At 71.8% G+C, this 57671-nt stretch carries 25 protein-coding genes, 2 pseudogenes and 1 riboswitch (2 of these 28 only partly in view); of the genes and pseudogenes, 18 read left to right on the top strand and 9 right to left on the bottom strand.

Translation table 11 applies throughout. The features are described from left to right. The 6 genes and pseudogenes from KALB_RS07275 to KALB_RS07250 form a co-directional block, all read right to left on the bottom strand. Positions 1-5045: pseudogene (locus tag KALB_RS07275) on the bottom strand (beta-ketoacyl synthase N-terminal-like domain-containing protein); its annotated part reaches 778 nt to the left of the window's first position; the annotation flags it as partial. Positions 5046-5091: 46 nt separating this feature from the next. Next, a complete protein-coding gene (locus tag KALB_RS07270) occupies positions 5092-20424 on the bottom strand; it encodes a type I polyketide synthase (RefSeq protein WP_025355062.1) in 15333 nt (5110 codons plus the stop codon). Between the two features lie 43 nt (positions 20425-20467). Further along, on the bottom strand, positions 20468-25195 hold the full coding sequence (locus tag KALB_RS07265; protein ID WP_025355061.1) for a type I polyketide synthase: 4728 nt from the start codon (positions 25193-25195) through the stop codon (positions 20468-20470). Between the two features lie 32 nt (positions 25196-25227). Continuing rightward, positions 25228-35433: pseudogene (locus tag KALB_RS07260) on the bottom strand (SDR family NAD(P)-dependent oxidoreductase); the annotation flags it as partial. Between the two features lie 217 nt (positions 35434-35650). Continuing rightward, complete coding sequence (locus KALB_RS07255) at positions 35651-36697, bottom strand: alpha/beta hydrolase (RefSeq protein WP_025355059.1); 1047 nt, start codon at positions 36695-36697, stop codon at positions 35651-35653. 58 nt (positions 36698-36755) lie between these two features. Beyond that, on the bottom strand, positions 36756-38081 hold the full coding sequence (locus KALB_RS07250) for a cytochrome P450 (protein WP_025355058.1): 1326 nt from the start codon (positions 38079-38081) through the stop codon (positions 36756-36758). 122 nt (positions 38082-38203) lie between these two features. Here KALB_RS07250 and KALB_RS07245 point away from each other — a divergent pair, with 122 nt between their 5' ends. After that, the gene (locus tag KALB_RS07245; RefSeq protein ID WP_025355057.1) at positions 38204-39016 is read left to right on the top strand and encodes an SAM-dependent methyltransferase; all 813 of its coding nucleotides are present in this window, start codon (positions 38204-38206) and stop codon (positions 39014-39016) included. Positions 39017-39169: 153 nt separating this feature from the next. Next, complete coding sequence (locus KALB_RS07240) at positions 39170-40426, top strand: GGDEF domain-containing protein (protein WP_148309383.1); 1257 nt, start codon at positions 39170-39172, stop codon at positions 40424-40426. Here the strand turns inward: KALB_RS07240 and KALB_RS07235 are convergent. After that, positions 40411-41208, bottom strand: a complete 798-nt coding sequence (locus KALB_RS07235; protein WP_025355055.1) for a hypothetical protein — start codon at positions 41206-41208, stop codon at positions 40411-40413. The genes KALB_RS07240 and KALB_RS07235 overlap by 16 nt on opposite strands. A gap of 186 nt (positions 41209-41394) precedes the next feature. Between KALB_RS07235 and KALB_RS07230 the strand changes: the two genes are divergently transcribed. From KALB_RS07230 to KALB_RS07215, 5 genes are all read left to right on the top strand, one after another. Continuing rightward, positions 41395-41685, top strand: a complete 291-nt coding sequence (locus KALB_RS07230; protein ID WP_042220284.1) for a hypothetical protein — start codon at positions 41395-41397, stop codon at positions 41683-41685. After that, positions 41672-41803 carry a hypothetical protein gene (locus tag KALB_RS49770; RefSeq protein ID WP_268872239.1) on the top strand — a complete coding sequence of 44 codons (132 nt, stop codon included), beginning with the start codon at positions 41672-41674 and terminating at the stop codon, positions 41801-41803. The genes KALB_RS07230 and KALB_RS49770 overlap by 14 nt, the downstream gene beginning before the upstream one ends. Before the next feature lie 101 nt (positions 41804-41904). Continuing rightward, positions 41905-43839, top strand: a complete 1935-nt coding sequence (locus KALB_RS07225; protein WP_025355053.1) for a glycosyltransferase family 39 protein — start codon at positions 41905-41907, stop codon at positions 43837-43839. A 25-nt stretch (positions 43840-43864) separates the two neighbouring features. Beyond that, a complete protein-coding gene (locus KALB_RS07220) occupies positions 43865-44956 on the top strand; it encodes a DNA glycosylase AlkZ-like family protein (protein WP_030108414.1) in 1092 nt (363 codons plus the stop codon). Positions 44957-44972: 16 nt separating this feature from the next. Beyond that, positions 44973-45968 carry a helix-turn-helix transcriptional regulator gene (locus KALB_RS07215; protein ID WP_025355051.1) on the top strand — a complete coding sequence of 332 codons (996 nt, stop codon included), beginning with the start codon at positions 44973-44975 and terminating at the stop codon, positions 45966-45968. On the opposite strand, the gene KALB_RS07210 is transcribed toward KALB_RS07215, so the two are convergent. Both KALB_RS07210 and KALB_RS07205 read right to left on the bottom strand, forming a co-directional pair. After that, positions 45935-46687: a sugar isomerase domain-containing protein gene (locus KALB_RS07210; RefSeq protein ID WP_025355050.1), complete on the bottom strand. Its 753-nt coding sequence runs from the start codon at positions 46685-46687 to the stop codon at positions 45935-45937. The two genes, KALB_RS07215 and KALB_RS07210, sit on opposite strands and share 34 nt — an antisense overlap. Before the next feature lie 86 nt (positions 46688-46773). Next, entirely contained in the window at positions 46774-47319 is a 546-nt protein-coding gene (locus tag KALB_RS07205) for a precorrin-8X methylmutase (protein ID WP_042220282.1), read from the bottom strand. Between the two features lie 69 nt (positions 47320-47388). Then, positions 47389-47563, top strand: a riboswitch (cobalamin riboswitch). A 67-nt stretch (positions 47564-47630) separates the two neighbouring features. Here KALB_RS07205 and KALB_RS07200 point away from each other — a divergent pair. The 11 genes from KALB_RS07200 to KALB_RS07150 form a co-directional block, all read left to right on the top strand. Continuing rightward, the gene (locus tag KALB_RS07200) at positions 47631-48449 is read left to right on the top strand and encodes a cobalt-precorrin-4/precorrin-4 C(11)-methyltransferase (protein ID WP_025355049.1); all 819 of its coding nucleotides are present in this window, start codon (positions 47631-47633) and stop codon (positions 48447-48449) included. Next, the gene (gene cobJ, locus KALB_RS07195) at positions 48446-49189 is read left to right on the top strand and encodes a precorrin-3B C(17)-methyltransferase (RefSeq protein ID WP_025355048.1); all 744 of its coding nucleotides are present in this window, start codon (positions 48446-48448) and stop codon (positions 49187-49189) included. Before KALB_RS07200 ends, cobJ begins: the two co-directional genes overlap by 4 nt. After that, the gene (gene cobA / locus KALB_RS07190) at positions 49186-49911 is read left to right on the top strand and encodes a uroporphyrinogen-III C-methyltransferase (RefSeq protein WP_025355047.1); all 726 of its coding nucleotides are present in this window, start codon (positions 49186-49188) and stop codon (positions 49909-49911) included. The genes cobJ and cobA overlap by 4 nt, the downstream gene beginning before the upstream one ends. Further along, positions 49898-50563, top strand: a complete 666-nt coding sequence (locus tag KALB_RS07185; RefSeq protein WP_025355046.1) for an energy-coupling factor ABC transporter permease — start codon at positions 49898-49900, stop codon at positions 50561-50563. The genes cobA and KALB_RS07185 overlap by 14 nt, the downstream gene beginning before the upstream one ends. A 151-nt stretch (positions 50564-50714) precedes the next feature. Continuing rightward, positions 50715-51491: a cobalt ECF transporter T component CbiQ gene (cbiQ, locus tag KALB_RS07180; protein WP_025355045.1), complete on the top strand. Its 777-nt coding sequence runs from the start codon at positions 50715-50717 to the stop codon at positions 51489-51491. Beyond that, the gene (locus KALB_RS50075) at positions 51488-53188 is read left to right on the top strand and encodes a CbiX/SirB N-terminal domain-containing protein (protein ID WP_158510724.1); all 1701 of its coding nucleotides are present in this window, start codon (positions 51488-51490) and stop codon (positions 53186-53188) included. Before cbiQ ends, KALB_RS50075 begins: the two co-directional genes overlap by 4 nt. Before the next feature lie 3 nt (positions 53189-53191). After that, positions 53192-54223: a hypothetical protein gene (locus KALB_RS43715; protein WP_025355043.1), complete on the top strand. Its 1032-nt coding sequence runs from the start codon at positions 53192-53194 to the stop codon at positions 54221-54223. Between the two features lie 141 nt (positions 54224-54364). Further along, positions 54365-55471: an NUDIX domain-containing protein gene (locus KALB_RS43710; protein WP_148309382.1), complete on the top strand. Its 1107-nt coding sequence runs from the start codon at positions 54365-54367 to the stop codon at positions 55469-55471. A gap of 164 nt (positions 55472-55635) precedes the next feature. Further along, positions 55636-56439, top strand: coding sequence for an SAM-dependent methyltransferase (locus tag KALB_RS07160; protein WP_025355041.1), 804 nt, complete (start codon positions 55636-55638; stop codon positions 56437-56439). A gap of 37 nt (positions 56440-56476) precedes the next feature. Further along, positions 56477-57286, top strand: coding sequence for an SAM-dependent methyltransferase (locus KALB_RS07155; protein ID WP_025355040.1), 810 nt, complete (start codon positions 56477-56479; stop codon positions 57284-57286). A gap of 154 nt (positions 57287-57440) precedes the next feature. After that, positions 57441-57671, top strand: the start of a protein-coding gene (locus KALB_RS07150) for a putative bifunctional diguanylate cyclase/phosphodiesterase (protein WP_025355039.1). It continues 1848 nt past the right edge of the window; 231 of the gene's 2079 nt are visible here — the first part of the coding sequence; the start codon lies at positions 57441-57443; the stop codon falls past the right edge of the window.

Raw genomic sequence — 57671 nt, 5'->3', positions numbered from 1 at the left:
AGCACCGCGTCGCGGAACAACGTGGTCAGCGAGTCGGGTGCGACCGGGGCCCGTTCGACGGTGTCGGCCAGTTCGGCGCGCAGCACGCGGGCCAGTTCGGCGGGGCTGCGGCTGTCGAACACGACTGTCGCGGGCAGCCGCAGGCCGGTGCTCGCGTTCAGTTCGTTGCGCAGCTCCGCGGAGGTCAGCGAGTCGACACCGGCCTCCAGGAAGCCCTGCTCCGGGTCCACCTGCTCGGGGCCGCTGTGCCCGAGAACCCTTGACTGGATGGCGCGGATCAAGTCGAGCAACACCTGCTCCTGTTCACCCTCGGACAGTTCGGACAGCCTGGCCCGCAAGGACTGTGCGTCGGCCTTGCTCGCACCGGAGGCGCTGCGCCGTGCCGGGGTGAGCAGCGAGCTGAAGATCGGTGGGAGGGCGTCGGCGGGGGCACGCAGGTCCAGTTTGATCGGTACCACCGCCGGTGCGCCGAGTGCGACCGCGGCGTCGAACAGCTCAAGCCCTTCCTCGGTGGACAAGGGGTGCACGCCGCTGCGGGACATCCTGGTGCGGTCCGCCTCGCTGAGGCCACCGGTCATGCCGCTGCTCTCGGCCCACAGGCCCCAGGCCAGCGAGGTAGCGGGCAGCCCCTGTGCGTGCCGGTACTGGGCCAGCGCATCCAGGTACGCGTTGGCAGCGGCGTAGTTGGCTTGTCCTGGCGTGCCAAAGGTTCCGGCGGCCGAGGAGAACAGTACGAAGTGGGTCAGGTCCCCGGCGAACTCATGCAGATTCCAGGCCGCGTCCACCTTGGGCCGCAAGACGGTGTCCAGGCGTTCGGGTGTCAACGAGCCGATCACCCCGTCGTCCAGCACACCCGCGGTGTGCACGACGGCACCGACTGAATTTTCAGTCAGTAGGGCCCGAACGGCCTCACGGTCGGCAACGTCGCAGGCCAGGACCGGACGGCCCTCGACGGTTCCTCCGCCCCGGCTGACCAACAGCAGGTTCCGCACGCCGGAGTCGAGCAGGTGCTTGATGACGAGCCTGCCCAGGGTCCCCGTGGCGCCGGTGACCAGCACGGTGCCGTCCGGGTCCCAGGCGGGCACCTCACCGGTGGCCCGCACGCGAGCGAGCCGGGCGGCGAGCGCCTTGCCCTGGCGCAGCAGCAGTTGCGGCTCACCTGACGCCACAGCTCCCGGCAGTGCGGCAGCGGACTCGTCCTCGGCATCCAGGTCCACCAGGACGATCCGGTCGGGGTGCTCCGACTGCGCCGAGCGGACAAGCCCCCACACCGCGGCACCGGCCAGGTCCACGGTGTCCGCGCCACGCGTGACGACCACGAGCTTCGCCGACTCGAACCGCTCCTCGACGAGCCATGCCTGTAACACCGCGAGCACTCGGTTCGTCGCCGTGCGAACCGTGTCGCCCGCACATGGCAGCACCACGTAGTCGTTTTCCCCCACGGAGTCCAGGTCAGCACAGCTGTCGACCCGGACAGCGGCCGACTCCAGCGCGACGCCCACCTTGAGTTCGTCGGTGCCGAGCACGGCCCAGCGCGCGGCCGGATCGGCCGCAGGCGCGGCGATGGGCGTCCACTCCACGTGGAACAGCGAGTCCGGGCCGCTGGCACGGGTCGCGGCGAGCTGATCGGCGGAGATCTCCCGCAGCGCCAGCGATCCGACCGTGGCCACCGGCGCTCCCATCCCGTCGGCGATCACCAGCCGAGCCGTGCCAGCGCTGGTCGGCGTCACCTGCACGCGCAGGTTGGACGCACCGGTCGCGTGCAGTTCGACCTCGCTCCAGGCGAACGGCAGCGCGATCCGGTCGCTGGCCGCATTGCTGAGCGTCACGGTGTGCAGGGCCGCGTCGAGCAGGGCCGGGTGCACGCCGAACGCGTCCACCTCGGCGTCCTCGGGCAGGCCCACCTCGGCGAACACCTCGTCTCCGCGTCGCCACGCGGCGCGCAGCCCACGGAACAGCGGACCGTAGACGAGTCCAACGCTGGCCATGTCCTCGTACAACTCGCCGGTGTCGATCGGCTCCGCGCCGGAGGGCGGCCAGTCGGTCAGGCCCGGCGCGTGCCCGCCGGTCCCCACACCGAGCACACCGTTGGCGTGTCTGGTCCACTGCCCGTCGCCGAGTCGCGAGTGGACGGTCACGCTCCGCTCGGCCGAATCGCCCGCCGGGCCGACCGCGACCTGGAGCTGGACCGCCCCGCTGTCGGGCACCGCCAGCGGGGCCTCGATCGTCAGCTCGGAGAGCAGGCCGCAGCCGACCTCGTCACCGGCCCGGATCGCCAACTCGACAAAGCCGGTGCCGGGGAACAGCACCGTGCCGCCCACGGCGTGGTCGGACAGCCATGGGTGGGTGCTGGTCGACACCTTGCCGGTGAGCAGCAGGCCACCCGTGTCGGCCACTGCCACGGCCGCACCGAGCACCGGGTGCCCCAGTTCGGCCGCATCGGGTTCGTCGGCCCGGAGCCAGTAGCTCGCCCGCTGGAACGGGTACGTGGGCAGGTCCGTCCGGCGCCCGCCCGCGAACAGGGTCGGCCAGTCGACCTCGCCGCCAGCGGCGTGGACCTGCCCGAGCGCGGTGATCACTGCTTGGGCCTCACCACGGTTCTTGCGCAGCGCGGACACGAACGTGCCCTCCGCGCACTGCTGGGCCATGCCGGTGAGCACACCGTCCGGCCCCAACTCCAGGAACGTCGTGACACCAAGGTCTTGCAGGCGGCGCACGCCGTCGCAGAACCGGACCGCCTCGCGAACGTGCCGCACCCAGTACTCGGGAGCGCACAGCTGGTCACCGGCCACCGAACCGGTCAGGGTCGACACGATCGGAATCCTCGGCGGGCGCAAGTCCAGTGTGGACACGATCTTGCCGAACTCGGCCAGCATCGGATCCATCAACGGGGAGTGGAACGCGTGCGAGACGACCAGCCTGCGCGACTTGCGCTCCGCGAACCGCTCCACCACAGCACCGACCGCGTCCTCGTCACCGGACAGCACAACGGAGTCCGGCGCGTTGATCGCCGCGATACCGACTCGCGCGGTCAGGTGCGGGAGGACCTCGTCCTCGGTGGCCTGGATGGCGACCATGGCACCACCGGGCGGCAACTCCTGCATGAGCCGACCGCGTGCGGCCACCAGCTTCGCCGCGTCGGCCAGCGACAGGACACCGGCCACGTGCGCGGCCGAGACCTCACCGATCGAGTGCCCAGCCAGGTAGTCCGGCGCGAGGCCCCAGGACTCGACGAGCCGGAACAGTGCCACCTCGATCGCGAACAACGCGGCCTGGGTGTACCGGGTCTGGTCCAGCAGCTCCGAACCGTCGAAGATCACCTCGCGCAACGGCAGGTCGAACTCGGCGCACACCTCGTCAAAGGCCTTGGCGAAGGCGGGAAAGGACTCGTACAGCTCGCGACCCATCCCGGCGCGCTGAGCGCCCTGGCCGGTGAACAACACCGCCAGCTTGCCACCGGTGCGGGCCACACCGCGCACGAGGTTGGCGGACTTGCCCCCGTCCGCGAGCACGCGGAGTCCGCTGAGCAGCTCGGCTCGATCAGCGCCGAGGACCACAGCGCGGTGCTGGAAGGCCGATCGCGTGGCCACCAGCGAGTAGCCGACGTCCAGCAGGTCCACCTCGGGGTCTCCGTCCACTTGGGACGCGAGGTGGGCGGCTCGCTCGTACAGCGCGGACTCGTTCTTGGCCGACAGCACCCACGGAGTCACCGGGAGTTGGTCACCGGCTGGCAGTTCCGTGGCAGTAGGGGCTTGTTCGACGATCACGTGCGCGTTGGTGCCGCTGATGCCGAACGAGGACACGCCCGCGCGTCGTGGGTGATCGGTGGCGGGCCACGGGACCTGCTCAGTGAGCAACCGCACGCTGCCCGCGGTCCAGTCCACGTTCGGCGAGGGCTTGTCCACGTGCAGGGTCTTCGGCACCACCCCGTGGCGCATGGCCAGCACCATCTTGATCACTCCGGCGATCCCGGCGGCGGCCTGGGTGTGCCCGATGTTGGACTTGATCGACCCCAGCAACAGCGGCTCGGCGCGATCCTGGCCGTACGTGGCCAACAGCGCCTGCGCCTCAATCGGATCACCCAACGTGGTACCGGTTCCGTGCGCCTCGACCACGTCGACCTGGTCGGCGGACACCCTGGCGTTGGCCAGCGCCTGGCGGATCACCCGCTGCTGGGAAGGACCGTTCGGGGCCGTGATGCCGTTGGAGGCCCCGTCCTGGTTGATCGCCGACCCGCGCAGCAGTCCCAGCACCCGGTGGCCGTTCTCGCGGGCGTCGGACAAGCGCTCCAGCACCACCATGCCCACGCCCTCGGCGAAGCCGGTGCCGTCGGCGGTGTCCGCGAACGCCTTGCAGCGACCGTCCGGGGACAGCCCGCGCTGGCGACTGAACTCGATGAACGTGCCGGGCGTGGCCATCACGGTGACACCACCGGCCAGGGCGAGCGGACACTCCTTGTTGCGCAGGGCCTGCATCGCCAGGTGCAGCGCGACCAGCGAGGAGGAGCAGGCCGTGTCCACCGAGACGGTCGGGCCCTCCAAGCCGAACACGTAGGCCGCCCGGCCGGACACGAAGCTGCCGAACCCGTAGCTGCCAACGTAGTCGTGGTACATCACCCCGGCGAACACCCCGGTCTGACTGCCCCGCAACGCGGCCGGGTCGATGCCCGCGTCCTCCAGTGCGGACCAGGACGCCTCCAGCAGCAGTCGTTGCTGCGGATCCACCGCGAGCGCCTCGCGCGGGGAGATGCCGAAGAAGGTCGGGTCGAACTCCGCCGCGTCGTAGAGGAATCCGCCGCGGTTGACATAGCTGGTGTCCGGTCGCGAGGCGGTCGGGTCGTACACGCGGTCCAGGTCCCAGCCGCGGTCGGCGGGGAACTCCCCGATGCCCTCGCCGCCCTCGGTCAGCAGCGTCCACAGCTGCTCGGGGGTGGTGACGCCGCCGGGGTAGCGGCAGGACATGCCGACGATCGCGATCGGTTCCCTGCTCTCCGCGGCCAGTTTCCGGTTCTGCTCCCGCAGGCGCTCGGTCTCCTTCAGCGCGGCCCGCAGTGCCAGTACCACCTTGTCCTCGGACGTGGGCATCGCAGTCTCACACCTCTCGCGTGACGTCATCGAGGTCGGCCCCGTCCAGGGCCATGCTGATCAGGCTGTCGGTGTCCATCTCGTCGATCGACCCCGACTGCTCCGGCGGGCTGTCGACCGGTTCGGTGGCACCGGCCAGCTCCAGCAGGCTGTCCATCAGCCCGGAGTCGCGCAGCCTGCTCAACGGGATGCTGCCGAGGATCTCCCGCACGCGGTCCTCGGCCGAGCCCTCGGCCGGGGTCGTGCGCGGGCTCAGCTCGGCGTCGAGCTGCGCGGCGAGCACCTGTGAGCTGGGGTAGTCGAAGATCAGCGTGGGTGGCAGGCGGAGCCCGGTCGCGGCGTTGAGCTGGTTGCGGAACTCCACCGCCGTCAACGAGTCGAAGCCCAGTTCGCTGAAGGCCCGGTCCGGTTCGATGGCCTCGGTCCCGGCATGACCGAGCACGGCAGCCGCCTGGCTGCGGACCAGGTCCAGCAGCAGTTCCGCGCGGTCCTGCTCGGTCAGCCCCGCGAGCTGCTGGCGGAGCGCGGCCACCGGCACGGCCCCGGCTTGTGCGGTCCTGCGCACCGGGGTGCGGACCAGACCGCGCAGCACCGGGGGCACAGCATCCCCGGACAGTGCCTTGAGGTCCAGCTTCATCGGCACGGCAACGGGTTCGCCGCTGGTGGCCACCGAGTCCAGCAGCTCAAGTCCCTCCTCAGTGGACAGTGGCAGCACGCCGTTACGCGAGATACGGGACCGGTCGGTCGCGTCCAACTGGCCGGTCATGCCGCTGCTCTCGGCCCACAGGCCCCAGGCCAGCGAGGTAGCGGGCAGCCCCTGTGCGTGCCGGTACTGGGCCAGCGCATCCAGGTACGCGTTGGCAGCGGCGTAATTGCCCTGGCCGGGAGCACCGAGCACACCGGCGGCCGAGGAGAACAGCACGAAGTGGGTCAGGTCCCCGGCGAACTCGTGCAGGTTCCAGGCCGCATCCACCTTCGGCCGCAAGACGGTGTCCAGACGCTCGGGCGTCAACGAGCCGATCACCCCGTCATCCAGCACACCCGCGGTGTGCACGACAGCACTGACTGAATTTTCAGCCAGCAGTGCCCGTACCGCCTCACGGTCGGCAACGTCGCAGGCCAGGACCGCGCGGCCGTCGACCATTCCCCCGCTGCGACTGACCAGCACCAGGTGCTGGAACCCACGCTCGGCGAAGTGCCTGGTGACAAGTCGGCCCAGGGTCCCGGTCGCGCCGGTGATCAACACCGTGCCCTCGGGGTCCCAGTCCGCACCGGGCGCCAACTCCGCGACCCGGACCAGGCGAGCGCCGCGCACGGCCCCGTCACGCACCAGCACCTGCGGTTCACCGGCCGCGACGATGCCCGGCAGCAGGCTGACGGACCGGTCGTCGGTGTCCACCAGGACGATCCGGTCCGGGTTCTCCGACTGCGCGGAACGGACGAGCCCCCACACCGCGGCACCGGCCAGGTCGGTGACCTCCGGCCCGACCGCGCCCCGCGTGCGGATCACCAGCTTGGCGGCGGCGAACCGCTCCTCCGCCAGCCAGGACTGGATCAGCGCGAGCGCCTCGTGGGTGCGGGCGTGCACCTCGCCGCCGACGAACTGGGCGAGGACCACGTCGGCGCTGACCACCGAGGACAGGTCGGCGGCCGTGTCAACGCGGGCGACCTGGCCGTCCAGCGGGAGCGGTTCACCCAGCACCGCCCAGTGCCCGGCGGAGACGACCACCTCGGCGGCCAGCCGGGCCCAGTCGAGCCGGAACAGCGCGTCGTGGTGGGCGCTCACCTGGAGACCGGCCAGCTCGCGCAGTGCCAGCGAGCCGATCGTGGCGACCGGGGCACCGGCCGAGTCGGCCAGTTGCAGGGACACGGCGCGGTCCCCGGCTGGGGCCACCCGCACCCGCAGGCCGGTGGCCCCGGTCGCGTGCAGGTCCACTGTGGACCAGGAGAACGGCACCAGCGCCTGGTCACCGCCGACCGGGCTGAGGCTGATCGCGTGCAGTGCGGAGTCCAGCAGCGCCGGGTGCAATCCGAGCCGGTCCACCTCGGCGTCCTCGGGCAGGCTCACCTCGGCGAACACCTCGTCCCCGCGCCGCCACGCCGCCGAGAGGCCCTGGAAGGTCGGCCCGTACACCAGGCCGCTGGCCGCCAACTCGGTGTACAGGTCGGCGACCGGCACCGGTTCCGCGTCAGTCGGCGGCCACTGGGTCAGCTCGAACGAGGCGGGCTGGTCGGAGGCCGACAGCACCCCGTGGGCGTTCTTGGTCCAGGGCGCGTCCTCCAGTCGCGAGTGGACGGTCACGGTGCGCGTGCCGTCCTCCTGGGGCGCACCGACCGCGACCTGGACCTGCACCGTTCCGCTGGTCGGCAGCACCAGTGGCGCCGCCAGGGTCAGTTCCTCGACCCGGCCGCAGCCCGCCTCGTCACCGGCGCGGATCGCCAGCTCGACGAAGGCCGTGCCGGGCAACAGGATCGTGTCCCCGATGGCGTGCTCGGCAAGCCAGGGCGTGGTCCGCGCCGACAGCCTGCCGGTGAACAGGTAGCTTCCGGTGTCGGCCAGCTCGACGGCGGGCCCGAGCAGTGCGTGGTCGGAGGTGCCAGCCGGGTCGGCGCCGACGCTGTCCAGCCAGAAGCGTTCGTGCTGGAAGGCGTAGGTGGGCAGGTCGACTCGGCGCCCGCCTGCGAACACCGCGGCCCAGTCGGCCGAGGTACCGCCAACGTGCAGTCGGCTCAGCGCGGTGAGCAGCGTGCGCACCTCGTCACGGTCCCTGCGCAGGGCCGGGGCAAACGTGCCCTCCACGCACTGCTGGGCCATGCCGGTCAGCACACCATCCGGCCCCAACTCCAGGAACGTCGTGACACCAGCACTTTCCAGGTACTTCAGGCCGTCACTGAACCTGACCGCCTCGCGGACGTGCCGAACCCAGTACTCCGGAGTACACAGCTCATCGCCCGCCAACGCCCCGGTCAGGTTCGACACAACCGGAATCCTCGGCGCAGCGAAGTCCAAAGTGGACGCGATCTTCCCGAACTCCGCCAGCATCGGCTCCATAAGCGGCGAATGGAACGCATGCGACACCACCAAACGCCGAGTCTTACGACCCGCGAAAACCGCCACCACAGCGGCAACCGCATCCTCATCACCCGACACCACAACAGAATCCGACCCATTGATCGCCGCGATACTCACACCGTTAGTCAGGTGCGGAGCAACCTCCTCCTCAGTCGCCTGGACCGCGACCATCGCACCACCGGCCGGCAACTCCTGCATGAGCCGACCACGAGCCGCCACCAGCTTCACAGCATCAGCCAACGACAACACACCAGCCACATGAGCCGCCGACAACTCACCAATCGAATGCCCAGCAACATAATCCGGCCGAACACCCCACGACTCAACAAGCCGGAACAACGCAACTTCAATCGCGAACAACGCAGCCTGGGTGTACTGCGTCTGATCCAACAACTCCGAACCGTCGAAGATCACATCACGCAACGGCAACTCGAACTCGCCGCACACCACGTCAAACGCCCCAGCAAACACCGGGAACGACTCGTACAACTCACGACCCATCCCAGCCCGCTGAGCACCCTGACCAGTGAACAACAGTGCGAGCTTGCCCTCGGTCCTGGCCACACCCGTGATCACGTTCGGCGAGGGCTCGCCCGCGGCCAGCGCGCGGAGTCCACTGATCAGCTCCTCGCGGTCCGCTCCGACCACCGCCGCCCGGTGCGGGAACGCGGAACGCAGTGCCGCCAGCGAGTAGCCGAGGTCGTTGGGCGGCGCACTGTCCACAACAGACAGCAGTCGCCTTGCCTGGTCGGGCAGGGCGTCCTTGCTGCGCGCCGACACCAGCCAGGGCAGCACCGGACCGGTGGCCTTCGGCGGCTGAGGCTCCTCGGTAGGTGCCTGCTCGATGATGGTGTGCGCGTTGGTCCCGCTGATGCCGAACGAGGAGATGCCCGCACGACGCGGCCGTCCGCTGTCCGGCCAGGGCTGCGCCTGCGTCAGCAGTTCGACGGCGCCCGCCGACCAGTCCACGTGCGGGGACGGGGCGTCCACGTGCAAGGTCTTCGGCAGGACTCCGTGCCGCATTGCCATGACCATCTTGATGATCCCGGCAACCCCGGCCGCCGCCTGAGTGTGCCCGAGGTTCGACTTGACCGACCCCAGCCACAGCGGTTGCTCGCGGTCCTGGCCGTACGTGGCGAGCAAGGCCTGCGCCTCGATCGGATCACCCAGCGTGGTACCGGTTCCGTGCGCCTCCACCACATCCACGTCCGCGGTGGTGAGACCCGCGCTGGCCAGGGCCTTGCGGATCACCCTGCGCTGGGAGGGGCCGTTCGGGGCGGTGAGGCCGTTCGAGGCCCCGTCCTGGTTGATCGCCGACCCGCGCACGATCGCGAGCACCGGGTGGCCGTTGCGGCGCGCGTCGGACAGCCGCTCCACCACCAGCACGCCCACGCCCTCGGACCAGCCAGCACCGTCCGCCGCGGCGGCAAAGGATCGGCACCGGCCGTCACGGGAGAGCCCGCGCTGGCGGCTGAACTCGATGAACGCGCCGGGCGTGGCCATCACGGTGACACCACCGGCCAAGGCGAGATCGCACTCGCCCTGCCGCAGTGCCTGCGCGGCCAGGTGCAATGCGACCAGTGAGGAGGAGCAGGCCGTGTCCACCGTGACCGCCGGCCCCTCCAGCCCGAGGCTGTAGGCGATCCGCCCGGACACCACGCTGCCGGAGGCGGCGGCGCCCTCGTAGTCGTGGTACATGACCCCGGCGAACACCCCGGTCTGACTGCCCTTCAACAGGACCGGGTCGATGCCCGCGCGCTCCAGCGCCTCCCAGGACACCTCCAGCAGCTGGCGCTGCTGCGGGTCGGTGATCAGCGCCTCACGCGGGGAGATACCGAAGAAGCCCGGGTCGAACTCGGCCGCGTCGTGCAGGAACCCGCCCTCCCGCACGTAGCACTTGCCCTCCTTGTCCGGGTCCGGGTCGTACAGCCGTTCCACGTCCCAGCCGCGGTCCTCCGGGAACAGCGTGATCGCGTCGGCCTCCTCGGTGACCAGCCGCCACAGGTCCTCGGGCGAGCGAACCCCACCCGGGTAGCGGCAGCTCATCGCCACGATCGCGATCGGCTCGTCGTCCACAGTCGACGACACGGTCGGCGCCACGTCCTCGGCGGTGCCGGAGACCTCGGCGAGCAGGTAGTCGGCCAGGGCCGTGGTGGTCGGGTAGTCGAAGACCAGCGTGGCTGGCAGCCGCAGCCCGGTGGCCGTGGTCAACCCGTTGCGCAGGTGCACCGCGGCGAGCGAGTCGAAGCCCAGGTCCTGGAACGGCTTGTCCAGTTCGACGGCCTCCGGGGAATGGTGCCCCAACACCGTGGCGACGTGCGCTCGGACCAGGGCGATCACGGTGTCGCGGCGTTCCGGCTCGGACAGCCCGGCGAGCCGCTGGGCCAGTCCGGACGAGACCGAGGCGGCGACGGAGGCCGTGCCGCGGCGGACCGACCTGCCTGCCAGGCCGCGGAACAGCGCGGCACCCTGCTCACGCAACACAGGCAGGTCGAGCTTGACCGGTGCCACGGCGGCCGGGCCGCCCTGGGCGAGGTCGAACAGGGCCAGGGCCTCGTCGGTGTCCAGCGGCAACACGCCCGCGCTGGCCAGTTGCTCGCGGTCGATCTCGGCGGTCATGCCGCTGGTGGCCGCCCAGAAGCCCCAGCCCAGCGAGGTCGCGGGCAGACCGCGGGCACGGCGGTACTGGGCCAAGGCGTCCAGGTAGGCGTTGGCGGCGGCGTAGTTGCCCTGCCCCGGCGAGCCGAAGGTCGCCGCCACCGAGGAGAACAGGACGAACCGGTCCACCTCGCCGAGGAGTTCGTGCAGGTTCCAGGCCGCGTCCACCTTGGGGCGCAGCACCGCGTCCAGCCGCTCCGGGGTCAGCGAGCCGATCACCCCGTCGTCCAGCACACCTGCCGCGTGCACCACCGCACTGACTGAATTTTCAGCCAGGACCTGCCGCAGGGCCGCACGGTCCGCCGCGTCACAAGCGACCACGGTCGCCGCGGCACCCAGCTCGGCGAGCTCGGCGCACAGATCCTCCGCACCACCGCTGCGGCTCATCAACAGCAGGTTGCGCACTCCGTGCCGCTCGACGAGATGACGTGCCAGCAGCCGACCGAGTCCACCCGTACCGCCAGTGATCAGCACCGTGCCATCGGGATCCCAGCCGGTGTCCGGCTCCGTGACAGCGGCGCGGGCGAGCCGCGCGGCCAGGACCACGCCATCCCGGATTACCACCTGGGGCTCCCCAGAGGCCACGACCACGGGCAGCAGGCTCGCGGCCTCCGTGGCCGGGTCCAGGTCCACCAGCACGATCCGGTCCGGGTTCTCCGACTGCGCGGAACGGACGAGCCCCCACACCGCGGCACCGGCCAGATCGGTCACCTCGGCACCGACCGCGCCGCGCGTGACGATCACCAGCGTGGGTGAGTCGTTGCGCTGCAACACCTCCAGTGCCCGGTGCGTGACCTCGTGCACAGCACCGTTGATGAACGGCACGACCACCACGTCGGCCTCGCGCACGGCCTCGAACCCCTCGACCAGGTCCACCCCGGCGACCTGACCGGCGAGCCCGTTCAGCTGCTGCCCCACCACGGTCCAGCGCGCGGCGGACACGGCGGGTTCCACGGGAACCGGTACCCAGTCCACTTGGAACAGTGCGTCGGCAGCGGCAGGAGCCCGTACCGGGGCCATGGGCCGCAGCGTGAGTTCACCGACGGCCAGCACAGGGGCGCCAGTGGAGTCGGCGACTCGCAGTGCGACCGAGCCCGCACCGGTCGGCGTGATCTGTACCCGCAGGCTGGACGCGCCCGAGGCGTGCAGTTCGACGTCAGACCAGGCGAAGGGCAGCAGCGCTTCCTCAGCGGAGGCGGAGCTGAGGCCGATCGCCTGGAGCGCGGCGTCGAGCGCGGCCGGGTGCAGGCCGAACCGCCCTGGCTCCAAGGAGTCCGCCCCGGGCAGCGCCACCTCGGCGAACACCTGCTCGCCGTGCCGCCAAGCCGAACGCAGACCGCGGAACACCGGCCCGTAGGTGAGACCGGCCTCGGCCGCGGTGGCGTGGAAGTCCTCCAGCGACAAGGATTCGGCGCCACTCGGCGGCCACGCCGTCAGCTCGAAGGCTGGCTGACCGGCAGTTGGGGCCAGGATCCCGCTGGCGTGCCGCAGCCACGGCGAGTCCTCCGCGGCGTCCTCACGACGCGAGTGGATGCCGAGCACACGGCGCCCATCGGCGTTCGGGGCCCCGACGAGGACCTGGACCTGGACGCCGCCGCGCTCCGGCAGCACCAGCGGGGCCTCGATCGTCAACTCGGCGAGCAGGCCGCAGCCGACCTCGTCACCGGCCCGGACCGCCAGCTCGACGAAGGCCGTGCCGGGCAACAGGATCGTGCCGCCGATGACGTGATCAGCCAGCCAGCGGTGCGTGCCGACCGAGATCCGCGCGCTGAACAGCACACTGTCGGAGTCCGCGAGCGGTACGGCCGCGCCGAGCAGCGGGTGGTCGGGCGAGGTGAGCCCGAGCGAGGCGACATCGCTGGTCGTTGCGGTGGAGTTGAGCCAGAACCGCTCGCGCTGGAAGGCGTAGGTGGGCAGGTCGACCCGGCGGGCACTGGGGAAGACCTCGGCCCAGTTGACGGTTCGGCCGGTCACGTGCAGTTGCGCCAGGGCGGTGGTGATCGTCTCGACCTCGTCGCGGCCCTTGCGCAGCGCGGACACCAAGGTGCCCTCCACGCACTGCTGGGCCATGCCGGTCAGCACACCGTCCGGCCCCAACTCCAGGAACGTCGTGACACCAACGCTCTCCAGGTACTTCAGACCATCACTGAACCTGACCGCCTCGCGGACGTGCCGAACCCAGTACTCCGGAGTACACAGCTCATCGCCCGCCAACACCCCGGTCAGGTTCGACACAACCGGAATCCTCGGCGCAGCGAAGTCCAAAGTGGACGCGATCTTCCCGAACTCCGCCAGCATCGGCTCCATAAGCGGCGAATGGAACGCATGCGACACCACCAAACGCCGAGTCTTACGACCCGCGAAAACCGCCACCACAGCGGCAACCGCATCCTCATCACCCGACACCACAACAGAATCCGACCCATTGATCGCCGCGATACTCACACCATCGGTCAGGTGCGGAGCAACCTCCTCCTCAGTCGCCTGGACCGCGACCATCGCACCACCGGCCGGCAACTCCTGCATGAGCCGACCACGAGCCGCCACCAGCTTCACAGCATCAGCCAACGACAACACACCAGCCACATAAGCCGCCGACAACTCACCAATCGAATGCCCAGCAACATAATCCGGCCGCACACCCCACGACTCAACAAGCCGGAACAACGCAACTTCAATCGCGAACAACGCAGCCTGGGTGTACTGCGTCTGATCCAACAACTCCGAACCGTCGAAGATCACATCACGCAACGGCAACTCGAACTCGCCGCACACCACGTCAAACGCCCCAGCGAACACCGGGAACGACTCGTACAACTCACGACCCATCCCAGCGCGCTGCGACCCCTGACCAGTGAACAGCACACCCAGCTTGCCGGTGCTCCGCGCAGTGCCGGTGACCACTGCGGGCGACACCTCGCCGGAGGCGATGGCGGTCAGCGCGGTGAGCAGGCTCGCGCGATCCGTGCCGACCGCGGCGCCCCGGTGCTCGAACTGGGCGCGCGAAGTGGCCAGCGAGTAGCCGAGGTCGGACAGGTCCAGCTCGGGACGAGCCTCCACATAGGACACGAGCTGCGCGGCCTGTGCGGCCAGGGCCTGCTTGGTGTGCGCGGACAGGACCCAGGGCAGCGCACCCACCGGGATCCCCTGCGGGGCGGGCTCGTCGACCACAGGCGGCTGCTCGATGATCACGTGGGCGTTCGTGCCGCTGACGCCGAACGAGGAGATGCCCGCACGACGCGGCCGACCGTCCTCGGGCCAGGGCTTGGCCTCGGTGGCCAACTCCACGAACCCGGCCGACCAGTCCACGTGTGGGGTCGGCTCGTCCACGTGCAAGGTCTTCGGCACCACGCCGTGCCGCATGGCCATGACCATCTTGATGATCCCGGCAACACCGGCCGCCGCCTGGGTGTGCCCGAGGTTGGACTTGATCGACCCCAGCAACAGCGGCTCGGCGCGATCCTGGCCGTACGTGGCCAACAGCGCCTGCGCCTCAATCGGATCACCCAACGTGGTACCGGTTCCGTGCGCCTCAACGGCTTGCACCTCGTTGACGGTGAGCCCCGCGTTGGCCAGGGCCTGGCGGATCACCCGCTGCTGCGAAGGACCGTTCGGGGCCGTAAGACCGTTCGAGGCACCGTCCTGGTTGATCGCCGAGCCACTGATCACCGCCAGCACCGGGTGCCCGTTGCGGCGCGCGTCGGACAGCCGCTCCACCACCAGCACGCCCACGCCCTCGGACCAGCCAGCCCCGTCCGCGGCGGCGGCGAAGGACTTGCACCGGCCGTCACGGGAGAGCCCGCGCTGACGGCTGAACTCCACGAACATCTCGGGAGTGGACATGACGGCGACGCCACCGGCCAGGGCCAGGGTGCAGTCGCCCTGCCGCAGCGACTGGCAGGCCCAGTGCAGGGACACCAGCGAGGAGGAGCACGCGGTGTCCACGCTGACCGCGGGGCCTTCGAGCCCGAAGGTGTAGGCGACCCGGCCGGAGACGAGGCTGCCGGTGCCGCTGTTGCCGAGGTAGTCGTGGTACATGACCCCGGCGAACACCCCGGTTCGGCTGCCCTTCAGCGTGCCGGGATCGATGCCCGCGCGCTCGAACGCCTCCCAGGACGCCTCCAGCAGCAGGCGCTGCTGGGGGTCCATGGCAAGGGCCTCGCGCGGGGAGATGCCGAAGAACGCCGGGTCGAATTCGGCCACGTCGTGCAGGAAACCGCCGTCGCGGACGTAGCTCTTGCCCTCGGCGTCCGGGTCCGGGTCGAACAGCGCGTCCACGTCCCAGCCACGGTCGGTGGGGAAGGGCGTCACCACCTCCTCACCACGAGCGACCAGCTGCCACAGGTCCTCCGGCGAGCGGACGCCACCCGGGTAGCGGCAGCTCATCGCCACGATCGCGATCGGATCATCGGCGTTAGGTCCACTCAGGACGGTCACGGGTACGTGCTCGGCGAGGGTGCCGAGCAGTTCTCCGTACAGGTGGCGGGCGAGCACGGTCGGCGTCGGGTAGTCGAACACCAGCGTGGCGGGCAGCCGCAGGTCGGTGGCCGTGTTGAGCCGGTTGCGCAGTTCCACGGCGCTGAGCGAGTCGAAGCCCAGTTCCTGGAAGGCCCGGCCCGCGTCCACGGTCTCGATGGTGGCGTGGCCCAGGATCGAGGCGACCTGCGACCGGACCAGGTCGACCAGCGCGGGTTCGCGGTCCTCCTCCGGCAACGAGGCAAGCCGCCGACGCAGTGAGTCCACATCGGACTGATCACCGGTGGCCGCGGCTCGCCGCGTGCTGGGCACCAGGGAGCGGAACACCGGCGGCACCGCTTCACCGCGTGCTCGCAGTGCCCCGAGGTCCAGCCGTACCGGGACGAGTGCGGCCTCGCCGAGCGACAGCGCCGTGTCGAACAGGGCCAGGCCCTCGTCGGAGCCGAGCGGGCGGACCCCCGACTGGGAGATGCGCTGCCGGTCGGAGGCGTCGAGTTGCCCGGTCATGCCGCTGGCCTGGTCCCAGAACCCCCAGGCCAGTGCGGTGGCGGGCAGGCCCTGTGCGTGCCGGTGCTGGGCCAGGGCATCCAGGTAGGCGTTGGCGGCGGCGTAGTTGGCCTGCCCGGGGTTGCCCGTGACCCCGGCGATCGAGGAGAACAGCACGAAGTGGGTCAGGTCCCCGGCGAACTCGTGCAGGTTCCAGGCCGCGTCCATTTTCGGCCGCAGCACCGCGTCCAGGCGTTCCGGGGTCAGCGAGCCGATCACCCCGTCGTCCAGGACACCCGCGGTGTGCACGACGGCACCGACTGAATTTTCAGTCAGTAGGCTCCGCACCGCCTCCCGATCAGCCACGTCACAGGCGGCCACGGTCGCCGCAGCGCCCAACTCCGCAAGATCCGCGAGCAACTGCTCGGCGCCGGGGGCGTCCCCGCCTCGACGGCTCACCAGCAGCAGGTTGTGCACGCCCGAGGCCGCGAGGTGCTTGGCCACCAGCCCGCCCAGCGTGCCGGAGGCGCCAGTGATCAACACGGTTCCGTCGGGGTCCCACCCGACCGGCGTGTGCTCGGCGGCGGCCCGAACACGACCGAGCCGGGGCACCCGCACGGCGCCCGCACGCAGGGCGGCCTGCGGCTCGCCGGAGCCGACAACGGCGGCCACGAGGTGTGCGGACTCGGCAGCCGGGTCCAGGTCGACCAGCACGATCCGGTCCGGGTTCTCCGACTGCGCGGAACGGACGAGCCCCCACACCGCGGCTCCGGCAAGATCGGCCACATCGCTGGTGACCGCACCGCGGGTCAGCACGACGAGCCTGCTGGCGGCGAAGCGTTCGTCGGCCAGCCAGTCCTGGAGTTGAGGCAACACGCGGTGCACGGCCCCGTCACCGAATGCTGGCAGCACAACGATGTCCGCACCCACCGCACTGTCCAGGTCGGCGACCGCCTCGCCCAGCCCGAGCGATTCGGCGCCGAGCACGGCCCAACGCCCACCGGTCGCGCTGCCGAGTCGGCCGGGTTCCCAGTCCAGGCGGTACAGGGACTCGTGGTAGCCGGTGCGGGAGAGTTCCGCCGTGACCACGGGGCGCAGCGCGAACGAGCCGATCGACAGCACCGGAGCACCCGTGCTGTCGGCCACCTCGACCGACACCGAACCGCCGACTGTCGGGGCCACCCGGACCCGCAGGGTGGACGCGCCGGTGGCGAACAGCTCCACCTGGGACCAAGCGAACGGCAACAGCACCTGGTCGCCAGCCGAAGCACCGAGCCCGACGGCTTGCAGCGCGGCGTCAAGCAGCGCGGGGTGCAGCCCGAACTGGGCGGCGTCGGCGGGCGATGACAGCGCGACCTCGGCGAAGACCTGGTCTCCGTGGCGCCACGCGGCCCGCAGGCCCTGGAACACCGGGCCGTACGCCAACCCGAGCTCGGCCGCGTCCCGGTAGAAAGCCTCCAGCGACACGGGTTGGGCGCCTGCGGGCGGCCACTGGGTCAGCGCGAACTCGGCAGGCCGCGCGCTGGGTGCGACCGTGCCGGTGGCGTGCCTGGTCCACGGCTCCTCGTCGACCCGGGAGTAGACGTTGAGCGCGCGCCGGTTCGCGGAGTCGGCCGCGCTGAGGGAGATCTGCAACTGCACGGCCCCGCGTTCGGGCAGCACCAGCGGCGCTTCGAGGGTCAGGTCCTCGACCCGGCCGCAGCCGACCTGGTCGCCCGCCCGGATCGCCAGCTCGACGAAACCCGTGCCGGGAAAGACAACCACGTCACCGACGGCGTGGTCGGCGAGCCACGGGTGGCTGTCCAGGCCGAGGCGGGCGGCGAACACGAGGCCGTCGGAGTCGGCGAGCACCATGGCGGCGCCGAGCAGCGGGTGGTCGGCGGCGATCAGCCCGGCGGAGGCCACGTCGCCCACACCAGCGGTGACCTCAAGCCAGTAGTGCTCGCGCTGGAAGGCGTACGTCGGCAGGTCGACGCGTCGGCCACCCGGGTAGATGGCCGCCCAGTCCACGCCGACGCCTCGCACGTGCAGTTCGGCCAGCGACAGGTACAGGCGGTGCAGCCCGCCCTCGTCGCGGCGCAGCGTGCCCGTGACGACCGCGTCCTGGCCCACGGCGTCCAGCGTCTCCTGCAGGCCCACCGTCAGCACCGGGTGGGCGGAACACTCCACGAAACCGCCGAACCCCTCGGCGGCCAGCGCGCGCACCGCGGGGTCGAACTCCACCGTGCGGCGCAGGTTGTCGTACCAGTACTGGGCATTCATGGCCGAGGTGTCGATCCAGCCACCGGTCACGGTGGAGTAGAACGGCACCTCACCGGTCCGCGGCGAGACGGGACCGAGATCGGCCAGCAGCCTGTCGTGGATCAGCTCCACCTGCGCCGAGTGGGAGGCGTAGTCCACCGCGATCTTCTTGACCCGGATCTTGTCCGCGCGGAAGGCGGTCATCATCTCGTCCAGCGCCTCGGACGCGCCCGAGACGACGACCGAGTTCGTGCCGTTGACCGCGGCCAGCGACAGCCGTCCGTCCCAGGCCGCCAGGCGCGGGGCCACGTCCTCGGCGGACAGCGCCACCGACACCATGCCGCCCTTGCCCGCCAGCACGTCCCGGATCGCCGCGCTGCGCAACGCCACAACCCGAGCAGCGTCCTCAATGGATAGTGCACCGGCGACACAGGCCGCCGCGATCTCCCCCTGCGAGTGACCGATCACCGCGGCGGGCCGCACACCCAGCGACTGCCACACGGCCGCCAACGAGACCATCACCGCCCACAGCGCGGGCTGCACCACGTCGACCCGGTCGAACGAGGGAGCGCCCTCGGCGCCACGGATCACGTCGAGCAGATTCCAGTCCACAAAGGATGACAGTGCCGCGGAGCACTCGGCGAGCCGCTCGGCGAACACGGGCGAGGACTCGACCAGCTCGGCTGCCATGCCGACCCACTGTGAGCCCTGGCCCGGGAAGACGAACACCAACCGTGAGCCCACCAATGCCGTACCCCGGACGACATCGGCGGGAGATTCGTCGGCGACCAACGCGGTCAGCCCGGCGAGCAGGGACTCGCGGTCGCCCCCGACGAGCACCGCGCGGTGTTCCAGTGCGGTACGAGTCGTACCGAGGGAGAACCCGACATCGGCCAGGTTCAGCTCGGGGTTGTCGCCGAGCAGGGAAAGCAGGCGAGTCGCCTGGGACCGCAGGCCGCGTGCGGACTTGCCGGACAGCACCCACGGCAGGACCGTGGGCTCGGCGGGCTCGCTCTCCACAGTGGACGGTTCGGGTTGTTCGAGGATGATGTGCACGTTGGTGCCGCTGACGCCGAAGGAGGACACCCCGGCACGGCGCGGGTGGCCCAGTTGCGGCCACGGCTGGGACTCGGTGAGCAGGCTCACCGCACCGGCCGTCCAGTCCACGTGGCTGCTCGGTTCGGTGACGTGCAGGGTCTTCGGCAGGGTCTCGTGCCGCATCGCCATGATCATCTTGATCACCCCGGCGACCCCGGAGGCGGCCTGGGTGTGGCCGATGTTGGACTTGATCGACCCCAGCCACAGCGGGCGGGAGCGATCCTGGCCGTAGGTGGCCAACAACGCCTGCGCCTCAATGGGATCGCCCAGGGTCGTGCCCGTGCCGTGCGCCTCCACCGCGTCGATCTCCCCCGCGGGCACGCCCGCGTTGGCCAGCGCCTGGCGGATCACCCGCTGCTGCGAAGGACCGTTCGGGGCCGTAAGACCGTTCGAGGCACCGTCCTGGTTGATCGCCGAGCCGCGGATGACGCCGAGCACCTGGTGGCCCTTGCGGCGGGCGTCGGACAGCCGCTCCAACACCAGCAGCGCGCCGCCCTCGGACCAGCCCGTGCCGTCCGCGGACTCCGAGAACGCCTTGCACCGGCCGTCCGGGGCGAGCCCGCGCTGCTTGCTGAACGCGACGAAAGCCGAGGGTGTAGCCATGATCGTGACACCACCGGCGAGCGCCAGCGTGCACTCCTTGTTGCGCAGGGCCTGGGTGGCCAGGTGCAGCGCGACCAGTGAGGAGGAGCACGCGGTGTCCAGGGTGACCGCGGGTCCCTCGAAGCCGAAGGTGTAGGAGATCCGGCCGGACAGCACCGCGGCCACCGTGGCGGTGGTCTGGTAGGCCTCGGTGCCCGCCGGGGACTTCTCGATCAGGTCCCCGTAGTCCTGGCCGTTCGAGCCGACGAACACCCCGACATGGCTGCCGCGCAGACAGGACACGTCGATGCCGCCGCGCTCGAACGCCTCCCAGCTCAGCTCCAGCAACATGCGCTGCTGGGGGTCCATGGCCACGGCCTCGCGGGGTGAGACGCCGAAGAAGTCCGCGTCGAACTCGGCCACGCCACTGACAAAGCCACCCCGGCTGACGTAGCTCTTGCCGCTGTCGTCGGGGTTGTCGCCGAACAGGGCCGCGGTGTCCCAGCCGCGGTCCTCGGGGAAGGCCGACACCGCGTCGGTGCCCTCGGCGACCAGACGCCACAGCTGCTCCGGCGAGTCGACGCCTCCGGGGTAGCGGCAGGTCATCGCGACGACCGCGATGGGTTCCTGCACACCGGACTCCAGCTCCTGAAGGCGCTCGCGGGTCTGGTGCAGGTCCGCGGTCACGCGCTTGAGGTAGCCCAGGAGCTTGTCTTCGTTCGCCATCAGAGCCCTCGCCAGTGTGTTGTGTCCAGGGAAGCCGAGCCGGTCAGGCGATGCCCAGTTCCTTGTCGATGAAGTCGAAGACGTCGTCGGCCGAGGCGGCCTCCAACTGGTCGGCCACGGCCGCACCGGCCCCGCCGCTCACGGTCTCCTTCAGCCGAGCCACGATCGCCTGCAACCGCGAGGTGATCCGGGTGCGCTCGATCTCCTCGGCGGGCAGGGCGGCCACGGTCGCCTCCAGCCGGTCCAACTCGGCCAGCACGGGGTCCACCGCCGCGCCGCCGCCCTGGCACAGCTCCGCACGCAGGTGCTCGGCCAGCGCCGCGGGGTTGGCGTAGTCGAACACCAGCGTGGCGGGCAGCCGCACCCCGGCGGTCGAGCCGATCGCGTTGCGCAGCTCCACCGCGGTCAGCGAGTCGAACCCCAGGTCCTTGAAGGCACGACCCGGGTCGACCGCCGAAGCGCCGTCGTAGCCCAGCACCCCGGCTACCTGGGTCTGCACCAGTTCGAGCAGGGTGCGGGTCTGGTCGAACTCCGACATGGTGGCGAGCTTGTCCGCCAGCTCGGTGGACTGCTCGACCTCGCCCTCGGCCAGGATCGCCTGTACCTCGGGCAATCCGCGCAGCAGCGGGCGTGGCCGGGCGAGGCTGTACGCGGGGGCGAACCGGGTCCAGTCGATGTCGGCGACCACCAGGTGCGCCTCGTCCTGGTCCAGGGCCTGCTGGAGAGCGCTGATCGCGAGCTTCGGCGGCATCGCGGGCAGGCCCATCCGAGCCAGTTGCGCGCTGTCGGCCTCGGCTGCCATGCCGCCGCCACCCCAAGCGCCCCAAGCGATCGAGGTCGCCTTCAGCCCACGGGCCCGCCTGCGCGCCGCGAGCCCGTCCAGGAACCCGTTGGGGCTGGCGTAGGACGCCTGGCCGCCGCTGCCCCAGGCCGCCGCACCGGAGGAGAACAGCACGAACGCGTCCAGTTCCCGGTCGGCGAGCAGTTCGTCCAGGTGCACCGCGCCCGCGATCTTGGCGCGGCCGACCTCGGCGAAGTCGGGCAGCGTGCTGTCCGCGAGCTTGGCCTCCTCGTGCCGCACCCCGGCGGCGTGCAGCACGGCGGTGAGATCGGGCAGGGTCTCCAGGAGTTGTTCCAGCGCCTCACGGTCCGCGACGTCACAGGCCGCGATCGTCACGCGTGCACCCAACTCGGCCAGTTCGGCCTCAAGTTCCGCGGCTCCCGGAGTGGACGACCCTCGACGACTCGTCAGCACGAGGTGCTCGGCCCCGTTCGCGGCCAGCCAGCGTGCGACCGACCCGCCGATGGCCCCGACCCCGCCAGTGACCAACACGGTGCCACGCGGGCGCCACCGCTGTGCCGAGCCGCTGCCCTGCGGCGCGCGGACCATGCGGCGCGCGAGGATCCCGCGGGGGCGAATCGCGCAGGCGTCCTCGCCCTCGGTCCCTGCCAGCACCGCGATGAGCCTGCGCACGGCGATTTCGTCCACAGTGGACGGCAGGTCGACCATGCCGCCCCAGGTCTGCGGGTGGTCGAGCCCGAGCACGGTGCCGATCGCCCACAGGGCGGCCTGCGTGGGGTCGGCCGCCGCGTCCTCGGTGACGGCCTGGACCGTGGCGCACCACAGCGGGGCCGTGATCTCCGCGTCGCCGAGGGCCTGCACCAGGGTGATCGTGTCCGCCTGTCCGCAGGACATCGTGGGGTGCAACGGGTGCGGGCGATCGTCCAGGGCGAGCAGGGACAGCACTCCGTCCAACGGCTGGTCGGGCAGCAGCTCACCCAGCCGGGCCCGGTCCACCACGCTGATCTCCAGCGGCACGACCTGGGCCCCGTTCGCGGCCAGCCCGGCGATCACCGAGGCCACCGGCTCGGTGCGCAGCGAACCTTCCGGCACGAGGACCAGCCAGCTGCCGAACAGGCCGTCCACGGCGGGCTCGGCGACGGGCTGCCAGCTGATCCGGTACCGCCACCTGTCCACTTCGGACTTGTCGTGGTGTTGCTGCCGCCATGCGGAGAGCGCGGGCAGGACCTGTCCGAGTGCCGCGGGGTCAACGTCCAGCTCACCCGCCAGCGACTCGATCTCCTCCTGCTCCACAGCCTGCCAGAACGCGGTGTCGACCGGGTTGACGGAGGTGACTTCGGCGCTGTTCCAGTATCGCTGGCGTTGGAAGGCGTACGTTGGCAGGTCCACCCGGCGTGCTCCGGGAAACATCGCGGACCAGTCGACCTGTCGACCGCTGATGTGCACCTGACCGAGTGCGGTGAGCAGCGAGTGCACTTCGGGGCGGTCCTTGCGCAGTGCGGACACGAGTACCGCGTCGGGGGCCTGGGCCATCGCGGTGAGCACCCCGTCCGGTCCCAGTTCCAGGAAGGTCCGGACCCCCGCCGACCGCAGTGCCGTCACGCCCTCGTGGAAGCGGACCGCCTCCCGGACGTGCCTGACCCAGTACTCCGGGGTGCGGATCTCCTCGCCCGCGAGCGATCCGGTCACGTTCGACACCAGCGGGATCGCCGGGGCCGAGTAGGTCAGCTCGGCGGCGACACGGGCGAACTCCGCCAGCATCGGGTCCATGCGCGGCGAGTGGAACGCGTGCGACACCTTGAGCCGCTTGACCTTGCGCCCGCCGAACTGCTCGGTCACGGCGGTCACGGCCTCGTCGTCACCGGACAGCACAACGGAATCCGGCCCGTTGATCGCCGCGATGCTGACCCGCTCGGTGAGCAGCGGCAGCACCTCCTGCTCGGTCGCTTCGAGCGCGACCATCGCACCGCCGGTCGACAGCTCCTGCATGAGCCGACCGCGCGCGCCGACCAGCCGCGCCGCGTCCTGGAGCGTGAGCACGCCAGCCACGTGGGCGGCGGTCAGCTCGCCGATCGAGTGACCCGCGAGGTAGTCGGGCACAACACCCCAGGACTCGACCAGCCGGAACAGCGCCACCTCAACCGCGAACAGCGCGGCCTGCGTGTACTGCGTCTGGTCCAACAACTCCGAACCGTCGAAGATCACTTCGCGCAGCGGCAGCTCGAACTCCGCGCACACCGCGTCGAACGCCTCGGCGAACACCGGGAACGCCTCGTACAACTCGCGACCCATCCTGGGGCGCTGCGCACCCTGACCGGTGAACAGGCAGCCGAGCAACCCCTCGCCGGTGGCACCGCTTCGCACGTCCGGACTGACACCGGCAGTCGCCAGGGTGTCCAGACCACGGAGCAGGTGGTCCCGCTCGGTGGCGAGCACCACGGCGCGGCGCTCGAACGCGGTGCGGCCACTGGCCAGGGAGTAGCCCAGGTCGCTCAGGCCGATCTCCGGATGTTCCTCCACATAGGACGTCAGCACTCTGGCCTGTGCTGCCAGTGCCTCGTCCGTGCGGGCCGAGACGACCACCGGCGTGATCGCCAGCGGCGCGCCGGGCTCCTGCTCCGCGGCCTCGGGTGCCTGCTCGACGATCACGTGGGCGTTGGTGCCGCTGATGCCGAACGAGGACACGCCCGCGCGCCGTGCCTGCCCGGTCTCCGGCCACGGCCGAGCCTCGGCCAGCAGCCGCACGTTGCCCGCCGACCAGTCGACGTTCGGCGTGGGATCGTTGGCGTACAAGGACTTCGGCAGCACGCCCGCGCGGATGGCCATGACCATCTTGATGACCCCGGCGACACCGGCCGAGGCCTGTGGGTGGCCCATGTTGGACTTGATGGAACCGAGCCACAGTGGACGGTTGTCGGCGCGCTCCTGGCCGTAGGTGGCCAGCAGGGCCTGCGCCTCGATCGGGTCGCCCAGCTTGGTGCCGGTGCCGTGCGCCTCGACCACGTCCACCTGCGCGGCCGACAGCCGGGCGTTGGCCAGGGCCTTGCGGATAACTCGGCGTTGTGCCGGTCCGTTGGGCGCCGTCATGCCGTTGGACGCGCCATCCTGGTTGACCGCCGAACCGCGCAACACGGCCAGCACGGGGTGGCCGTTGCGCTGGGCGTCCGACAACCGTTCCACGACAAGGACTCCGGCCCCCTCCGACCAGCCCGCCCCGTCCGCCTCGGCGGAGAACGAGCGGCAGCGGCCGTCGCGGGACAGCGCGCGCTGGCGGCTGAACTCGATGAACAGCTGCGGGGTGGACAGCACGGTCACGCCACCGGCCAACGCCAAGGTGCAGTCCCCGTTGCGCAAGGCCTGCGCCGCGAGGTGCAGCGCCACGAGCGAGGAGGAACAGGCCGTGTCCACGGTGATCGCGGGTCCTTCGAGCCCGAACGAGTAGGCGACGCCACCGGACACGATGCTGCCGCCCGAGCTGCTGTCCACGTAGTCATGGTGCATGACCCCGCAGAACACCCCGGTCTGGCTTCCCTTGAGCGTGCCGGGCTCGATGCCCGCGCGCTCCAGCGCCTCCCAGGAGGTCTCCAGCAACAGCCGCTGCTGCGGGTCCATCACGGGTGCCTCACGCGGCGAGACGCCGAAGAAGGTCGGGTCGAAATCGCCCGCCTCGTAGAGGAATCCGCCCTCGCGCGTGTAGCTCTTGCCGGGCTGCCCTGGTTCGGGGTGGTAGATCGCGTCGGTGTCCCAGCCCCGGTCCTCCGGGAACTTGGAGACCACGTCGGCGCCCTCGCACACCAGCCGCCACAGGTCCTCCGGGGAGCGCACGCCCCCGGGGTAGCGGCAGGCCATCGCCACGATCGCGATCGGCTCGCGCGCCTGCTCCTCGACCTCGCGCAGCCGCCTGCGGGTCTGCTTCAGGTCAGCCGTGGCGCGCTTGAGGTAGTCGCGGAGCTTGTCGTCCTCGGCCATCGCGGATCACCCAATCTCACTGCGGTAGCTGGTCACGAGATGCCCAGTTCGTTGTCCAGCACGTCGAACAGCTCGTCGTCGGTGGCCGAGCCGTAGTCGGTGTCCCCGTCCTGGGCCGGGGACGGTCCATGCGCCTGCCGCCAGCCGTGCAGCAGTGCCTCCAGCCGGGCGGTGATCCGCTCGCCCTCGCCGTTGGGCGAGGTCACGGCCGCCAGCGCCGCCTCAAGCCGCTCGAACTCCGCGAGCACCGAGCCCACCCCGTCGTGCTCGGGCACGAGCTCGGACTTGAGGAATCCCGCCAGCACAACGGGTTCCGGGTAGTCGAACACCAGGGTCGCGGGCAGCCTGAGGCCGACGGCGGTGCCGAGCGCGTTGCGCAGTTCCACGGCGGCCAGGGAGTCGAAACCGATCTCCCGGAACGCCCTGGTCGGCTCCACCTGCTCGGCCCCGGCGAAGCCGAGCACGGCGGCGACGTGGCCGCGCACCAGGTCCAGCAGGAACCGGTCACGCTCCACATCGGACATCGCGGCGAGCTGAACCGCCACGGGCTCGCGGCTTTCCCCGGCCGGGGTCGTCCTGCGCGCTGGCACGCGGACCAGGCCACGCAGCAGGGCCGGAACCCCGTCGGGACGCGTCCGCAGCGCGGCCAGGTCCAGGCGGATCGGTGCGGTCACGGCTTCCGCGCCCAGCGCCGCGTCGAACAGCGCGAGACCCTCGTCCACGGAGATCGCTGGCATGCCCAGCCTGGCGAGGCGTTGCCGCGCGGCCTCGTCCAGGTCACCGGCCATGCCGCCGCGCTCGTCCCAGAGGCCCCAGGCCATCGAGCTGGCGGGCAGGCCCTGCGCTCGGCGGTGCTGTGCCAGTGCGTCGAGGAACACGTTGGCCGCCGCGTAGTTGCCTTGCCCCGCACCGAGGAGCAAGCCAGCGGAGGACGAGAACAACACGAAGTGCTCCAGGTCGGCGGTCAGCTCGTGCAGGTGCCACGCCGCGTCCACCTTGGGGCGCAACACCGCGTCGACCTGCTCCGGAGTCAGCGCGGAGATCACCGCGTTGTCGGCGACACCAGCGACGTGCACGACGCTGCGCACCGAGTGTTGCGCCAACAACGAGGCGACCGCCTGCCGATCAGCCGTGTCGCAGGCGGCCACGGTCACCTCGGCGCCGAGCGCGGTCAGCTCCACCTTGAGCTGCTCGCCACCGCCGCGCCGACTGGCCAGCACCAGCTTGCGCACGCCGTGCGTGGTGACCAGGTGCTTGGCCACCAACCCGCCGAGCGCGCCGGTACCGCCAGTGATCAGCACGGTGCCGTCCGGGTCCCAGGTCGAGTCGGCGTCCGAGCCGGTGCGAACCAGTCGCGGCACGCTCACCTGTCCTTGACGCACAGCCAGTTCCGGCTCACCCAGCGCCGCGAGGGCGGCGGCCGAGGACACGTCGTCGGTGTCCACGAGCACGAACCGGCCCGGGTGCTCGGCCTGCGCGGAACGGACGAGTCCCCACACCGCGGCAGCAGGCAGGTCGCGGAGGTCCTCACCGGCCAGGGACACGGCGCCGTGCGTGGCGATGACCAGCGTCGAGGTGGCGAGCTCCGGGCGGGACAGCCAAGCCCGCAGCAGGTCCAGCACCTCGCGCACGGTTCGGCGAGTCAGGTCGGGGACCTCGCCGGTACCAACGGGCAGCGCGAGGACCGCCACCTCAGAACTGTCCACAGTGGTCAGATCGGGTGCTTCCGCGTCGAGCACCACCGCGGCTGGGGCTTCGACCGTACCGGGATGGATCGGTGTCCAGTCCAGGCGGAACAGCGAGTCGTTGCCACCGAGCTGCTCGGCGGACACGGCGCGGGCGACCAGTGCCCGCACGGAGATCACCGGGGCGCCGGTCATGTCGGTCATGGCCAGGGTCACGGTGTCCTCACCGTTGGGCGAGAGGCGGACCCGCACCGAGGAGGCGCCCGCCGAGTGCAGGGCGACGCCGTTCCAGGAGAACGGCAGCACGGTGCGCGTGTCCTCCTCGTCGAGCAGATCGGCGTGGAACGCCGCGTCCAGCAGGGCCGGGTGCAGGCCGAACTGTTCGGCGCCAACACCTTCAGGCAGGCAGACCTCGGCGAACACCTCCTCACCGCGCCGCCACGCCGCCCGCAAACCCTGGAACACCGGGCCGTAGCCGTAACCACGTGCGGCGAGCCGGTCGTAGACCTCGTCCATGGGCAGCGCCACGGCGTCCTCCGGCGGCCACACACCCAGGTCGAACGGCTCCGGCTGCCCAACCGCCAGCAGTCCGGAGGCGTGCCGGGTCCACTCGGTGTCGGCCGCCCGCGAGTAGATCTCCAGGGACCGCCGCCCCGACTCGTCCGGGCCGCCCACGGCCACCTGCACGGCCACGGCCTCGCGCTCGGCGAACACCAGCGGAGACTCGATGGTCAGTTCCTCCAGCACCGAGCAGCCCACCTGCTCGCCAGCGCGCATCGCCAGCTCGACGAAGCCCGTGCCGGGCAACAACACCACGTCCATCACGACGTGGTCAGCCAGCCAGGACTGGGTTTGCAGCGAGAGCCTTCCGGTCAGCAGCGCGCCACCGGAGCCGGGCAGCTCCACCGCGGCGCCGAGCAGCGGGTGCTCCGCGGGGACCAGGCCGAACCCGGTGGCCTCACCCAGCGCCGTGCCGGACTCCAGCCAGTACCGGCTGCGCTGGAAGGCGTAGGTCGGCAGCGCGACCCGCCGGGCACCGCGGTTGGCGAAGAACGCGGTCCAGTCCACGGGTACGCCCTGGGCGTGCACCGAGGCGAGGGCCGTGACGGTCTCACGAAGTTCCTCGCGATCACGCCGCAGCACGGCGGTGAAGCTCGCCTCGCCCGTGACGCACTCCTGCCCCATCGCCGACAGCACCGCGTCGGGCCCGAGCTCCAGGAACGTCCTGACACCAAGGCCTTCCAGATGCCGGATGCCGTCACAGAACCGGACGGCCTCACGCACGTGGCGGACCCAGTACTCCGGGGTGCGCAGCTCGTCCCCGGCCAGCGAGCCGGTCAGGTTCGACACGATCGGGATCGTCGGCGCGGCGTAGGTCAGCGTGGCGGCGATCTTCCCGAACTCAGCGAGCATCGGCTCCATGCGCGGTGAGTGGAACGCGTGCGACACCGTGAGCCGCCTGACCTTGCGCCCCTCAGCGGTGAGTCGGCCCGCGAGCTCGACCACGGCCTGCTCGTCACCGGAGATCACCACGGAGTTCGGCCCGTTCACCGCAGCGATGCCGACCCGCCCGGTCAGCCAACCGGCTACTTCGGACTCGGTGGCCTGCACGGCGATCATCGCTCCGCCCGCGGGCAACTCCTGCATCAGCCTGCCCCGTGCGGCGACGAGCGCGACCGCGTCGGGCAGGGACAGGACCCCGGCCACGTGTGCCGCCGCCAGCTCACCGATCGAGTGCCCGGCGAGGTAGTCCGGCCTCACACCCCAGGAGGTCACGAGCCGGAACAGCGCCACCTCAACGGTGAACAGCGCGGCCTGGGTGAACACCGTCTCGTTCAGCAGTGCGGACTCACCGCGGATCACCTCGCTCAGCGGGCGGTCCAGGTGCTGGTCGAACTCCGCGCACAGCTCGTCGAAGGCGGCGGCGAACACCGGGAAGTGCGCGTGTAGCGACTCACCCATGCCGAGTCGCTGGGAGCCCTGCCCGGTGAACAGGAATGCGGTGCGGCGGTCCGCCGCGGTGCCGGTGACCAGTCCCGGAGCGGGCTCACCGGCGGCCAGGGCGCGCAGCCCACGGAGCAGCTCGTCACGGTCTGCTGCCAAAACGGCGGCCCGCTTGCCGAGGGCGGCACGCGTGGTTGCCGCGGAGAGGGCGACATCGAGCACCCCGACCGACTCGCTGTCCACATAGGACACAAGTCGGGCCGCCTGCGCACGTAGTGCCGTGTCGGTCCGGCCGGACACGACCACCGGGACGAGCTCATCGTCAGCGGGCACCAGGGCGGGCTCGGTGGTGCTGCCCTGCTCGATGATCGTGTGTGCGTTGGTGCCGCTGATGCCGAACGAGGAGATCCCGGCTCGGCGCGGGCGTCCGGTCTCCGGCCACGGCTGGGCCTCGGTCAGCAGTTGCACCGCGCCCGCCGACCAGTCCACGTGCGGGGTCGGCTCGTCCACGTGCAGGGTGCGGGGCAGCACCCCGTGGCGCATGGCCATGACCATCTTGATCACCCCGGCGACCCCGGCCGCGGCCTGGGTGTGGCCGATGTTGGACTTGATCGCGCCCAGTCGCAGCGGCTCGGCGCGGTCCTGGCCGTAGGTCGCCAGCAGGGCCTGCGCCTCGATCGGGTCGCCCAGCCTGGTCCCGGTGCCGTGCGCCTCCACGACGTCCACTTCGGACGGTGTGAGGCCCGCGCTGGCCAGTGCCTGGCGGATCACCCGCTGCTGGGAGGGACCGTTCGGGGCGGTGAGACCGTTGGAGGCCCCGTCCTGGTTGATCGCCGACCCGCGCACCACCGCCAGCACCTCGTGCCCGTTGCGCCGCGCGTCGGACAGGCGCTCGACCAGCAGCAGGCCAACGCCCTCGGCCCAGCCGGTGCCGTCCGCGGCCCCAGCGAAGGCCTTGCAGCGGCCGTCGGCGGACAGCCCGCGCTGGCGGCTGAAGTCGATGAACGTGTCCGGTGTGGACATCACGGTGACCCCACCGGCCAGGGCCAGCTCGCACTCGCCATTGCGCAGGGCCTGCGTGGCCAGGTGCAGTGCCACCAACGAGGAGGAGCAGGCCGTGTCGATGGTGACGGCCGGTCCCTCCAGGCCCAGCGCGTAGGCGACCCGGCCGGAGACCACGCTGCCCAGCGTGCCGTTGCCGAGGTAGCCCGCGACCTCGGCGGGCACCTGGCCCAGCTTGCTGCCGTAGTCGTGGTACATGACCCCGGCGAACACCCCGGTCCGGCTGCCCCTTGCGGAGACCGGGTCGATCCCGGCCCGCTCGAACGCCTCCCAGGCCACCTCCAGCAGCAGGCGCTGCTGCGGGTCCATGGCCAGTGCCTCGCGCGGGGAGATGCCGAAGAACTCCGGGTCGAACTCGGCCGCCTCGTGCAGGAAGCCGCCTTCCCGGGTGTAGGTCCGGTCGGGCACCTCGGGGTCCGGGTCGTAGATGCCCGCCACGTCCCAGCCGCGGTCGTCCGGGAACTGGGAGATGCCGTCCACCCCGGCGTGCACCAGCTCCCACAGCTGCTCGGGCGAACTCACCCCGCCCGGGTAGCGGCAGGCCATGGCCACGATGGCGATCGGGTCGTCGTCCACAACGGACACACGGGCGAGCTCGGCCGCGGGCTTGTCCTTGGGCACCAGGGTTTCGAGCAGGTGTGCCGCCAGGGCCCTGGGCGTCGGATAGTCGAAGATCAGGGTCGCGGGCAGCCGCAGCCCGGTGGCGGCGCCCAGCAGGTTGCGCAGTTCCACGGCGGCCAGCGAGTCGAAGCCGATCTCGGTGAACGGGTGGTGCGGCTCGATCGCCGCGGCGCTGTCGTGGCCGAGCACCGTGGCCACGTTCGCGCAGACCAGGTCGAGCAGGTACCGGTCCTGTTCGACGGCGGGCAGGCCCGCCAGCGGCAGCACCGCGTTGGCGGCCTGCCCAGAGCTCGCGGTGCGGCGCTTGGCCGCGGGGGCGAGGCCGCGCAGCACGGCGGGCACGCCCTCCGGCCGGTTGCGCAGTGCCGCCAGGTTCAGCCGGATCGGCAGCACGGCGGCGTGGTCGAGTGCCAGCACCGCATCGAACAGGGCCAGACCGTCCTCATCGGACAGTGCACCCACCCCGAAACGTTTCATCCGCTGGAGGTCGGTCTCGGACAGGGTGGCCGCCATACCGCCGCCGCCAGCCCATGGCCCCCAGCCCAGGGAGACGGCCGGGAGCCCGCGCGCCACCCGGTACTGGGCCAGCGCGTCCAGGTACGCGTTCGCGGCGGCGTAGTTGCCCTGCCCGGCCGGTTCCAGCGTGCCCGCAGCCGAGGAGAACAGCACGAATCGTTCGACGTCACCGAGCAACTCGTGCAGGTTCCAGGCCGCATCCACCTTGGGCCGCAACACCGCGTCCAGGCGTTCCGGGGTGAGCGAGCCGATCACCCCGTCGTCCAGGACACCCGCGGTGTGCACGACAGCACTGACTGAGTTTTCAGCCAGGACGGCTCGCAGCGCTTCGCGGTCGGCGACATCGCAGGCCAGGACCGCACGCCCCTCGACCTCGCCTCCGCTGCGGCTGACCAGCAGCAGGTCCTGCACCCCCGAGTCGATCAGGTGCCTGACGACGAGCCGCCCCAAGGCCCCCGTGGCGCCAGTGACCAGTACGGTGCCGTCCGGATCCCACGCCAAGGGCTCGGCGGGCGATGCGACGCGGGTCATGCGGGGCACGAACACCTTGCCGTCGCGGACCGCGATCTCCGGTTCGCCAGCGGGCAGCTCCGCGGGCAACTCCCCTGCCTCGTCCAGGTCCACCAGCACGATCCGGCCCGGGTTCTCCGCCTGCGCGGCCCGGACGAGCCCGCACACCGCGGCGCCCGACAGGTCGGTCAGCTCCTCGCCGGTCGCGCACCGGGTGACGATCACCAGCGTCTCGTCGGCCTCACCGGCCAACCAGTCCTGCACCAGAGCCAACACGCGGTGCACCTCGGGGCCGACCTCGCCGCCACCGGCGGTCTCCACGCGCAGGCCGCCCGCAAGGCCAGTGCCCGTCGCCAGCGGGGTCCACACCACGCGGAACAGCGCGTCCCTGGCCACCGGCTGGCCGCTCGCCATGGGCCGGGCCACCAGCGACTCGACGGTCGCGACCGGGGCGCCCGTGCCGTCGGCCAGATCGAGTGACACCCCGTCGGCGCCGACGGAGGTCAGCCGCACGCGCAGTGCCGAGGCGCCAACCGCGTGCAGGGCAACGTTCTTCCAGGCGAACGGCAGCGTGACGGCGTCCTCGGTGCTGAGCAGGCCCGCGGCGTGCAACGCGGCGTCGAGCAGCGCGGGGTGCAGGCCGTACGAGGTGGGCTCGACCTCCTCCGGCAGCACCACCTCGGCGTACACCTCCTCGCCACGGCGCCAGGCCGCCCGCAGCCCCTGGAACGCCGGGCCGTAGCCGTACCCCTGCCCGGCAAGCGTGTCGTACCAGTGCTCGACCGGCACCGCGGTCGCACCCTCCGGCGGCCACGTGCCCAGGTCGGCCGGTGGCGCCGAGTCCCCGGCGCCGAGCAGCCCGCTGGCGTGCCTGGTCCACGGCTCGTCCCCGGCGCGGGAGTGCACCGACACGGGTCGGCGGCCGGTGTTGTCCGGCCCCCCGACCGCGACCTGGAGCCGCACCTGGCCGTGAGACGCCAGTACCAATGGCGACTCCAGTGTCAGTTCTTCCAGCACGGGGCAGGCCACGTGGTCACCGGCGCGGATCGCCAGCTCGACGAAGGCGGTGCCGGGCAACAGGGTCGTGCCGGAGATGACGTGGTCGGCCAGCCAGGGCTGGGTGTCCGCGGAGAGCCGTCCCAGGAAGACCACGCCCTCGGACTCGGGCAGTTCCACGGCAGCACCCAGCAGCGGGTGGTCGGTCGAGGTCAGGCCGGGGTCCAGTTCCGCCTCGTCCAGCCAGTACCGCTTGTGCTGGAACGCATACGTGGGCAGGTCGAGGCGGGCCGCGCCGCGCCCGGCGAAGAACTCCGCCCAGTCCACGGCAACCCCGCGCTGGTGCAACCGACTGATCGCCGTGGTCAGCGTTTCGACCTCGGGGCGTTCCTTGCGCAGGGCCGACACGAGCGCGACCGAGTCCGGGTCCACCGAGTCCTGGCCCATCGCGGACAGCACCGCGTCCGGGCCCAGCTCCAGGAAGGTCGTCACGCCCTCGGCGGTCAGGCAGCGCACGGACTCGCCGAACCGCACCGCCTCGCGCACGTGCCGAACCCAGTACTCGGGGGTGCACAGCTCAGGACCGGCCAGCGCGCCGGTCACGTTGGAGACCACCGGAATCCTCGGCGAGGAGTAGGTCAGCTCGGCGGCGAGTTCACCGAATGCCTCGAGCATCGGGTCCATGCGCGGGGAGTGGAACGCGTGCGAGACGGTCAGCCTGCGGGTCTTGCGGTCCGCGAAGTGCGCGACCACGGCCTCGACGGCGTCCTCATCCCCGGACACCACAACGGAGTCCGGCCCGTTGATCGCCGCGATGCCCACCCGCTCGGTGAGGTGCGGGGTGACCTCCTGCTCGGTGGCCCGCACGGCGACCATCGCCCCGCCGGGCGGCAGGTCCTGCATGAGCCGACCGCGAGCGGTGACCAGCCTCGCCGCGTCGGCCAGGGACAGCACCCCGGCCACGTGCGCGGCGGCCAGCTCGCCGATCGAGTGCCCGGCAACGAAGTCCGGGGTGAGGCCCCAGGACTGGACCAGCCGGAACAGCGCGACCTCGACCGCGAACAGGGCGGCCTGGGTGAACATGGTCTGGTTGAGCAGGCCCGACTCGTCGTTGAAGACGATCTCCCGGATGGGCAGCTCGAACTGGGCGCACACCTCGTCGAAGGCCGTGGCGAAGGCCGGGAACGCGGCGTACAGCTCGCGGCCCATGCCCGCGCGCTGCGCGCCCTGCCCGGTGAACAGCACCGCCAGCCGGCCCTCGACGACCTCGGTGACGGCCAGTTTTTCCAGTCCTGCCACCAGTTCGTCACGATCGGCCCCGACCACGAACGCACGGTGCTCCAGTGCGGCCCGAGTGGTGGCCAGTGAGTAGGCCAGGTCCAGGGGCCGCAGGTCCGCCCGCTGGGCCAGGAACCCGCGCAGTCGCTCCGCCTGGGCGGCCAGCGCCTGCGGGGTCTTGCCGGACAGGACCCAAGGCACCACGGGGGTCGTGACAACCGGTTCGTCCACTTCGGACTCTTCGGCGGCCGGTCCCTGTTCGAGCACGAGGTGTGCGTTGGTGCCGCTGATGCCGAACGAGGACACGGCGGCCCGGCGCGGGTGGTCGGACTCGGGCCAGGGCACCGGCTCGGTGAGCAGCCGCACCGCACCGGAGGTCCAGTCCACGTGCGGGGTCGGCTCGTCAACGTGCAGGGTCTTCGGCGCGAGGCCGTGCCGCATGGCCATGATCATCTTGATCACGCCGGCCACCCCGGCGGCGGACTGGGTGTGGCCCAGGTTGGACTTGATCGACCCGAGCAGCAGCGGCTCGGCGCGGTCCTGGCCGTAGGTCGCCAGCAGGGCCTGCGCCTCGATCGGATCCCCCAGCGTGGTCCCGGTCCCGTGCGCCTCGACCACGTCCACCTGGTTCGCGGTCAGTCGCGCGTTGGCCAGCGCCTGCTGGATCACCCGCTGCTGGGAGGGACCGTTCGGGGCGGTGAGACCGTTCGAGGCCCCGTCCTGGTTGATCGCCGACCCGCGCACCACCGCCAGCACCTCGTGCCCGTTGCGCCGCGCGTCGGAGAGCTTCTCCAGCACCAGCAGGCCAACGCCCTCGCCCCAGCCGGTGCCGTCGGCGGCGGCCGCGAAGGACTTGCACAGCCCGTCGGCGGACAGCCCGCGCTGGCGGCTGAAGTCGATGAAGGTCTCCGGGATCGACATGATCGCGACCCCACCGGCCAGTGCCAGCGTGCACTCGCCCTGGCGCAGGGCCTGCACCGCCGAGTGCACCGCGACCAGCGAGGAGGAGCAGGCCGTGTCCACGCTGACCGCGGGCCCCTCCAGACCGAGCACGTAGGCGACCCGCCCGGAGGCCACGCTGCCGGAGGTGCCGTTGCCCATGTAGCCGCTGACGTCCTCGGGCACCGAGCGCAGCCGCAGCGCGTAGTCCTGGTACATCACGCCGAAGTACACGCCGGTGCGGCTGCCGCGCAGGGACAGTGGGTCGATGCCCGCCCGCTCGAACGCCTCCCAGGACGCCTCCAGCAGCTGCCGCTGCTGGGGGTCCATCGCCAGCGCCTCGCGCGGGGAGATGCCGAAGAACCCGGCGTCGAACTCGGCCGCGTCACTGAGGAAGGAACCCGACCGCGTGTAGGTCTTGCCGGGCACACCGGGTTCGGGGTCGTAGATGGCGTCGAGGTCCCAGCCGCGGTCGGTGGGGAAACCGGCGAGGTCGTGACGGCCCTGCGCGACCAGCTGCCACAGGTCCTCCGGTGAGCGGACCGCTCCCCCGTAACGGCAGCTCATACCGACCACGGCGATCGGCTCGAAGTCCTTCTCCTGGGCCTCTCGCAACCGCCTGCGAGCCTCGCGGAGATCGGCGGTCGCTCGTTTGAGGTACTCGAGAAGCTTTTCCTCGTTGTCCACTCAGTCACCCCACTGAAAACGCCTCGCCGAGCACGCCAGCACTGTCCGCACGCTACGGAAACCCCAGGTCGGGGGCCAACCCCTACCGAGCCCCACAGTCAGCGCGAAACCACCCCTGAGCCGGGCGCACAACCGCGCGCGGCCACCCCTGCCGAATTGCGCGCGCAAAAAAGCCGCCGCGCCGATAATCGACGCGGCGGCGGTGTCGCGACTGGTATCAGATGCCGAACTCCCCGTGCAGCCAATCGCGGGTGGCGTCCCGGTACTGGGCGGCGTTGCGGTGCAGGGCCAGGGAGTGGCCCGCCCCGGGCAGCACGTAGGTGGACAGCTGAGCGGCCGGGTTGTAGTACGGGGCCTCCTGGGCCCGCAGGGCCTCGGCGTTCGAGCAGTCGTGCAGGGCGAGCACCCCGCAGAACAGGACGTCCTGGGAACCGACCGCCTGGAGGACCGGCACGTCGATGCCCAGGGTGGTGGGCAGCACGATGCCGAACACGGCCACGGTTCCCATGCCCGGCACGGAGACCTGGTCCTTGGTGGCCTCGTCGGCGGCGATCACCTGCGGGTCGGCGTCCTCGGCCGCGTAGAACAGCGGGGCCCGCGCGCCGGGTTTCGTGGTGAAGTACAGGGGATCGCTGCCCAGCCTGCTCAGCGAGGAGTCCAGGAACGCGGGTTGCAGCCCCAGTGCGGCGCCCACCGCGAGCACGGGCAGCGCGGGCAGGTGCGTGATGCCGGTGAGCACGACCCCGTCGACGTCGTGGTACGTGGCGGCTTCCGCGGCGACCACCCCGGAACCGACCGAGTGCCCGACGATCACCACGCGGGCGAAGGACGTGCCGCCGACGTGCCCGGCGCGCAGGTGACCCACCACTTCGTGCAGGGAGGCCGCGCTGACCCCGATCAGCAGCGGCAGGCTCGGCGGCTTGCTGCTGGCGCCGGACCCCAGCTCGTCCACGGCGAAGGTGGCGTAGCCGTGCCGGGCCATGTCGCGCTGGTAGGAGTAGTTGTCCGGGTCGTAGGGCAGATCCCAGTACGTACGGTTGTACGTGCCGCCGTGCACCAGCAACTGCACCGTGCCCGGCGCGGGTCCCTCGGGCAGGCAGAGCTGGCCGTGCATGCTCGCCGGGGCACCGCCGGGACCGGTCACCGGCAGGTCGGTCTCCGAGCAGGTGGCCGAGCTGGCCCCGGCCTGGGGCGCCGCGAGGGCACCGCCGAGCAGAGCGAGGCAGGACAGCAACGAGACGGTCAGCTTGGGCAACAGCCTCACGGAGACGACCTTCCTGGATCGGGACGCTGTGGGCGGAGCAGGACAGTACACCCGGTGATCACCCATGCCTTGGCAGCACCGTCATCGGCAGCTGGTTGGGCTGCGCGGTGGCCTTCACCTTGGCGTACACGGGTTTTCCCGGTACCGGCACGAGCCGCCAGCGGGCGCCGACCGTGGCGGCCACCGCGGTGATCTCGGCCTGCGCGAGCAGGTGGCCGGGGCAGAACCGGGCGCCCGCCCCGAACGGCAGGTAGGCGCCCCTGGGCAGTGCGGCGGCACGCTCGGGGGCCCAGCGGTCGGGGTCGAAGCGCCCCGGGTCGGGGAACCAGCGCGGGTCCTGGTGCAGGGTGTGCTGGCTGACGGCCACCTCGGTGCCCGCGGGGACCCGGATCCCGCCCAGTTCAACGGGTTCCCGGGTGCGGCGCATCAGGATCAGCGGTGGGCTGCGGCGCAGCACCTCGTTGACGATGCGCTGGGTGTAGACCAGCTCGGACAGGTCGGCGAAGGTCGGCGGCCGGCCACCGAGCACCTCGTCGACCTCGGCGTGGAAGCGCCGTTCGATCTCCGGGTGCCGGCCGAGTTCGTGCCAGAACCAGGACAGCGCCACGGCGGTGGTCTCGGCCCCGGTGGTCAGGATGGTGATGACCTCGTCGTGCACCTGCTCGTCGGTCATGGACTCGCCGGTCTGCTCGTCGGTGGCGCGCACCAGCACCGAGAGCAGGTCGCCGCGGTCGGCACCCTCGGCCCTGGCCGCGAGCACCGCCTCGGGGATCACCTCGCGCAGCCGGGCGGCGGCCCGGTCGAAGCGCCGGTTGCCGGGGATGGGCAGCCGCTCCACCCAGCGCGGGGAGAAGGCGCGCACGAGCACGTTCTCCAGCAGCACCGGGATGCAGCGCTGGATCTCCGCGAGCACCTCGGTGCCCAGCTCGGCGGAGAACAGCGTGCGCCCGGCGATGCCCAGCACCAGGTCCTGCATGCGCCGGTCCACCGCGACCCGCTGGCCCGGCCGCCAGGAGTCGGCCAGGTCACCGGCCAGCCGGGTGATGGTCTGCTCGGTGTGGCGCGCGACCCGCTCGCGGTGGAACGCCGGCAGCACGAGCCGGCGCTGGCGCTGGTTGAACTCCCCGTTGGAGGTCGCCAGGCCGTTGCCGAACAGCGGGCGCATCTTGTCGAAGACGATGCCCTTGTCGAACTTGTCCGCCTCGCCCGCCAGCACGCGCAGCGCCAGCTCGGGCGTGGTCACCACGTACACCGGCAGCGGCCCGAGTCGCAGGCGCACCACCTCGCCGTGCGCGCTGAGCGAGCTGAGCAGCCGCAGGGGGTCGCGCAGCAGGGCGGCGCTGTGCCCGATCAGTGGCCACCGGCCCGGTAAGTCCACTGCCACGGGGCAACACCATAGGGATCGCGCAAGCCAGGTACGACCTTCCGGGCCAGACATGTACACGATCGAGCTACCGGCCGATCGACGGCCCACGGAGGCCTAAGCTGGCGGGCCGGAGGTGCGCGATGACCGGGGACCTGAGCTGGGTTCCGCCCGAGGTGGACCCGAACGTGCCGAGCCCGGCGCGGGTCTACGACTACTGGCTGGAGGGCGGGTACAACTTCGCGGCCGACCGGGCGCTTGGCGAGAAGATCGCCCGCATCATGCCCGGCATCCGCGACGCCGTGCGGCTCAACCGCTCGTTCCTGCGCAGGGCGGCGCAGCTGATGCTGGACGCGGGGATCCGGCAGTTCCTGGACATCGGTTCGGGCCTGCCCACCGTGGGCAACCTGCACGAGCTGGTGCAGCAGGCGGACCCGGACTGCCGCGTGGTCTACGTGGACCGGGACCCGATCGCGGTGGCGCACAGCCACCTGCTGCTGGCCGACAACAACCGGGTCGGGGTGTTGCAGGCCGACCTGCGTGACGTCAACGGGGTGCTGGACTCCCCGCAGGCCAAGCAGCTGCTGGACTTCGAGCGGCCGATCGGCGTGTTCATGTTGCTGCTGCTGCACTTCGTGCCCGACGAGTGGGACCCGGCCGGGATCGTGGCCGCCTACCGGGACCGGCTGGCCCCCGGCAGCCACCTGGCCCTGTCGCATGTGGCCGCCGACAGCGACTCGGCGGGCCTGGACGAGGCGATCGAGGCGTACAAGGACACCCAGAACCTGCCGCACCCGCGCACCCACGAGCAGGTGCTCGCCTTCTTCTCCGGTTTCGACCTGGTCGACCCCGGGCTGGTGGGCTGCGCGCAGTGGCGTCCGGACAGCCGTGGTGACGTCTCCGCCGATCCGATGATCAACGCCCTGCCCTACGCGGGCGTGGGCCGCAAACCCTGACCGCTCACCAGGTCTGTCCGCGCATGCGGGTTCGCCTCCTCACGATTGGCACAACACGCCAAATTCGCGCTGGTTGGGCCCGCTACCCGGTCGCCGGAGTGACGTGAGGTGAACGAGCGGTTACGTTGCCCGAATGGCAGGGGCTCGAAAACCATGATCGTGTCCGGTGGGCACCGGGACAATCCGGCAACAGGCCGACCGGGCTGGGCGCTGTGGCGGCAGGCCAACCGGCCGCTGGTCTGCTACGTGCTGGCCGTGGACCTGCTCGCCGCGGTGCTGACCGTCCGAGCCCTGCTCACCATCCCGATCGGCCTGTCCCAGCTGCTGCCGTTCCTGGTGCTGCTGGCCTGCGGCCTGCTCTACACCGAGGTCTCCCAACCGATCGAGCGCGTCCGCGAGCAACATGCGAGCAGTCCGCACATCGACCTGAACTCGGTGTGGATGTTCGCCGCGATCCTGTTGCTCCAACCCGGACTGGCCGCACTGGTCATCGCCACCTCCTACGGCTACCGCTGGCTGCGGGTGCGCAGGCACGTGGTGTACCGGCAGGTCTTCAGCGCCGCGGCGACCACGCTGGCCGCGTTCGCCACCTCGGCCGTGCTGGGGCTGCTCAGCGCGCGGCCATTCGCCGCGATGCCGCACGACGTACCCACCTTCGCCGCGGTCGTGCTCGCTGGGCTGGTCTTCCTGGTGTGCAACACGGTTCTGCTCACGGTGGCGGTGCGCGCGGCCACACCGGGCGGCACGGTGCGCTCCGCGCTCGGTTCCCGCGCCGACTACCTGCTGGAGTCGGCCACCATCGGGCTGGGCGTCCTGCTGGCCTGGGCCCTGGTGGACTGGCCGGTGGTCCTGCTGCTGATCGGCATGATCACGCTGGTGCTGCACCGCTGCGTGCTGATCCGGCAGTTCCGCGAGCAGGCCCGCACGGACGGCAAGACCGGGCTGTTGCAGGCCACGGCGTGGACCGACCGCGCAAGGGGTGAGCTGGCCCGTGCCGGCGCGAGCCTGCTGATGATCGACCTGGACCACTTCAAGCAGATCAACGACGAGCACGGGCACCTGGCCGGGGACGTGGTGCTGCGCGCGGTGGCCGACACGATCCGGGCCCAGGTGCGCGGGTACGACCCGGTGGGGCGGTTCGGCGGCGAGGAGTTCGTCGTGCTGCTGCCCAGGATCGACCGCGGTCGCGCCGAGTCGGTGGCCGAGCGGATCAGGCAGGCGATCCTCCTGCTGGAGGTCCGCCTGCCCGCCGCCACGGTCACCGGGCTGTCGGCGTCCATCGGGGTCGCCGTCTGCCCCGCGGCCAACGCCGTGGTGGAGCGCCTGCTGCACGTGGCCGACACCGCCCTGTACGAGGCCAAGAACTCGGGCCGCAACAGGGTGGTGAGCGCGGCTCACACCAGCTGGTAGCCCCGGTAGTTCCTGGTGAGCTGGTAGCAGTCGCGCAGCCCGGCACTGTTGATGCTGCGGTAGATCCCCCACTTGGGACGCAGGTAGTTCTTGCCCCGCCACAGGTCCACGGCGCCGGTGCGGTAGTCCACCACCGTGCGGTCACCGTCGCGCAGCGCCCAGCGCAGGTAGCCCCCGCTGTCGGCGGCCTTGAACTCCCACTCCACGTCGATCCACTTGTTCTGCAACGGCGCGTAGTCCACCGGCGGGTGGTGCGTGAAGGAGCCGTCGTCCGTCGCGGTGATCACCTCGATCGTGGGCCTGTCCTTCTGCCGCAGCGTCATCGTCACCAGCGGGCTGCCCACGTCGGGCACCTTGATCTGGAAGATGTGGCTGAACGAGGTGGTGGCGGTCAGCGCGGTGGGCCAGAACGCCTGGTAGGTGATGCGCCAGGTCTCGTTCTCCAGGATCTTCAGCGCGGTCCCGGCCTGCCGCAGGCCCTTGACCTCGTTGCGCTGCCGGTCCGGGCTGGAGTCGCGGTCGCGGGTGTGCATGTCGAAGCGCCAGTGGTCGTCCTCGACGTAGATGTGCTTGACCCCGGGGTGGGAGTGGGCCCGGTCGTCCTCCACGCCCTCGAACGCGTTGAGCCCGTCCCGCTTGGGGTCCGGGCTCCAGCGCAGCACCCAGTTCGCGCTCGGGCTGGCGGCGGCCCCCAGCGGTAGCGCCGCGGCCAGTCCCGTGGCCGCCGCGCCGAGCATGATCCCCCGCACCAGGTCGCGGCGGTTGATCAGTGGTGAGTTCACGCGTGCACTCCTCAGTTCAGCCACGGCGGTGCGTGGCGTGTGGTGCGGCGGCGTGATGAAAAGCTTTTCGACTCCAGTGTCTACCGGGTCTCCACCCCGAAGTCCACCCCTGGGAGGTGCTACTCCACCCGGACCCGCACCTAGCTTCTGCGGTGTTCACAAATGTGCACCGATGGGGGACCCACCATGAACCTCGCAGACTCCAGTCTGGAGACCGTCATGACCCTGCTGCTGATCCGGTTCGGCGTCATCGCCGCGGGCATCGCCGTGCTGGTCGTGATCGGCTTCACCGTGCTGGTCGTGCTCAAGCGCAAGGGCAAGCTCTCGCAGGCCCGCAAGTACATCGAACCCGTGGCGCGCTCGGTGGCCCAGAGCCGGGGCAACCCGAGGCGCCCGAGCCAGGGCGTGCTGCGGCGCACCGCCGCCCGCGCCGTCACCAACTACCTGGAGCGGGAGGACGACCATGGCAAGCGGTGAGTCGGTACTGGCCGAACTGCTCGTGGACTACCTGTGGAAGGTCGGCATCGTGGTGGTGCTGGCCCTGCTGGTGGGGATCGCGATGGTGGTGATCTGGCGCAAGGTCGGCAGCAAGTAGTCCACCCCCGGGTGGAGGCGGTAGTTCCATCCGCGCGCCGATTCGCCGGGGCGCCGATCTGCCTACCGTTCGTGCCGAGTCGAATCACTGGGGGGTGGGTCGTGACGGCCAAGTGGTCCCGGATCGCGCTGGGGCTGGTACTGCTCGCAGCCGCGCTGCTGTACGGATGGGCGTTGGGCGCCGACGGCAACTGGGGCAACCCGTACTACGCGGCGGCGGTGCGGGCCATGGCGCAGAGCCCGACGAACTTCGTGTTCGGGGCGCTGGACCCGCAGGGTGTGGTGACCGTGGACAAGCCGCCGCTGGCGCTGTGGCCGCAGGTGATCTCCACCTGGGTCTTCGGCTACCAGCCCTGGGCGGTGCTGCTGCCGCAGGTGGTCGAGGGCGTGGCCGCGGTGTTCCTGCTGCACCGCACGGTCCGGCACTGGATGGGCGAGCACGCGGGGCTGATCGCCGCCGCCGCGCTCGCGCTGACCCCGATCACCGTGGCCATCGACCGGGACAACAACCCGGACACGCTGCTCGTGCTGTTCCTGGTGGCGGCGGCCTACGCCTTCACCCGCGCCCTCGGCGCCGAGCACCGCACGCGCTGGCTGGTGCTGGCCGGGGTGTTCATCGGCTGCGGGTTCACCACGAAGATGTTGCAGGCGTGGGTGGTGCTGCCCGCGTTCGCGCTCGCCTACCTGCTCGGGGTCCGCGCGGTGTGGTGGCGCAAGCTGCTGGACCTGTTCGGGGCGCTGGTCGCGGTGGCGGTCAGTTCCCTGTGGTGGGTGCTGCTGGTGCAGTTCTGGCCAGGGCGCAAGCCGTTCATCGGCAGCAGCGGCACGGGCTCGGTCTGGGACCTGGTCATCGGCTACAACGGGATCGGCCGGGTGCTCGGCCAGTCCTCGCCCGGTGGCGGCAAGTCGGCCGAGTTCACCAGCCTGATGTCCATCGTGCTGTTCGGCGGGGTCCCCGGGCCGCTGCGGCTGTTCAACCCCTTGCTGGGCGGGCAGATCAGCTGGCTGCTGCCGCTGGCCCTGCTCGCGGTGCTCGCCGTCGCGGTGGTGCGCGGGACCGCCTCGCGCGCCGAGCGGGCCGGGTGGTGGTTGTGGGGCGGCTGGCTGCTCGTCGGCGCGCTGGTCCTCAGCTTCTCCGTCGGCACCTTCCACGCCTACTACACGACGATGCTCGCCCCGGCCATCGCCGCGCTGACCGGCGGGGGCCTCGTCCGGTTCTGGCAGTGGTACCGGCGGCCCAGCGGGGTGCTGTGGCTGGTGCTGCCCTTGGCCGTGGCGCTGACCGCGGGGTGGGCGTGGCTGCTGGTCGCCCGGGATCCCACGTGGCACGGGGAGTTGCGCTACCTGGTTGGCGCTCTGGGCGTGGTGTCCGTGGGCTGGCTCGTGCTCGGCCGGTTCCGGCTCGGCGGGGGACGTGTCGCCGCGGTGCTCGGGCTCGTCACGGTGCTGCTCGCACCCGGCGTGTGGTGTGTCGCCACGGCGATCGGGCCGTCCCAGGCGTTGATGGGCGCCAGCAACCCCACGGCGGGGCCGTTCGTGGTGCCGCCGTACTTCGTGCAGCAGTACGGGGAGCAGGCCGTGCCGTCGATCCGCGCGACCTTGCAGGGGCTCAGCGGGAACGCCGCGACCGAGGTGCACCTGAGCAACGCGGAGACCGAGGTGCTCGACTACGCCGCGACGCACTCGCGGACCCCGATCACGCTGGCGGTCGAGGGCGGCGCGGTGACCGCGGGCGACTACCTGGTCGCCGCGGACGAGACCGTCGTGGTGCTGGGCGGGTTCGAGGGGGTCGACCCGGCGCCCGACGCCACCGGGCTGTCCGGGTGGGTGCGGTCCGGCCGGGTGCGGTTCGTGCTGACGAGCACGGCCACCGAGCCCGGCAAGATCGACGTGCGGGACCTGTCCACGGTGTTCGCGGCGCTGGGCGGGCCGACCGAGGCCGCGCGGATCGAGTGGGTGCACCGCAACTGCGTGCGGGTGCCCTGGATCGTCGAGCAGGGGCGCGGCCTGTACGACTGCGATCCTGACAGCAGGTGACAGCTTCTCGGTGCAGGATGGCCTGGTGACCACCGAAGTCAGCCGCGAACAGGTGCTCTGGTACCGGACCAGGCAGCAGGGCCTGCTGCGGGAGAGCGAGCACCCCGAGGTGCTGGAGCTGGGCTTGCAGGACTCCCCTGCCGGGGTCGCGCGGCTGGCGCTGGCCGCGCGCACCACCGGCGAGGCCGACCTGAGCGGGTTCGACCTGGCCTGGACCCTGCGTGGGGCGCCCTACTTCCACCGGCCCGGCGAGCTGGCGCGGCTGGCCGCCGAGCTGTGGCCGTGGAGCGAGGCCGACGCGCAGGCCCGGCTGCTCTGGCCGAGGTCGCGGACCAGCACCGGCGGGCTCACCCCGTTGGCGACCTACCGGCTGCTGGCCGAGTCGCTGCGCTCGATCGTGGTCGGGCCGATGACCAAGGGGGCCGCCAGCGCCGCGCTGACCAAGCTGGTGCCGCCGGAGCAGACCCGCTGGTGCCCCGGCTGCAAGTCCCAGCACGTGTACGAGCAGCCGTTCCGGCTCGCCGCGCTGCCCGCCGGGCTGGGCATCGAACCGGGTGAGTCCCCGCTGACCCTTGTGCACGCGCACAACGCGAAGGGCGTGCCCGAGCAGTCCGCGGGGGCCGAGCGCCTGATGCGCGCCTACCTGCGCTTCCTGGGACCGGCGACGCCGACCGAGGTGGCCAAGTGGCTGGACACCTCCGCCGCCGAGGTGCGCGGCCGCTGGCCGCAGGGGTTGGCGGAGGTCAGGGTGGACGGCCGCAAGTGCTGGCTGCCCAGCGACCGCCTCGACGACCTGGTCTCGGCGCAGCCCCCGGAGCTGGTCCGCCTGCTGCCCACCTCCGACCCGTTCCTCCAGGCGCGCGACCGGGCCGTTGTGCTGCCGCACAAGGAGCAGCAGAAGACCCTGTGGACGATCCTGGGCAGCCCGGGCGCCGTGCTGGTCGACGGGGAGGTGCTCGGCGTGTGGCGGGCCAAGCTCGGCCGGAAGGACCGCCTGGACGTCACGATCACGCAGTTCGGGGAGCTGGACCCGCCCGCGCGGGAGGCGGCGCGGGCCGAGGCCGAGCGGGTGGCGGGAGTTCGCGGGGTGCCTTCGGTCAGCGTCTCGTTCAGCTGAGACGACAATGCGCGGTATGCGCGCGAGCCGTCTGCTGTCCACCCTGCTGCTGTTGCAGACCCGGGGCCGGATGACCGCGCAGGAACTGGCGGACGAGCTGGAGGTCTCGGTGCGCACGGTGTACCGGGACGTCGAGTCGCTGTCGGCGGCCGGGGTTCCGGTGTACGCCGACCGCGGGCCGACCGGCGGCTACCAGCTGCTGGACGGCTACCGGACCAGGTTGACCGGGCTGACCTCGGACGAGGCCGACTCGCTGTTCCTGGCGGGTATGCCGGGACCGGCCGCCGAGCTGGGCCTGGGCACGGTGGTGGCCACGGCCGAGCTCAAGCTGCTGGCGGCGCTGCCCGCGGAGCTGCGCAGCAGGGCGAGCCGGATCAGGGAGCGGTTCCACCTGGACGCCCCGGGCTGGCTGCGCGAGGCCGACCAGGCCCCGCACCTGGCCGAGATCGCCGAGGCGGTGTGGAACCAGCGCGTGCTGGAGCTGCGCTACCGCAGGTGGGCCAAGCCCCGCGAGGTGACCCGCCGGGTCCGCCCGCTGGGCGTCGTGCTCAAGGCGGGCACCTGGTACCTGGTGGCGCTGGCCGACGAGGACCTGCGCACCTACCGGGTGTCCAACGTGCTGGCGGTGCAGACCCTGGACGAGCGGTTCGACCGGCCCGCGGACTTCGACCTGCCGGGCTACTGGCAGGAGTGGGCGGAGCAGTTCGAGGCCAGGATGCGCGGGCAGCAGGCGGTGATCCGGGTCTCGCCGGAGGCCATGGGCTGGCTGCGGGCCCTGCTGGGCACGTTCGCCGCGGACGCCGTGCGGGCCAGCGCCGGGGAGCCGGGGCCGGACGGCTGGGTGCGCGCGGTGCTGCCGATCGAGTCGGTCCGGCACGCCCACGTGGAGCTGCTCAAGTTCGGCGGCATGGTGGAGGTGCTCGAACCCGCCGAGCTGCGCGAGCTCATGGTCAGGACCGCGGGTGAGCTGGCCGCGCTCTACGAGGGATCGCGGCGGATCCTGCCCTCGTAGCGCTGCTCCAGCTCGCGGTTGTGCGCGTCGCCCTCGGGCACGTTGGCGGACAGGTAGACCGGCGGGGTCTGGCCCGCCGCCAGGATCAGCGCCGCCGCATCGGCCAGCATCATCTGCGCCGCCATCGCCGCGGTGATCGAGGAGATGGCGCAGACCGCCCCGCCGGTGGGCAGCGGCAGCAGGGTGTCGCCCATCGGGCCGCAGTTGTCGATCACCACGTCGGCCAGGTCGTGCAGGTGCTTGCCGGAGGGGTGCCGGGAGGCCACCGCCGTGGCGTGGTCCAGGGAGGTGAACGCGATCAGCCCGTGCCCGCGCCGCTTGACCAGGCTGGCCATCTCCACGGTGGAGCCGTTGCCCCCGGAGTTGGAGGCGATCACGAACAGGTCCCCGTCCTGGACCGGGGCCAGCTCGTAGATCCGGTGCGCGATGGCCGGGTCCCGCTCCACGTACTTGTCCAGTGCGCCCGCCGGGGTGTCCCCGTAGGTCACCACGTCCCGCAGCGACAGCTTGTTCGTGGGGATCAGCCCGCCCGCGCGCCCGGCGATCTCCATGACCAGGCCCTGCGAGTGACCGGTACCGAAGGCGTGCACCACCCCGCCGCCCAGCACGCACTGGGCCACCAGCCCGGCCGCCGCCGCGATCGGCTCGCGCTGGGTGCGGACCAGCCGGTCGATCACCTCGTGCGCCGCCGCGAGGAACCCGTCCTGGTTGACTGCCATCCGCACGCACCCCATCGCCGTTGACGGTTTACCGGTGATCTTGCCGTCACGTTACCGATAAACAGTGCTGGGCGGGAGTCCGCAGCTCAGGCGTACAGCAACGCGTTCACGGCGGCCGTGGCCAGTGCCGCCCCACCGCGCTCGCCCCGGTTGGTCAGCGCGGGCACCCCGCTCTCGCGCAGCGCCCGCTTGGCCTCGACCGCGCCGACGAACCCGGCGGGCAGGGCGATGACCAGCGCCGGGCGCAGCGCCCCCGAGGCGCACAGCCCGGCCAGCTCGTTGACGGCCGCGAAGTCCTGGCCCAGCGCGAACACCGCGCCCTGCGCGTACTGCCCGGCCAGTGCCCCGATGCCGCCCTCGGTCTCGGCCGCGATGTGCGCGGGGCGGCTGGTGACGCCCGCCGCGACCATGCGCACATCGGTGATCAGCGGCACACCTGAGGTCAGCGCGCGCCTGCCCGACTCCAGCGCCCGCTCGTCCACGAGCAGGTCCCCCGCCCAGCTCGGATCCGCGGTGGTGTGCACGAGCCGCTCCACAACCGCCCTGGACAGGACTGGCAAACCGGACGTGTCGACCCGGGATCGCAGGATCCGGTACGACTCCTGCTCGATCGGATGCCGAACCCGTGCCACCGCAACTCCCTCTCTCCGACAGCCCGCGACCACCGTAGTCGGCGGTATGACCAGCGCCGAACGTCGGTTAACCTGCTCCGCGAGCGTGGTGACGGGAAGCCGGTGCGAATCCGGCGCGGTCCCGCCACTGTGACCGGGGAGCCGCCCCCCACGAGGCAGCCACTGGGACCCGAAGGGTCCCGGGAAGGCAGGGGGACGGCGCCGATCCGGGAGCCAGGAGACCGGCCACGCGAGAGGGACACGCGTCGCACGGAGGATGTGATGGCTGCTCGCAGGGCTGGTTCGCGCGCGCGGACCAGGGCGAGGTCGCGGTGATCTCCTTTGTCGGAGCCGGACCGGGCGCGGCCGACCTGATGACCTTCCGCGGCGCGGCCCGGCTGGCCCGCGCCGAGGTCGTGGTGTGGGCCTCCTCGTTGATCCCGGCCGAGGTCCTGGAGCACGCCAACCCGAGTGCGGAGCGGCACGACTCGGCGGGCATGACCCTGGAGGACGTGCTCGCCGTGTACGCCAGGCATCCCGAGGCCGCGATCGTGCGCCTGCACAGCGGGGACACCAGCGTGTACGGGGCGATCGGCGAGCAGATCGCGTGGTGCCGCAGCACCGGCCGCGAGTACGAGATCGTGCCCGGGGTGGGCTCGCTCAGCGCAGCCGCCGCCGCGATCGGCCGGGAGCTGACCGCCCCGGGCGTGGCGCAGAGCATCGTGCAGACCCGGTTGGCCGGGGGCAGGACGGCCGCGTCCATGCCGGCGGGCGAGTCGGTGGCCGCCTTCGCCGGGCACCGCACGACCATGGCCGTGTACCTGTCCGCCCAGCGCCCCGCACAACTCCAGGCCGAACTGCTGGCCGAGGGGCGCGGCTACGCCCCCGGGACCCCGGCCGTCGTGGTGGCCAAGGCGAGCTGGCCGGACGAGCGGGTCATCACCACCACCGTGGGCGGCCTGGCCGAGGACCTGGCCGCCTCGGGCATCCGCACGGCGGCACTGGTCCTGGTCGGCGACGCGCTGGGCGAGATCGAGCCGCAGCGGACCAGGCTGTACGACCCGCGGTACTCGCACGGTTGTCGTCGGCGGTCCACCGAGGGCAGCACCGAGGGCCGCGCCATCCCGGTCGAGAAGCGGAGGCTGCCGTGACGGGCCTGCTCACGGTGGTCGGACTCGGTCCCGGCGCCGCCGAACACCGCACCCCCGCCGCGGCCCAGGCCGTGCGCGAGGCCGAGGTCGTGCTCGGCTACTCCGCCTACATCGACGCCTGCGCCGACCTGCTCGGCGCCGGGCAGACCGTGCTGCGCGGGCGGATGACCGAGGAGTCGCGCCGCGCGGAGCAGGCCGTGGCCCTGGCGGCGGCCGGGCACCGCGTCGCGCTGGTGTCCTCCGGGGACGCCGGGGTGTACGGCATGGCCACGCTGGCGCTGAGCACCGCCGCCGAACTGCCCGTGGCGCGGCGCCCCGAGGTGCGCGTGCTGCCCGGGGTCACCGCGGCCCTGGCCTCCTCCGCGCTGGTCGGGGCCCCGCTGGCGCACGACTTCGCCTGCCTGACCCTGTCCAGCCTGCTCACCCCGTGGGAGGAGGTCGAGCGCAGACTGCGCGCGGTGGCCGCCGCCGACCTGGCGCTCGCCCTGTACAACCCGCGCTCGGCGGGGCGGACCTGGCAGCTCGACCGGGCACGTGAGGTGCTGTTGGAGCACCGCGGGCCCGGCACGCAGGTCGCGCTGGTCACCGACGCGGCCCGCCCCGAGCAGCACGTGCGGCTGACCACCCTGGGCGAGCTGGACAGCTCGGTGGTGGGCATGACCACCACGGTGCTGGTCGGCGCCTCGGCCACGCGCCGGCTCGGCGACTGGCTGGTCACCCCGCGGGCGGCCGGGGCGTGACGGTTCACCTGGTCGGCGCCGGACCCGGCGATCCCGGCCTGCTGACCTGCCGTGCCGCCGAACTGCTCGGCAGCGCCGAGGTCGTGGTCTACGACCGGCCCTCAATGGCCGACATCCTGGCGCTGGCCGGTACCGGGGACAAACGCTGCGTTGGCAAGTCCGGCAGCCGACCCGCCTGGCCGCAGGCCGAGGTCAACCAACTGCTGGTGGACCTGGGCCGGGCGGGCCGCGAGGTGGTGCGGCTCAAGGCGGGCGATCCGTTCGTGGTGTCGCGGGGCGGCGAGGAGGCACTGGCCCTGGCCGGGGCGGGCGTGCCGTTCGAGGTGGTGCCCGGCATCTCGGCGGCGATCGCGGCGCCCGCGCTGGCGGGTATCCCGGTGATGGTCCGCCAGATCGCCACGACCCTCACCGTGGTCGCGGGCAACGAGGACCCCGAGTACCGCCAGCGCATCGACTGGTCGGCGGTGGCCGCGGTGGGCGGCACGGTGGTGGTGCTCACCGGCCGGTCCGCGCTGCGCGGCATCGCCGAGGAACTGCTGGCCGCGGGCATGGCGGCGGACACGCCGGTCACCGCGGTGAGCGCGGCCAGCCGGGCGCACCAGCGCCGGGTCACCGGCACGCTCGCCGCACTGCCCGACCCGAGGATGCGCCCGCCGGTGACCTTCGTCATCGGCGCGGTCGCCGCACTGGACCTGCTGGAGGGCAGCGATGCACATCCCTGACGGATTCGTGAACGCGCCGGTGTCGGTGGCCGGTGCGGTGGTCGCGGTCGGCGGGCTGGCGGTGTGCAGCGGGAGGCTCGGCAGCTCGATCCGGGACCGGGACATCCCCCTCGCCGGGCTGGCTGCGGCCTTCTTCCTGGTGCTGGAGGCGCCGATCTTCCCGATCGGCGTGGGCACCGGCGGTCACCTGCTGGGCGGCACGCTCGCGGTGGCGCTGCTCGGGCCGTGGCTGGGCCCGGTGGTGATCTCCGTGGTGCTCGTGGTGCAGGCCCTGTTCGCCGGGGACGGCGGGGTCACCGCTCTGGGCGTGAACGCGGTCAACCTCGCGCTGCTGCCCGCGCTGATCGGCTACCCGCTCATCCTCGGACTGCGCAAACTGTTGCCCCGCACCAAGGTCGCCGTGGTCGCGGGCTGCGCCGTGTCGGCGGTCATCGCGGTGATCGCCGCTTCCGTGCTGTACAGCCTGGAATACGCCGTGGGCGGGGCCGCGGGGGTGCCCGCCGCCACCGTGGCGATCAGCACCATCGGCACCTACTCGATCATCGCCCTGTTCGAGGGGCTGGTCACCGGGCTGGTGGTCGCCGCCCTGCTGCGGTTGCGGCCCGACCTCGTGCGGGTCGGCAGGCACCTGACGGCGAAGGCCCAGACGTGAGCGAGCTTGCGAGCGAACCATCGGGCACCGGGCCTGCGCGAAGCGCTGCACCGAGCGCCAGCGAGGTGCGGCACGTGAGCGAGCTTGCGAGCGAACCATTGGGCACCGGGCCTGCGCGAAGCGCTGCACCGAGCGCCAGCGAGGTGCGGCGATGAGTGGGGCCGCCCACAATCCCGGCGCGGATCTGCTGATCCCGGCCGACACCCCGCTGCACCGCGCGGCCCCGCAGTGCAAGGTCGCCGCGACCGCGCTGTGCGTGCTCTTCGTCGCGTGCACGCCGAAACAGGTGTTCTGGCCGTACCTGGGCTACGCGGCGGTGCTGGCCCTCGCGGCGGCCATCGCCCAGGTTCCCGCGACAACCCTGTTGCGACGCCTCGTTGTGGAGATCCCGTTCGTGTTCTTCGTGGTGCTGCTGCCCCTGTTGGCCACCGGCCCGACCGTCGAGCTGCTTGGCGTGCACCTGTCCGTCGACGGCCTGGAGTCGGCGGCCTCGATCGTGCTCAAGGCCAGTTTCGGTTTGCTGGCAACGGGTGTGCTGGCCGCGACCACCCCGCTCGCCGAGATCATCACTGGCCTGGAGCGGCTGCGCGTGCCGCGGGTCTTCACCGCAGTGGCCTCGTTCATGGTGCGCTACGTGGAAGTGCTCAACACCGAGCTGGCACGGCTGCGCACGGCACGGGCCTGCCGCGGCGGGGACCCGCGCTGGCTGTGGCAGGCCCGCGACACGGCGGCCTGCGTCGGCGCCCTGTTCGTGCGCGCCTTCGAACGCGGTGAGCGCGTGTACCTGGCGATGGCCTCACGGGGCTACAACGGCGCGCTGCCAACGGTGTTGACCGGGTCGGCGGCCGGTGCGCGGGCGTGGACCGTCGCGCTGGCGGTGCCGCTGGTCTACGGGGCGCTGGCGCTGACCGGGTGGGTGACGCGGTGACGGCCCCGGCACTGGTGCTGCTCGGGCACGGCAGCCGGGACGCCGACGGGGTGGAGGAGTACTGGGCGCTGGCCGAGGTGGTCAGGGCCAGTGCCCCGGACCTGGTCATCGGCTGCGGCTTCGTGGAACTGGCCGAACCGGGGGTGGACGAGGCGATCGACAAGGTCGTGGCGGCGGGCGCCAGCGAGGTGGTCGTCGTGCCGCTGGTGCTGCTGGCGGCGGGTCACCTCAAGAACGACGGACCCGCGTCCATGGCCCGCGCGCGGCTGCGCCACCCCGGCGTGCGCTTCCGCCTCGCCAGGGACCTGGGCATCGAGCCGACCGTGCTGTCCGTTGCCGAGGAGCGCATCCGCGCCGCGGCCGGTGACACCGACCCGGAGACCCTGGGCGTGGCGCTGATCGGCCGCGGCTCCTCGGACCCGGACGCCTGCTCGGACCTGTGGAAGGTGGGCCGCCTGCTGGCCGACAACCGCGGGCTGGGCATGATCGAACCGGGCTTCGCCGGGGTGGCCAGGCCGAACGTGGCCGAGGCGATGGAGCGCTGCCGCAGGCTGGGCGCCACGACCATCGTGGTCAGCCCGTTCTTCCTGTTCACCGGCCTGCTCGTGCCGCGCATCATGGCGCAGGCCGCGCAGTGGGCGCAGGAGCACCCGGAGATCACCGTGCGCGGGGGCGAACATCTCGGCCCGGACCCGAGGCTGGCCCGGCTCGTGCTGGAGCGCTACCGCGAGGCGCTGCACGGGGACGTGCGGATGAACTGCGATCTGTGCACGTACCGGGTGCAACTGCCCGGCTACGAGGACAAGGTCGGGCTGCCGATCTCGCTGACCCCGCACGGGGACGAGCCCGCGCGCGGCAAGCGGCGCCCGCGCAGGGCGATCCGCACCCCGGCGCCCGCACCGGCACCGGAGCTCCAGGTGCGGCGGGGCCGGTTCCTGCCCTCGGCGGCGGCCTCGGCGGAGGTGCCCGCGATCGAGGTGCGCGGGCTGAGCTTCGACTACCCGGACGGCACGGCCGCACTGTCCAATGTGGACCTGACAGTGCGGCGCGGCGAGCGGATCGCCCTGCTGGGGCCGAACGGGGCGGGCAAGACCAGCCTGGTGCTCCAGCTCAACGGGGTGCTCACGGCGAAGTCCGGCGAGGTGCTGATCAGCGGGACCGCGGTGGGCCCGAGGACGCTCAAGCAGGTGCGGCGCAAGGTGGGCGTGGTCTTCCAGGACCCGGACGACCAGTTGTTCACGCCCACCGTGGGCCGGGACGTCGCGTTCGGGCCCGCGCACCTGGGGCTGTCCGGCGCCGAACTGGATGAGCGTGTCGCCGAGGCCCTGTCCTACGTGGGGCTGACCGAGGTCGCCGACCGGCCGCCGCACCGGCTGTCGCTGGGGCAGCGGCGGCGGGCTGCGGTGGCCACGGTGCTGGCCATGCACCCGGAGATCCTGGTGCTGGACGAGCCCTCCTCCAACCTGGACCCGGCCGCCCGCAGGGAGTTCGCCGACCTGGTGAAGCGGCTGGGCATGACCACCCTGCTGGTCACCCACGACCTGCCCTACGCGCTGGAACTGTGCCAGCGCGCGGTGGTGCTCGACCACGGCCAGGTGGTCGCCGACGGCCCGATCCGCGAGATCCTGGCCGACACCGGGTTCATGAGCGCGCACCGCCTGGAACTGCCCGCTGGCTTCAACCCACTCGGAGGCTGACCCGTGTCCCGGCTACTGGCGCTGGTCGCCCTCCTCATGCTGGCCCTCGCCCCGCAGGCGGCGGCGCACGACACCGGCCACACCCCCGCCGACCGGGTGGGCGACCTGCGCAGCGAGATGATCCCCAGCCAGTTGCCGCCCGGGGTGGAGGTGCGGGTGCTGGAGAACGGCCAGGCCCTGTGGCTGCGCAACCCGACCCGGATCGACCTCGTGGTGCTGGACACCGACGGGGCGCAGCGCTACCAGGTGGGCCCGGACGGGGTGGCGGTCAACAGCGCGCTGCCGCCGGAGGAGACCCCGGCCGGGGACATCAGCGAGGACCACTCGCGCCAGGCCGCCGACCCGGCCGCGACCGCCCCGCAGTGGCAGCGGCAGTCCACCGAGCCCGTTGTGCAGTGGCACAACCACTTCGCGCACTGGGGTGACGCGCAACTGCCCGCGGCGGCCGTGTCCGACCCCGACCACGAGCACCTGATCCGCGCCTGGCAGGTCGGCCTGGAGTACGACGGCAGGCACTACGAGATCCGCGGCGAACTGCGCTGGATCCCCGGCCCCTCGCCGGTGGCCTGGGTGTTCATCGCCCTCGCGCTGGCCATCGGCACCTGGCTGCTGGCCTTCGCCCGCCGGGAACGGCTGCTCGTGCTGCCCACCGCGGTACTGGTCGTGTCCAGCGCGTGGCACGGTGCGGCGATGCTCGCCGGGCGCAACGCCGAGGACGGCCGCACCGTGCTCACGCACGACTACCTGCCCGCGATCGCCGCCGGTCTGCTCGGCGTGGTGGCCGTGGTGCTGCTGGCCACCGACCGCCGCAACGGCCGCTGGTTCGCCGCGCTGGCGGCGATCGGCTCGGGTGCGGTCGCCCTGCTACGGGATTCCGCGGTGTGGTGGAGTTCCACGAGCGTGGTGGCCCTGCCGATCGACCTGGACCGGGTGCTCGTCTCCGTGACCGCTGGGGTGTCGATCGGCCTGGTCGCCGCGCTGCTGACCACGCCCGCACCGCAGTCGACACGAAGTGAGCCCTCCTCGATTTCGTAGCCGATCCTCGGCCGACCGCACCACGCTTATCGGACCGTCACAGTTCCGCAATTGCCGGTACCGGTAGCGGGCGAGGTCGGGCACCGCTGATCCGAACGAGTGATCCTGTCTCCGGCAGGGGTCGCTGGCTATGGTGTGCCGATGACAACGGCGTCAGGCCACCTGAAGCGGTGGGCGGTGGAACAGCCCTGGCTGTTCGCGATCGGCTCGGCGCTGGCCTGGCAGCTGGTGTTCGTGGCGGCCGAGTCCGCGCTGGCCGCGGCGGGCCTGCCCGGCCAACTCCGCCTGGCGCTCGCCGCCCTGCTGGCGGCCGGTGTCCCGCTCGGCGTCGCGGCCGCGTGCGGGTGGTGGCGGGAGAGCGGGCTGGTCGGCGGCAGGCCCGACGCCCGGTGGCTGCTGGCACTGCCCGTGCTGGCGCTGTGCCTGGTGTCCGGCGGTGCCGGTGGCACGGGCGCCGCCGCGCTGGCCGTCGGGCTCAGTGCGGAGCTGGTCAGCCGGGGCACGGGCCAGTTCACCCTGCGCCGGTTCGGGCCGTGGCGAGGCACCCTCGGCGTGGTGCTGATCTTCGAGTGCGCCGACCTGCTGGTGCGCTCCTGGGACGGCCGAGCCTCCGGCCAGGTGCTGACCGACCTCGCCTTCGGCTTCGCCCTGACCGCCCTGCGCTGGCACGTGGGCAGCGTCTGGCCGCTGGCGCTGCTGCACGCACTGCACGCCGCGCTCGCCCCCGCCGCGTCCTGGTGGCAGCTGGGTGTGACCGTGGCGCTGCTGGCCTTCGGGGTGTGGCTGCTGGCACGCGTGCCGGTGGTGCACACGAACGTGCGCCCCACGGTGCGCGTGGTGTGCCTGGACATGCACGGCCGCGTGCTGCTGCTGGGCAGGCAGGACCCCGCCGACGGCACGCGGGCCTGGGACCTGCCCGGCGGTGGCATCGGGCCCGAGGAGTCCCCCTTGGCCGCGGCACGCCGGGAACTGCACCAGGAGACCGGCCTGCCCGAGTCCTGCGTGCTGGACCGCTATGTGCTGGCCCAGCGCGATTCCTACTGGAACGGCACGCGCTACTGCGGTGAGGAACGGTTCTACCTCGCGCGCTCCGCGTGCGGCCCGGCGCCCGTGATCGGCGACCAGGAACCGCGCGAACTGGCGCTGATCCGCGACCAGCGCTGGGTGTGCCCAGCGGCGGCCAGCCAGTTGCCCGGCCGGGTGCAGATGACGGCATTGCGCGAGATAGCCCGGAAGCTCGACCAGTAGTCCAGCGCGAAATTCACCCGATCAGACGCATTTTCCGCGGGGCCCGGAAATCGCGCCGCGCGAGCCGCCTTGCATTACCCGCTGGTAGGTAGACGTGATTCAAAAGATCACTACACTCTGCCGGGCACCACCCCACCGGCAACCACCGACCACCGAGGTGTGTTGTGCTCGACCACCACAGCTGGGCCCCGCACCACGTGGATCAGGAAAGGCCCAATGCGGCCCGGATCTACGACTACCTGCTCGGCGGCGCGTGCCACTCCGCGGTCGACCGGGTGCTGGCCCAGCAGCTGCTCGACGCGATGCCGCAGGCCCGGCACGTGGCCAGGGCGAACCGCGCCTTCCTGCGCAGGTCCGTGCGGTACATGGCCGAGCGCGGGGTACGCCAGTTCATCGACATCGGCGCCGGGGCGCCCACCGCGGGCAGCGTGCACGAGACGGCGCGGCGGTTCGGCCCCGGCAGCCGGGTGGTCTACGTGGACCAGGAGCCGATCGTGGTGGCCAGCACGCGGCTGGTGGTGGACGGGCAGGTCGGCGCGGAGGTCGTGCACGCCGACTTCCGGCAGCCCTACACGGTGCTCACCGCGCCCGCGGTGCGCGAACTGGACTTCAGCAGGCCGATCGGGCTGCTGCTGTGCGCGGTGCTGCACTACGTGCCCGACAGCGCCGGTCCCGCCGCGCTGCTGGCCCGCTACCGGGACGCGCTGCCGCCGGGCAGCCAGCTCGCGCTCTCGCACGCCACCGCCGAGGGCGTTTCCGGCGGTATTCACGAAGTGGCCCGCATCTACGCGGCGAACGCGGTTCCGCTGACCCTGCGCACGAAATCCGAGATCGGGCAGATCATCGCGGGTTTCGAACCGGTGGAGCCCGGTGTGGTGTACGTTCCGCATTGGCGTCCGGAATCACCGGAGGATCTCGTCGACAGCCCCGAGGTGGCGGTCTACGGTCTCGTCGCGGATCTGGGCTGACCCCACCGCACCATCGACACCAGGCAACGAGGTGATCGTGCTAGATCGACCGAGTTGGGCACCCAAGTACATAGACCTGGAGAAGCCGAGCGCGGCTCGTATCTACGATTACCTGCTGGGCGGGGCGTGCAATTCCGCCGCCGACCGGACGGTGGCCAAGGAGATCATGTCCGTGCTGCCCGAGGCGCGCAGGATCGCGCAGGACAACCGGGCCTTCCTGCGCCGGACGGTGACCTACCTGGTCAGCCAGGGTGTGCGGCAGTTCATCGACATCGGCTCCGGGGTGCCCACCGCGGGCAACGTGCACGAGATCGCGCAGCGGGCCGACCGGGAGTGCCGGGTGGTGTACGTGGACCACGACCCCATCGCCATCGCGCACGGTGAGCTGCTGCTGCGCGACAACGACCGCTCCTGCGCCTTCCTCGCCGACTTCCGCAGCCCCGACTCGGTGCTGCGCTCGCCGAAGACCACCAAGCTGATCGACTTCGGGCAGCCGGTCGCGCTGCTGATGTTCCTGCTGCTGCACTTCGTGCCGGACCAGGAGCACCCCGCGGCCCTGATCGCCCGCTACCGCCAGGCGCTGGCCCCCGGCAGCTACCTGGCCCTGTCCCACCCGACGCTGGAGGGCGTGACCGAGGGCGTGTTCACCGCCACGGACATCGTGCGCTCCAGCGTGGACGAGGTGTACCCGCGGGACGCGGCGCAGGTCCTGCGCCTGGCGGAGGGCTTCGAACCGGTGCCGCCCGGCCTGGTGTTCACCCAGCAGTGGCGGCCGGACGGCCCGCCCGAGGCGCGCCCGCCGGACGGGCCCGAGGTGGTCTACGGGCTGGTCGCACGCAAGTCCTGATCCCCCTTCGGCGTGGTCGCGCGCGGACCGAGCGGCCGGACTCACTAGACTGATCGGGGGGAACACCGGCTCGGAGCGAGGTGGCTGTGCGAGGACGTCCCTGCGGCGCGCGCCGTACCCGCATGCCCGCGCTCCGGCTCTGGTCACGGCGCCGATGACCGGTGCCGTGGAGGACCAGCTGCGCACGTTCGCCCAGCAGTGGGCCGCGGCGATCATCGACACCAGCTACGTACCGATGTCGCGCCGCGAGATCGAGGACTTCCTGTACGACCAGGCCGAGGCGCTGTGGCGGACCCTGCGGGGCGACCCGTTCGGCCCCGAGCCCGCCGCGGCCGTCGGCGCGGCGCTGGTCGGCGCGCACTTCACCGCCCCCGAGGCCCTGGGC

It is taken from the genome of Kutzneria viridogrisea DSM 43870 (assembly GCF_000525635.1).
In the GTDB taxonomy this organism is placed as follows: Bacteria; Actinomycetota; Actinomycetes; order Mycobacteriales; family Pseudonocardiaceae; genus Kutzneria; species Kutzneria viridogrisea.
Note: the sequence above shows the minus strand (reverse complement) of the source record. Positions and strands in the feature narration are given on the sequence as shown.

What these genes read in the sequence shown, in the direction of transcription:
- KALB_RS07270 (WP_025355062.1), bottom strand. Translation starts at nt 20,424, where the DNA reads ATGGCGAACGAAGACAAGCTCCTGGGCTACCTCAAGCGCGTGACCGCG.
- KALB_RS07265 (WP_025355061.1), bottom strand. Translation starts at nt 25,195, where the DNA reads ATGGCCGAGGACGACAAGCTCCGCGACTACCTCAAGCGCGCCACGGCT.
- KALB_RS07245 (WP_025355057.1), top strand. Translation starts at nt 38,204, where the DNA reads ATGACCGGGGACCTGAGCTGGGTTCCGCCCGAGGTGGACCCGAACGTG.
- KALB_RS07240 (WP_148309383.1), top strand. Translation starts at nt 39,170, where the DNA reads ATGATCGTGTCCGGTGGGCACCGGGACAATCCGGCAACAGGCCGACCG.
- KALB_RS07230 (WP_042220284.1), top strand. Translation starts at nt 41,395, where the DNA reads ATGAACCTCGCAGACTCCAGTCTGGAGACCGTCATGACCCTGCTGCTG.
- KALB_RS49770 (WP_268872239.1), top strand. Translation starts at nt 41,672, where the DNA reads ATGGCAAGCGGTGAGTCGGTACTGGCCGAACTGCTCGTGGACTACCTG.
- KALB_RS07215 (WP_025355051.1), top strand. Translation starts at nt 44,973, where the DNA reads ATGCGCGCGAGCCGTCTGCTGTCCACCCTGCTGCTGTTGCAGACCCGG.
- KALB_RS07210 (WP_025355050.1), bottom strand. Translation starts at nt 46,687, where the DNA reads ATGGCAGTCAACCAGGACGGGTTCCTCGCGGCGGCGCACGAGGTGATC.
- KALB_RS07185 (WP_025355046.1), top strand. Translation starts at nt 49,898, where the DNA reads ATGCACATCCCTGACGGATTCGTGAACGCGCCGGTGTCGGTGGCCGGT.
- cbiQ (WP_025355045.1), top strand. Translation starts at nt 50,715, where the DNA reads ATGAGTGGGGCCGCCCACAATCCCGGCGCGGATCTGCTGATCCCGGCC.
- KALB_RS43710 (WP_148309382.1), top strand. Translation starts at nt 54,365, where the DNA reads ATGACAACGGCGTCAGGCCACCTGAAGCGGTGGGCGGTGGAACAGCCC.